Annotated in this window: 48 protein-coding genes (1 of these 48 running past the window's edge); 27 read left to right on the top strand and 21 right to left on the bottom strand. The window is 46.1% G+C overall.

Annotated elements, in window-relative coordinates:
- The 4 genes from GK108_RS26230 to GK108_RS26215 form a co-directional block, all read left to right on the top strand.
- Positions 1 to 1,325: the 3' portion of a sialate O-acetylesterase gene (locus GK108_RS26230; protein WP_163954554.1), read on the top strand. It extends 1,063 nt beyond the left edge of the window; only the last 1,325 of its 2,388 coding nucleotides appear in the window; its start codon lies beyond the left edge, outside the window; the stop codon is at positions 1,323 to 1,325.
- Positions 1,326 to 1,505: 180 nt separating this feature from the next.
- A complete protein-coding gene (locus GK108_RS26225) occupies positions 1,506 to 4,271 on the top strand; it encodes a DUF1553 domain-containing protein (RefSeq protein ID WP_163954553.1) in 2,766 nt (921 codons plus the stop codon).
- 13 nt (positions 4,272 to 4,284) lie between these two features.
- Positions 4,285 to 5,784, top strand: coding sequence for a DUF1501 domain-containing protein (locus GK108_RS26220; protein WP_163954552.1), 1,500 nt, complete (start codon positions 4,285 to 4,287; stop codon positions 5,782 to 5,784).
- 62 nt (positions 5,785 to 5,846) lie between these two features.
- Entirely contained in the window at positions 5,847 to 6,503 is a 657-nt protein-coding gene (locus GK108_RS26215; protein ID WP_212592889.1) for an alpha/beta fold hydrolase, read from the top strand.
- 115 nt (positions 6,504 to 6,618) lie between these two features.
- Here GK108_RS26215 and gatC read toward each other — a convergent pair whose 3' ends face one another.
- The 3 genes from gatC to purH form a co-directional block, all read right to left on the bottom strand.
- Positions 6,619 to 6,906, bottom strand: coding sequence for an Asp-tRNA(Asn)/Glu-tRNA(Gln) amidotransferase subunit GatC (gene gatC, locus GK108_RS26210; RefSeq protein ID WP_163954551.1), 288 nt, complete (start codon positions 6,904 to 6,906; stop codon positions 6,619 to 6,621).
- Between the two features lie 18 nt (positions 6,907 to 6,924).
- Entirely contained in the window at positions 6,925 to 7,659 is a 735-nt protein-coding gene (locus tag GK108_RS26205) for a lysophospholipid acyltransferase family protein (RefSeq protein ID WP_163954550.1), read from the bottom strand.
- A gap of 117 nt (positions 7,660 to 7,776) precedes the next feature.
- Positions 7,777 to 9,321 carry a bifunctional phosphoribosylaminoimidazolecarboxamide formyltransferase/IMP cyclohydrolase gene (purH, locus tag GK108_RS26200; RefSeq protein WP_163954549.1) on the bottom strand — a complete coding sequence of 515 codons (1,545 nt, stop codon included), beginning with the start codon at positions 9,319 to 9,321 and terminating at the stop codon, positions 7,777 to 7,779.
- Positions 9,322 to 9,659: 338 nt separating this feature from the next.
- Between purH and GK108_RS26195 the strand changes: the two genes are divergently transcribed.
- Complete coding sequence (locus GK108_RS26195) at positions 9,660 to 11,198, top strand: oligosaccharide flippase family protein (RefSeq protein WP_163954548.1); 1,539 nt, start codon at positions 9,660 to 9,662, stop codon at positions 11,196 to 11,198.
- Positions 11,199 to 11,247: 49 nt separating this feature from the next.
- Here GK108_RS26195 and GK108_RS26190 read toward each other — a convergent pair whose 3' ends face one another.
- Together GK108_RS26190 and GK108_RS26185 are read right to left on the bottom strand one after the other, a co-directional pair.
- Positions 11,248 to 12,153 (bottom strand): DUF4249 domain-containing protein, encoded by a 906-nt coding sequence (locus tag GK108_RS26190; protein WP_163954547.1) that lies wholly within the window; start codon positions 12,151 to 12,153, stop codon positions 11,248 to 11,250.
- Positions 12,154 to 12,196: 43 nt separating this feature from the next.
- On the bottom strand, positions 12,197 to 14,626 hold the full coding sequence (locus GK108_RS26185; protein ID WP_163954546.1) for a TonB-dependent receptor: 2,430 nt from the start codon (positions 14,624 to 14,626) through the stop codon (positions 12,197 to 12,199).
- Positions 14,627 to 14,846: 220 nt separating this feature from the next.
- Between GK108_RS26185 and GK108_RS26180 the strand changes: the two genes are divergently transcribed.
- Positions 14,847 to 15,701 carry a TraB/GumN family protein gene (locus tag GK108_RS26180; RefSeq protein ID WP_163954545.1) on the top strand — a complete coding sequence of 285 codons (855 nt, stop codon included), beginning with the start codon at positions 14,847 to 14,849 and terminating at the stop codon, positions 15,699 to 15,701.
- A 153-nt stretch (positions 15,702 to 15,854) separates the two neighbouring features.
- Here the strand turns inward: GK108_RS26180 and uvrA are convergent, their stop codons facing one another.
- Entirely contained in the window at positions 15,855 to 18,740 is a 2,886-nt protein-coding gene (uvrA, locus tag GK108_RS26175) for an excinuclease ABC subunit UvrA (protein ID WP_163954544.1), read from the bottom strand.
- A 158-nt stretch (positions 18,741 to 18,898) separates the two neighbouring features.
- On the opposite strand from uvrA, the gene GK108_RS26170 reads away from it, so the two are divergent.
- Both GK108_RS26170 and GK108_RS26165 read left to right on the top strand, forming a co-directional pair.
- Complete coding sequence (locus tag GK108_RS26170; RefSeq protein ID WP_163954543.1) at positions 18,899 to 19,540, top strand: MgtC/SapB family protein; 642 nt, start codon at positions 18,899 to 18,901, stop codon at positions 19,538 to 19,540.
- A gap of 100 nt (positions 19,541 to 19,640) precedes the next feature.
- Positions 19,641 to 20,261 (top strand): hypothetical protein, encoded by a 621-nt coding sequence (locus GK108_RS26165; protein ID WP_163954542.1) that lies wholly within the window; start codon positions 19,641 to 19,643, stop codon positions 20,259 to 20,261.
- A 65-nt stretch (positions 20,262 to 20,326) separates the two neighbouring features.
- Here GK108_RS26165 and GK108_RS26160 read toward each other — a convergent pair whose 3' ends face one another.
- Complete coding sequence (locus tag GK108_RS26160) at positions 20,327 to 21,079, bottom strand: SGNH/GDSL hydrolase family protein (protein WP_163954541.1); 753 nt, start codon at positions 21,077 to 21,079, stop codon at positions 20,327 to 20,329.
- A gap of 673 nt (positions 21,080 to 21,752) precedes the next feature.
- Between GK108_RS26160 and GK108_RS26155 the strand changes: the two genes are divergently transcribed.
- A complete protein-coding gene (locus tag GK108_RS26155) occupies positions 21,753 to 23,195 on the top strand; it encodes an MBOAT family O-acyltransferase (RefSeq protein ID WP_163954540.1) in 1,443 nt (480 codons plus the stop codon).
- A gap of 57 nt (positions 23,196 to 23,252) precedes the next feature.
- Positions 23,253 to 24,401: an alginate O-acetyltransferase AlgX-related protein gene (locus GK108_RS26150; protein ID WP_163954539.1), complete on the top strand. Its 1,149-nt coding sequence runs from the start codon at positions 23,253 to 23,255 to the stop codon at positions 24,399 to 24,401.
- A 150-nt stretch (positions 24,402 to 24,551) separates the two neighbouring features.
- Here the strand turns inward: GK108_RS26150 and GK108_RS26145 are convergent, their stop codons facing one another.
- Together GK108_RS26145 and GK108_RS26140 are read right to left on the bottom strand one after the other, a co-directional pair.
- Positions 24,552 to 25,214, bottom strand: a complete 663-nt coding sequence (locus GK108_RS26145; RefSeq protein ID WP_163954538.1) for a phosphatidylserine decarboxylase family protein — start codon at positions 25,212 to 25,214, stop codon at positions 24,552 to 24,554.
- A 95-nt stretch (positions 25,215 to 25,309) separates the two neighbouring features.
- On the bottom strand, positions 25,310 to 26,584 hold the full coding sequence (locus tag GK108_RS26140; protein ID WP_170305420.1) for a Glu/Leu/Phe/Val family dehydrogenase: 1,275 nt from the start codon (positions 26,582 to 26,584) through the stop codon (positions 25,310 to 25,312).
- Between the two features lie 332 nt (positions 26,585 to 26,916).
- Between GK108_RS26140 and GK108_RS26135 the strand changes: the two genes are divergently transcribed.
- From GK108_RS26135 to GK108_RS26115, 5 genes are all read left to right on the top strand, one after another.
- Complete coding sequence (locus GK108_RS26135) at positions 26,917 to 27,303, top strand: TraR/DksA family transcriptional regulator (RefSeq protein WP_163954537.1); 387 nt, start codon at positions 26,917 to 26,919, stop codon at positions 27,301 to 27,303.
- Between the two features lie 324 nt (positions 27,304 to 27,627).
- Positions 27,628 to 28,053: a phage holin family protein gene (locus GK108_RS26130; RefSeq protein WP_163954536.1), complete on the top strand. Its 426-nt coding sequence runs from the start codon at positions 27,628 to 27,630 to the stop codon at positions 28,051 to 28,053.
- A 65-nt stretch (positions 28,054 to 28,118) separates the two neighbouring features.
- Positions 28,119 to 28,640 (top strand): hypothetical protein, encoded by a 522-nt coding sequence (locus tag GK108_RS26125; RefSeq protein ID WP_163954535.1) that lies wholly within the window; start codon positions 28,119 to 28,121, stop codon positions 28,638 to 28,640.
- Positions 28,561 to 29,370: a geranylgeranylglyceryl/heptaprenylglyceryl phosphate synthase gene (locus tag GK108_RS26120; RefSeq protein WP_163954534.1), complete on the top strand. Its 810-nt coding sequence runs from the start codon at positions 28,561 to 28,563 to the stop codon at positions 29,368 to 29,370. The genes GK108_RS26125 and GK108_RS26120 overlap by 80 nt, the downstream gene beginning before the upstream one ends.
- Positions 29,371 to 29,373: 3 nt before the next feature.
- Positions 29,374 to 29,802: an energy transducer TonB gene (locus GK108_RS26115; protein WP_163954533.1), complete on the top strand. Its 429-nt coding sequence runs from the start codon at positions 29,374 to 29,376 to the stop codon at positions 29,800 to 29,802.
- 47 nt (positions 29,803 to 29,849) lie between these two features.
- Here GK108_RS26115 and GK108_RS26110 read toward each other — a convergent pair whose 3' ends face one another.
- Together GK108_RS26110 and GK108_RS26105 are read right to left on the bottom strand one after the other, a co-directional pair.
- Positions 29,850 to 30,776 carry an AraC family transcriptional regulator gene (locus tag GK108_RS26110; RefSeq protein ID WP_163954532.1) on the bottom strand — a complete coding sequence of 309 codons (927 nt, stop codon included), beginning with the start codon at positions 30,774 to 30,776 and terminating at the stop codon, positions 29,850 to 29,852.
- Positions 30,777 to 30,949: 173 nt separating this feature from the next.
- Entirely contained in the window at positions 30,950 to 32,119 is a 1,170-nt protein-coding gene (locus tag GK108_RS26105) for an acyl-CoA dehydrogenase (RefSeq protein WP_163954531.1), read from the bottom strand.
- A gap of 168 nt (positions 32,120 to 32,287) precedes the next feature.
- On the opposite strand from GK108_RS26105, the gene GK108_RS26100 reads away from it, so the two are divergent.
- Positions 32,288 to 33,097 (top strand): alpha/beta hydrolase, encoded by an 810-nt coding sequence (locus GK108_RS26100; RefSeq protein ID WP_163954530.1) that lies wholly within the window; start codon positions 32,288 to 32,290, stop codon positions 33,095 to 33,097.
- Here the strand turns inward: GK108_RS26100 and GK108_RS26095 are convergent.
- Complete coding sequence (locus tag GK108_RS26095) at positions 33,094 to 33,771, bottom strand: TVP38/TMEM64 family protein (RefSeq protein WP_163954529.1); 678 nt, start codon at positions 33,769 to 33,771, stop codon at positions 33,094 to 33,096. The two genes, GK108_RS26100 and GK108_RS26095, sit on opposite strands and share 4 nt — an antisense overlap.
- 85 nt (positions 33,772 to 33,856) lie before the next feature.
- Here GK108_RS26095 and GK108_RS26090 point away from each other — a divergent pair, with 85 nt between their 5' ends.
- Entirely contained in the window at positions 33,857 to 34,993 is a 1,137-nt protein-coding gene (locus GK108_RS26090) for a cystathionine gamma-synthase (protein WP_163954528.1), read from the top strand.
- Between the two features lie 108 nt (positions 34,994 to 35,101).
- Here the strand turns inward: GK108_RS26090 and GK108_RS26085 are convergent, their stop codons facing one another.
- A complete protein-coding gene (locus GK108_RS26085) occupies positions 35,102 to 37,513 on the bottom strand; it encodes a TonB-dependent receptor (protein WP_163954527.1) in 2,412 nt (803 codons plus the stop codon).
- Between the two features lie 254 nt (positions 37,514 to 37,767).
- On the opposite strand from GK108_RS26085, the gene GK108_RS26080 reads away from it, so the two are divergent.
- The 5 genes from GK108_RS26080 to serS all read left to right on the top strand — a co-directional run bounded on the left by GK108_RS26080 (position 37,768) and on the right by serS (position 42,183).
- Positions 37,768 to 37,992, top strand: a complete 225-nt coding sequence (locus GK108_RS26080) for a DUF4926 domain-containing protein (RefSeq protein WP_163954526.1) — start codon at positions 37,768 to 37,770, stop codon at positions 37,990 to 37,992.
- Between the two features lie 84 nt (positions 37,993 to 38,076).
- On the top strand, positions 38,077 to 38,772 hold the full coding sequence (locus GK108_RS26075) for a tetratricopeptide repeat protein (protein ID WP_163954525.1): 696 nt from the start codon (positions 38,077 to 38,079) through the stop codon (positions 38,770 to 38,772).
- 163 nt (positions 38,773 to 38,935) lie between these two features.
- Positions 38,936 to 39,442, top strand: coding sequence for a 6,7-dimethyl-8-ribityllumazine synthase (gene ribH, locus GK108_RS26070; protein WP_163954524.1), 507 nt, complete (start codon positions 38,936 to 38,938; stop codon positions 39,440 to 39,442).
- Between the two features lie 87 nt (positions 39,443 to 39,529).
- On the top strand, positions 39,530 to 40,855 hold the full coding sequence (locus GK108_RS26065; RefSeq protein ID WP_163954523.1) for an aspartate kinase: 1,326 nt from the start codon (positions 39,530 to 39,532) through the stop codon (positions 40,853 to 40,855).
- A 41-nt stretch (positions 40,856 to 40,896) separates the two neighbouring features.
- Positions 40,897 to 42,183 (top strand): serine--tRNA ligase, encoded by a 1,287-nt coding sequence (serS, locus tag GK108_RS26060; RefSeq protein ID WP_163954522.1) that lies wholly within the window; start codon positions 40,897 to 40,899, stop codon positions 42,181 to 42,183.
- On the opposite strand, the gene GK108_RS26055 is transcribed toward serS, so the two are convergent.
- Complete coding sequence (locus GK108_RS26055) at positions 42,180 to 42,452, bottom strand: hypothetical protein (protein ID WP_163954521.1); 273 nt, start codon at positions 42,450 to 42,452, stop codon at positions 42,180 to 42,182. The genes serS and GK108_RS26055 overlap by 4 nt on opposite strands.
- Positions 42,453 to 42,530: 78 nt before the next feature.
- On the bottom strand, positions 42,531 to 43,808 hold the full coding sequence (locus GK108_RS26050) for a DUF349 domain-containing protein (protein WP_163954520.1): 1,278 nt from the start codon (positions 43,806 to 43,808) through the stop codon (positions 42,531 to 42,533).
- Positions 43,809 to 43,882: 74 nt separating this feature from the next.
- Here GK108_RS26050 and ettA point away from each other — a divergent pair, with 74 nt between their 5' ends.
- On the top strand, positions 43,883 to 45,550 hold the full coding sequence (ettA, locus tag GK108_RS26045) for an energy-dependent translational throttle protein EttA (RefSeq protein WP_163954519.1): 1,668 nt from the start codon (positions 43,883 to 43,885) through the stop codon (positions 45,548 to 45,550).
- Between the two features lie 114 nt (positions 45,551 to 45,664).
- Here ettA and GK108_RS26040 read toward each other — a convergent pair whose 3' ends face one another.
- On the bottom strand, positions 45,665 to 46,282 hold the full coding sequence (locus GK108_RS26040; RefSeq protein ID WP_163954518.1) for a Uma2 family endonuclease: 618 nt from the start codon (positions 46,280 to 46,282) through the stop codon (positions 45,665 to 45,667).
- 38 nt (positions 46,283 to 46,320) lie between these two features.
- Here GK108_RS26040 and GK108_RS26035 point away from each other — a divergent pair, with 38 nt between their 5' ends.
- Entirely contained in the window at positions 46,321 to 47,154 is an 834-nt protein-coding gene (locus tag GK108_RS26035; RefSeq protein WP_163954517.1) for an aminotransferase class IV, read from the top strand.
- Between the two features lie 70 nt (positions 47,155 to 47,224).
- Here the strand turns inward: GK108_RS26035 and GK108_RS26030 are convergent, their stop codons facing one another.
- Positions 47,225 to 47,731: a KdsC family phosphatase gene (locus tag GK108_RS26030; protein WP_163954516.1), complete on the bottom strand. Its 507-nt coding sequence runs from the start codon at positions 47,729 to 47,731 to the stop codon at positions 47,225 to 47,227.
- A 47-nt stretch (positions 47,732 to 47,778) separates the two neighbouring features.
- Here GK108_RS26030 and GK108_RS26025 point away from each other — a divergent pair, with 47 nt between their 5' ends.
- The 3 genes from GK108_RS26025 (at position 47,779) to GK108_RS26015 (ending at position 51,155) form a co-directional block, all read left to right on the top strand.
- Positions 47,779 to 49,170: a methyltransferase RsmF C-terminal domain-like protein gene (locus GK108_RS26025; protein WP_163954515.1), complete on the top strand. Its 1,392-nt coding sequence runs from the start codon at positions 47,779 to 47,781 to the stop codon at positions 49,168 to 49,170.
- Complete coding sequence (locus GK108_RS26020; protein ID WP_163954514.1) at positions 49,167 to 50,219, top strand: alpha/beta hydrolase; 1,053 nt, start codon at positions 49,167 to 49,169, stop codon at positions 50,217 to 50,219. Before GK108_RS26025 ends, GK108_RS26020 begins: the two co-directional genes overlap by 4 nt.
- Before the next feature lie 120 nt (positions 50,220 to 50,339).
- Positions 50,340 to 51,155: an enoyl-ACP reductase FabI gene (locus tag GK108_RS26015; RefSeq protein WP_163954513.1), complete on the top strand. Its 816-nt coding sequence runs from the start codon at positions 50,340 to 50,342 to the stop codon at positions 51,153 to 51,155.
- A 252-nt stretch (positions 51,156 to 51,407) separates the two neighbouring features.
- On the opposite strand, the gene GK108_RS26010 is transcribed toward GK108_RS26015, so the two are convergent.
- From GK108_RS26010 to GK108_RS25995, 4 genes are all read right to left on the bottom strand, one after another.
- Positions 51,408 to 51,833: a putative quinol monooxygenase gene (locus GK108_RS26010; protein ID WP_246225182.1), complete on the bottom strand. Its 426-nt coding sequence runs from the start codon at positions 51,831 to 51,833 to the stop codon at positions 51,408 to 51,410.
- 209 nt (positions 51,834 to 52,042) lie between these two features.
- Positions 52,043 to 53,071 (bottom strand): alkaline phosphatase D family protein, encoded by a 1,029-nt coding sequence (locus GK108_RS26005; protein WP_163954512.1) that lies wholly within the window; start codon positions 53,069 to 53,071, stop codon positions 52,043 to 52,045.
- Positions 53,072 to 53,164: 93 nt separating this feature from the next.
- Positions 53,165 to 56,257, bottom strand: a complete 3,093-nt coding sequence (locus tag GK108_RS26000; protein ID WP_163954511.1) for an SbcC/MukB-like Walker B domain-containing protein — start codon at positions 56,255 to 56,257, stop codon at positions 53,165 to 53,167.
- On the bottom strand, positions 56,254 to 57,480 hold the full coding sequence (locus GK108_RS25995) for a metallophosphoesterase family protein (RefSeq protein ID WP_163954510.1): 1,227 nt from the start codon (positions 57,478 to 57,480) through the stop codon (positions 56,254 to 56,256). Before GK108_RS25995 ends, GK108_RS26000 begins: the two co-directional genes overlap by 4 nt.
- Between the last annotated feature and the right edge of the window lie 191 nt (positions 57,481 to 57,671).

Below are 57,671 nucleotides of genomic sequence, written 5' to 3'. Positions count from 1 at the left end.
GAAATGCGGGCGGAATAGATGTTCATTTTAGAAATAGCTCTCGTCCCTCTCCTCATCCCCAGTATTATCTGAACCCGGGTTCGATTCCCGTTAGCATGGGTTTGTCGCGCTTTGCTCGTAACTGGAATAGTAGCCTCAATAATAGCTTCTTTCAGAATTCGCAGCCGATAACGCCCACGCAATTTGCCGTTACAGGTAACGTAGCCAATTATGTTTATCCCGGCGATAGTCTGAACGTAACGTTTGCTACGTTGGGAACATTCAATGGGGATAATCAATGGCAGGTTCAGCTTCTGGATTCGGAAGGGCATTACTGGTCTACGCTGGGTAGCGGTACGTCGAGTCCCATTAAGCTGAAAATTCCTGATACGTTACGTATGGACAGCCGTTTTCGGATTCGGGTGGTGGCTACGTCGCCATTTTTGCCCGGCGTTCCGTCTAACGTTTTTCAGACCAGTGCGTTGGCCAACACCGCCGATGTGAGTCTGGCAATGGGCATATCGCAGCGAACGCCCGATATAAACACGCCGGTTACAGTTACGTTGTACGTTAAAAATGATGGTCCAGGTCGGGCCAAAAATGTTGTTGTTCGGAATCGGCTACCCGACAATCTGGCCTTTGTTTCAGCCAGTGGCCTTACGGCCAGCGGAACCGTCTTAACCAGCGGTGCGCTATTTCTCGATCCGGGAGCGAGTCAGCAGCTTAGCTTTGTGGTACAGCCTACGGTTGCTGGTACGTATCAGAACGCGGCCGAAATTGCACAAGCTACGTCGACTGATCCCGATAGTCAACCCAACTCCGGAACTGCTGATGGGCAGGACGATACGGCTGGTTTAGATTTTCGAACGAAAACATCGGGAACCGCTACGTTTGCTTCACCCAATCCGAATCAGGTTCCGTTGCCTGCCGTTATCAGTAACCAGCCTGCCCCTGATCCTGGCAAAGCCGATGTGAGTTTGGCGTTGAGTGTCGACAATCGGACCCCAAGCCTAAACGATATTATTACGTATACCCTAACATTGTCGAATGCTGGCGGCTTAGATGCTGCCGTATTGAACGTAGCGGCTTATTTACCCGCTGGTCAACAGTTTGTACCTGGCGACGACTTCACGGTAAACAGCGGTAATCTGACCAGTGGCATTAATGGCCTGGCACCAAATGCCCAAAAAACACTTCGATTTAAAGCGAAAGCGGTAGCGTTGGGGCCCGGCACCTGCTCCGCGCAAGTTACGGCTGCCAGCCGTCCCGACCCCGATTCTGTGCCTGGTAATGGGGTTGGTAATGGCGAGGATGACACGGCGCAGGTTGATATTCGAGTGAAATAAAATAATACGATTGCTTCGTTATACTACGTATACGTTCATAGTCTCATCGCTGTTGGTGGTGAGACTTTTGACTTTATTGTCTTTATGAAAAAATAGGCGTGTTGGTACAAGTCCAGCCTGTGGTTCGTTGAATTCACTTGATTACGTATATCGCTGATTGGTAGTAGCTAATTCGTTGACATGAAATATCAGTGGTTGATTCTGGGGGCAATAAGTATCGCGGTGGTGACGATGCTATCAGCTTTTTTCGGCATTTTCGAGAAGCGAGTGGATTATAATACCCAGATTAAGCCGCTATTGAACAAAAACTGCATTGCCTGTCATGGAGGGGTGAAGAAAGCCGCTGGTTTCTCGCTGTTGTTCAGGCATGAAGCAGTAGCGCCAACCAAATCGGGTAAGCCAGCCATTATTCCAGGTGATGCCGATGGTAGCGAGATGATCAGACGGCTAACGCTGACGGATCCTGAGGAGCGGATGCCGCTGGAGCATCCTCCCCTAAAGCCGGACGAAATAGAAACGCTACGTAATTGGATCGATCAGGGGGCTGACTGGGGTGATCACTGGGCCTACCAGACTGTCGAAAAACCTGATGTGCCCAAGGTTGGTACGTTCTGGAGCCGTCTGGGAATCGTAGAGAACGATGAAATCAATTGGGCCAAAAACGAAATCGACCATTTTATTCTTGATAAACTAAAAGCGGAAGGGCTAAAACCATCGTCAGAAACCGACCGCGCTACGTTGATTCGCCGGGTATCGCTTGATCTGATTGGTTTACCACCCACAGAGAAAGAAGTTTCCGATTTCGTTCAGGACAAATCGCCCGACGCTTACGAGAAAGTGGTTGATCGACTCCTGCAATCACCGGCTTATGGTGAACGATGGGCCGGAATGTGGCTGGATCTGGCCCGCTATGCTGATACCAAGGGATATGAGCGGGATGGAGGACGGAAAATCTGGCGATATCGCGACTGGTTGATCAAGGCATTTAACGAGGATAAACCCTTTGACCAGTTCACGATTGAGCAACTAGCGGGCGATTTAATGCCTAATCCTACCGATGCTCAGCTCATTGCAACGGGCTTTCACCGGAACACGATGACGAACGATGAGGGTGGAACGCAGGATGAAGAGTTTCGGGTGGCCGCTGTACTGGATCGGGTCAATACGACCTGGGATGTCTGGCAGGGCACTACGTTCTCGTGTGTGCAGTGTCACAGCCATCCATACGATCCCTTCGTTAATGAGGAATATTACCAATACCTCGCTTTTTTCAATAATTCGCGTGATGAAGACGTAACGAGCGATACGCCTACGCTGCGTTTCTACAAATCGGCTGATTCGCTTAAGACTCTTAATCTGCGGTCGTTTATTTTGTCGCACGCTTCTAATCCCAAAGAGGCTCGTTTACAGGCTGACTATTTTACTCGGCTGGCCCGCACTGTTGAGCCCAAAATCAACTCACACGATTTCGATCAGTTGGTCAATGCTTCTCTGCTGGATGCAAAATACTTTGGCTTTCAGGACAAAGGATCGGCACGTATCAAAAATGTTACGTTAACGAATCGGCCTCGCTTGTTGATTGCCTGGGGCACGAAAGCGGATGATGCCGTGGTAACTATTCGTCAGGATCGTTTATCGGGACCGGTGCTGGCTACCATTCCCGTTCCAAAAACGGGGAGCGCCTGGAGCGATAGCATTCAGATGATTCCCTTGCCAGCAATTCAAGGTAAACATGATCTTCACATATCGCTCAGCAGCCCCAAAATGCCCAAAGAATGGGTCATGATTAAATGGGTTTCGTGCGTACCAAAAATGGCGGGTCAGCCTGAGAATGCCATCGGCGAGCAGGAAAAAATACTGGTCGACGTACTGAACGCGGATGCCGAACAGACACCGATTATGATGGATGGTTCCGGCGATCTGGTTCGCGAAACCCGCGTTTTTGATCGGGGTAACTGGTTGGTAAAAGGTAAACGCGTTACGCCCGATGTGCCGAAGTCGTTTCCGGCTATGAACGCCCAATTGCCCAAAAACCGGCTGGGGTTAGCTCAGTGGATGGTAAGTCGGGAGCATCCGTTAACGGCGCGGGTGGCGGTCAATCGTTTCTGGGAGCAACTCTTCGGAGCTGGCATTGTGGAGACGGTGGAAGATATGGGAACACAAGGCATACCGCCCACTCATCGCGAACTGCTCGATTATCTAGCCGTCGAATTCATGGAAACCGATCAGTGGCGTATCAAAAAGCTTCTGAAAAAAATGGTCATGTCGGCTACGTATCGTCAGCGGTCACAGGTATCGCCGGAGGTGCTGGCGAAAGATCCATTTAACAAGCTGCTGGCTCGTGGGCCTCGGGTTCGTTTGTCGGCAGAAGCCGTACGCGATCAGGCATTGGCCGTTAGTGGTCTGTTGAGTCATAAAATGTACGGCCCGAGCGTAATGCCGGTTCAGCCCGAAGGTATCTGGCAATCGCCTTATGATGGTGATTCCTGGAAACAGAGCACGGGCGAAGACCTACACCGACGAGCGTTGTATACGTACTGGAAGCGAACGGCTCCGTATCCGTCGATGGTGACGTTCGATAGCCCGAGCCGAGAGTTTTGTCAGCTTCGGCGGCTACGTACCAACACGCCATTGCAGGCATTGGTAACGCTGAATGATCCGGTTTATATGGAAGCGGCTCAGCAACTGGCCGTGTACATGCAGCAGGAGATGACGCCGGAGAAGCAAATTCGGGCCGCATTCCGACGTGTTACGTTGCAGGAGATTACGCCCAGAAAACTGGCGGTTTTGGCGCAATTGTATCGAAATACGGAACAGCATTATCGGCAAAAACCAGAGGAAATGAAGCAATTGATGGCCTGTATGGATCCGACTCCACAATTAGCAGCATTAACGGTTACGGCCAATACGATTCTGAATCTGGACGAGGTGATTACGAAAGAATAATCAGGCAAAAGCGATGAACAAGCTCCTTGATGAACTAAAACGGGCGGCTGCTGAGCGCGAAACCCGACGCCATTTTCTCTATACCTGCTCCACAGGATTGGGGGCAATGGCGCTTGGCTCCATGCTTGGCGGCTGTGGTTTTTTCGAAAAAGATAAGCCTCAGGCGATTAATACAGGCGGGCAGCAGTCCGATGAACCAACGGCACCCCGCTCGTCGCAATATCTGCCCAAAGCGCAACGGGTGATTTACATTCATATGGCTGGTTCGCCGAGCCAGCTTGAGCTGTTCGATTATAAGCCTGAACTAGCGAAATACAACGGGAAAGATTGTCCACAGGAACTACTGGAAGGGAAAAAGTTTGCCTTTATTCGGGGTGTTCCGAAAATGCTTGGCCCACAAGGGAAATTTGCCCAGCATGGCCAGTCGGGTGCCTGGGTATCGGATTATCTGCCGCATTTGCAGGGCGTAGTGGACGATATTACGTTCCTGAAAGCGATGCATACCGATCAGTTCAACCATGCACCGGCTCAGCTCCTGATGCACACGGGAAGTGCACGGTTGGGTAGGCCAAGTATGGGATCGTGGGTTACGTATGGGCTGGGGACCGAGAACGATAATTTACCCGGCTATATCGTTCTTGCATCGGGCGGGAAACAGCCTGATGCGGGTAAATCGATCTGGGGGAGCGGTTTTCTGCCAACGGTTTATCAGGGCGTTCAGTGTCGGACAGATGGCGATCCGGTGCTCTATGCGTCTAACCCCGCCGGAATGGACCGCGATATTCGTAAACAAACGATTGAGGCAATCAGCCAGATCAATCAACAGCAGTACGAAGACGTAAAAGACCCTGAAATTCTGACCCGAATCGCGCAGTACGAACTGGCCTTCCGAATGCAGATGTCGGTTCCGGAAGCAATGGATATTAAACGGGAACCCCAATATATTCTCGATAGCTACGGGGTCGATCCGAACAAAGGGTCGTTTGCCCGAAACTGCCTGCTGGCCCGACGATTGGTGGAGCGTGGTGTGCGCTTTGTTCAGTTGTTCGACTGGGGGTGGGATACGCACGGAACCAGTGCCGACGGTGCCATAGAAATCGGTCTGCGAACCAAATGTAAAGAGTCGGACCAGGCGGTGGCGGCTTTGCTGAAAGACCTGAAACAACGCGGCTTGCTGGACGATACGCTCGTGGTATGGGGTGGTGAGTTTGGACGGACGCCGATGCAGGAGAATCGGGATGGGCAGGTGCTACCTTTCATGGGACGCGACCATCATCTGGATGCCTTTACGGTCTGGATGGCGGGCGGTGGTGTTAAACGTGGTTTTTCCTACGGCGAAACGGACGATATTGGCTACTACGGTGTGAAAGACCAGGTACATGTACACGATCTGCAGGCAACCATTCTGCATTTGCTGGGCTTTGATCATACGAAGCTGACGTATCAGTTTCAGGGGCGGCCTTTCCGCCTGACCGACGTAGCCGGAAAAATTGTGAAGCCGGTTCTGGCGTGAACCAATTTGCTGCAATCCGGGCTTTAGGTACATAATTGTGCCTCTTGGGTTCGCAGTACAGAATGACTACTCGTGTTTTTTTGCTCCACGGCTACGTGGAAGATTCGTCTATATTCAATGCTTTAGTGCCGCTATTGCCCGATGCCGATTTTATTCGGATCGACTTTGTCGATGAGTTTGCACAGTGGAAGCCAACCGGTAAAATCAACGTAGAGCGCCTGGCGAACTACCTGGTTGAGCGTTATACGATCACCTCGAACGACGTGTTGATTGGACATTCGATGGGCGGGTGGGTTGCGATTTATGTGAAACAGCAGACCGGCTCGAAAACCATTCAGATTTCGTCCTGGACTGATCAGCGGAAAATACGTCTTCCGATTCACAACCTGAATGTGCTACGTTTTTTACTGTTCTCCGGTGTTACGCAAAGCCGACGTCTGACGGAATATTTTCATGCTAAATACCCCTTTCCGGAATCGGCAGCATTGCATCGGAGCCTGATGCAAGGGATGAGACGAATGAATCGACGCTACGTGTATCAGCAATTACAGGTTTTGTTTGCGAAAGCGTCTCCACTAACCGTTGCTCCCGATCTGCGGATTCATACACGTCGCGATAGTATCATCGCCCGACCCGACGAGGCTTTTATCGAAGTACCCGGCGATCATTTCAGTCTGGTCTTTCACCCCGAAAAAGTGGCTGCAGCGATTGATTTCTGAACCGGGATTGAGCGGATTTAGGGATTAAGCTGATTTTGTTTTTCGCTTTAGAGAAGCGCTTGATTTGACCAACAAAATCCGTTTAATCCCCTAATCCGTTCAATCCCGGTTCAGACTATTCCAGCACTTTTGGTACTTCAAAAAACTGCTCGTCGTGTTGTGGGGCGTTGGCAAGTGCCTGTTCGCGGGGGAGGTGATTGCCAACGACATCGTCACGCAGCACATTCGTTTCGGCGGAAATGTGGGTAAGCGGCTCAACGCCGGTGGTGTCCAGTTCGTTGAGTTGCTCCATCCAGGTAAGTACGCCGTTGAGGCTGTTCAATAAGTCGGCCTCTTCTTCCGGGCGAACCTCTAGCCGGGCCAGATGGGCAATTTTATGTAAGGTTTCCTGATCTACTTTCATCGTACGAACTAGGTAAAGTTAGGCTACTGTTTGTTCTGCCTTCATTAATTCGGCATCAATAATTCGGTACGTTTCTTCTTTCAGCCACTCAATGTTGTCCTGAGTTAAGCCTTTTGTTTCGATGGGTGGGTGGATAACAGCTCGGAGTGGATGCCAGTGCATACGCACTTTGGGGACGTCGGGCAGAATCTTATAATTATTCAGCAACGTAACGGGAACGATCGGAACCTGCTGCTGGATGGCCATAACAAACGCTCCATCTTTGAAGGGATAATGCATTTTAGGCGGTTGCTTGGCTCGGATACCACCTTCAGGAAAAATCATGATGCTACGTCCCGATGCCAGCGTACGAATCGATTTCGCCAGCGAGTAGGCCCGGCTGTTGGGCTGATCGCGATCAACCTGAACATGAAGCTTAGCGAACATATAGCCGAGTAACGGAATATGTTTTACATCACTCTTGCCGACGAAAGCGTAATAATTCTTCACAATGACGCCCATAGCCGCAATGTCCAGATACGAAAAATGATTCGCGCAAAACACATAAACCTGTTTCGGATCGGGTTTGAAACGGTGTTCTACGTGAACAGGCATGCCGATACCGAGAAAGAACAACCGCCCCCAGATATAATTGATTTTATGCGCCACTGGCTTCCATTCGTCACGCTGTAAAAACACAAACTGTATCGGGAATAAAACCAGATACAGCAGTATAAAATAGATGGCGCACCAAATGGAATAGAGTAGTCGCATAATTCAGAACCAGGATTTGTGGGATTTAATTGACTGACTTTGATTTTGTTTGATTCAGGCACTTCTTTGAAGCTAAAATAAAATCAAAGTCAGTCAATTAAATCCCACAAATCCTGGTCAATGTTTAAAATGGCGTACGCCGGTCGTTACCATAGCCAGGCCGTGTGCGTTACAGTAGTCAATTGAATCCTGGTCGCGAACGGAGCCTCCGGGCTGAACAACGGCCGTAATGCCCGCCTGATCGGCGATTTCTACGCAGTCGGGGAAAGGGAAGAACGCGTCGGAAGCCATTACGGCTCCTGTCAGGTCGAACCCGAAAGAACCTGCTTTCTCGATAGCCTGACGTAGTGCATCGACGCGTGAGGTTTGCCCGACCCCACTGGCCAGAAGCTGATCCTTTTTCGCCAGTACAATGGTGTTTGATTTGGTATGCTTACACACTTTCAGCGCAAACTCCAGTGCCTGCTGTTCGGCATCGGTGGGCGCTTTCTGCGTAACCACCTTAAACTGATCGGCCGTTTCGGTCTGGTTGTCCTTATCCTGTTCCAGAACGCCGTTCAAAATGGTTTTGAACATAATGGTTGGCAGATGGACGGACTTACGCTTCAGCAGAATCCGATTCTTTTTCGATTTCAGTAGCTCCAGCGCTTCAGGGGCGAAATCGGGTGCAATCAGAATCTCCATGAACAGTTTGTTCAACTCTTCCGCTGTAGCCAGGTCAACCGCTACGTTCGAAATGATAACACCACCAAACGCGGAGACTGGATCGCAGGAGAGCGCGTTCAGATACGCTTCTTTAGCCGTTGGCGCGGTAGCAATACCACAAGCGTTGGTGTGCTTTATGATGGCGAACGTACTGCCGTCAGCAACAGGGAATTCGTCGATCAGGCCCACGCAGGCATCCACATCGACCAGGTTGTTATACGACAGTTCTTTGCCATGCAGTTTGTCGAACATAGCCTCCAGATCGCCGTAGAATGTAGCCTGCTGGTGTGGGTTTTCGCCGTAACGCAGGTGATTAGCGGGTAATTTTTTGAAATTGGTGATAGCAACTGCCTCGCCAGAGTCCGCCACTGAACCCGCAAAATAAGACTGGATGGCCGTGTCGTAGTACGACGTAACAGCAAAAGCATCTTTCGCATACTGCCGACGATCGCTTAGCTCAGTAGTTCCGTTCTTTCCGGCGAGCAGTTTCACTACGTTGCCGTATTGGCTTCGAGACGATACAATCAGAACATCTTTATGATTTTTGGCGGCTGCCCGAATCAGTGAAATGCCACCAATGTCGATTTTCTCGATAATATCTTCGTCGGATGCACCTGACGCTACGGTTTCCTCAAACGGATACAAATCAACCACCACCATATCGATAGGCGGGATCCGGTGACGCTCTGCCTGAGCAAGGTCTTCGGGCATTTCGCGACGGTACAGAATACCACCCATTACGGCAGGATGAAGCGTTTTTACCCGGCCACCAAATATAGACGGGTAGCCAGTCAGGTCTTCAACGGCCGTTACGGGAATGCCAAGTTGTTCAATAAATGTCTGGGTTCCACCCGTTGAGTACAGCTTTACGTTTTGTTCGTGTAGTAGCCGTACTAGTGGCTCAAGACCGTCTTTGTAATAAACGGAGATTAGCGCAGAAGAAATTTTCAGGGACATGCTGTCGGTTGAAACAGCAGTGTAGCTGTTTCGAAAATTAGTGATCAAGTTAAACGAAAGCGTAAAGAGACTATCTCGTTCTGAGCCACAAAGATAACCAAACGTCTTAGAAGTTGTGTGAGTTAGCGATTTGAGCTGAAAAGCAGTGGATTTTGGTCGCAGTCCAGGCGCTTTTTGAGATGATGCGGCATTCCGACGTAGCCGTAGCTACGGACGAAAAAAGTAACGCCCACTGAGGCCGAAAGCCACGCTTGGCAGCCAAAGCGATTAATTCAAACGGCTTCTTAACTTTGTCTGCGCGAGCGCAAAAGCTCCTCTTTTAGTTAGGTCTCCCTATAATGAGTACATTTAAAAAACTGGCCAGCGATACGGCTCTATACGGCATTAGCACCATTTTGGGGCGAATGTTAAATTTTGCGCTGGTGCCGCTGCAAACGTATGTTTTTACCCGGCCCGAAGAAATGGCCTCTAACGTAGAGCTGTATAGTTGGGTTGGTATTCTGCTGGTTATTTACACGCTCGGGCTGGAAACTGCTTTTTTTCGGTTTGCTGCTCGCCGTCCCGACGATAAACAGAAGGTATTCAATGAAAGCCTGAGTATGGTGATCGTAGTCAGCCTGTTTCTATCGCTGCTGATTATCCTGCTAACACCGCAAATTGTTGTCTGGCTCGATTATCCGGGTCAGGAATTATCTGTGATCTGGGTTGCTTTGATCGTGGCTATTGACGCGATCATGAATATTCCGTTTGCCCGGTTACGTGTCGAAAATCGGGCTCGTCGGTTTGTGCAGGCCAGAGTCATTAATATTCTCATTACGGTATTTCTGAATGTATTTTTCCTGATCATCTGCCGGGATATCTACAATGGAAAATACCTGACCGTATTGAAGCCGGTCATTGATTTGATCTATTACCCGAGTTTAGGCCCTGGCTATATTATTCTGGCCAACCTGTTGAGTAATGCTACGTATTTTATTCTTCTGCGCGATGCATTCACTGGATTTCAGTTCCGACTCGATAAAACAGAATCGAAAGCCCTGCTACTCTATGCGGCTCCGCTGATGCTTACGAGCCTAGCGGGTTTAGTCAATACGATGACTGACCGTTTGTTCCTACAGCACTGGCTACCCGAGAATTTTTATCCGGGTCTGACGAGTAAAGACGCGCTGGGGATTTATGGTAACTGCCTGAAATTGTCGGTATTTATGGCGCTGGTGATTCAATCATTTAAGTTTGCCGCCGATCCGTTTTTCTTTTCCCGCGCCGAAGATAAAAACTCCCCTAAACTGCTGGCCGACGTAACAAAATGGTTCATTATTGCCTGCGTCCTGATTTGGGTGGGCGTAAGTCTAAACCTGGACGTAGTGGGTTTGCTGGTATCGAAACGTTATCGGCCGGGCTTGCCTATCGTACCGCTGCTACTGTTAGCCAATTTATTTCTGGGCGTTTATTACAATATCTCGTTCTGGTTTAAACTCAGTGACAAAACCCAGTTTGGAACGCTGATTACCGTGATCGGAGCGGCTACTACCATTGTCGGCAACATTATACTTATTCCGCTGATTGGCTATATGGGTTGTGCAGTAGCATTTCTGGCTTCCAGTTTTGTGATGATGGTCATCTGCTACGTATTAGGCGAGAAATATTACCCAGTTCCTTATCACATCAAATCGGCGATTGGCTATATAACTGGTGGAGGATTGCTGATTTACGCGGCACAATACATTAAAATTCCGAATCTCTGGTTGGCCGTACCCTACCATATGGCCTTATTCGGCTTATTTCTGGCGGTTATTCTGGTGATTGAACGCAATACGTTTCTGCCAGTTCTGGAACGATATCGGAATAAAAAAGCAGCTGTCAGCGACAAAGCGTAGGATTAGTTAGTTGTCTCCGCCAGCATCTTGCTGACGGAGACAACCGATTTTATAAATCTGGTCTCAGGTTGGTGGGTATAACCTGTGCTGTTCGGCTCCGAACGGCCGACGTCATAAAAAAGCCAACGCCATTACGTCCCCCCGACTTCGTGTTTATGATATTGGTTGGTACGTTGGTAGGAGGGGTAGCAAACAAACCGCCATTGGTAACCTGCGTTTGCAGCTCCTGCCAAAACGTGAAGGCTTCAAGCGTTAAGGAGTGGACTTCAACTTTCACTACGTCGTTGAGCGCGTATAAACTATCCGGGTTGATTGACCGGCGGATAGGCCGAATAAACATCAGACCGTCGGTGTCGGCGCTACCCTGAAAAGCGCCATCCTGGGCTACCGTAATATCGCGGGCTCTGTTTTGTAATTCGTTATTCCTGAAATACCGAATCCGGTAGTAATCGACGGCTCCCGGCAGATCGCGGGCATAAAACTCCGCCCGATACCCTTCAGTAGTCGAAAAGGGGTTGAGTTTTGTTTTGACGAACGTAATGGAATCAACGGATGGTACCCGATTCATTTTCGACGTAGCGCGGTACGTTTCATTCTGATACGTAATGTTCAGCTGATACGTTCGTCCGATGTGGCCAAGCGTATCGTTTCCCGTTGGCTTCCAGGTATAATAACCGTCGTTATCTGAATCGGTAAAGGCGTAGGTTTTTCCCGCATCGTCCGAAACGGTTACCGTAGCGCTTAGGGCAGCCGGTGGCGTATTGCTATTGAAATAGGCCGCTGTCTGCGTTAAACGGATGGTTTGCTGACCAGCCTGGTCAGTCAGAATTGCATCGACCGATAATTGTGATGGACCCGTATCAAGTTTGGCATCAATGACTGTTTCGCAGCCCGACAAGGTATAGATGGCAAGCAGAAAAACGGGTAAATGATATATGAGTTTATACTTCTTCATGGATTTTAAAACGCTGTTGAGCGATTAACTCGGATGACTTTTCCTAAAATTTGAAATTGTACGTAACAGACGGAATTACCGTCGCAAACACGGAGTATTTGATGGCTTCCGTTACCCGAGGATTGTCTTTATTTGGCTGGAAATAGACCGAGAAAGGGTTCTTTCTGCCATATACATTATAGACTGAAAACACCCAGTTGTCATCCTTCTTTTTACCCGTACGCTTGCGTCCCTGCAAGGTCGCTGCCAGATCGAGCCGGTGATAGGCTGGAATTCGATAGTTGTTACGTCCGCTGAAAATGGGGGCGGTAATGTCCTGAAATTCGAAACGATTGGTTGGGAACGTACCAGGCGTACCGCTGGCTAGTGTGAACGTAGCCGCAAAATTCCAGCGTTTGGCACTCGGCGGATCGAACATGAGCACCGACGTAAGCGTATGGCGTTTGTCGAACCGAGTAGCGTACCAGTCGCCGTTGTTGATTCCATCGACCTGACGTTCGGTTTTCGCCAGCGTATAACTGACCCAGCCGTTCACGACGCCCGTTGTGCGTTTCAGGAAAAACTCAGCACCATAAGCACGGCCCCGTCCGCTGAGTAGATCGCCTTCCAGGTACTTATTCAGAATCAGATTGGCCCCGTCGATATAGTCGATCTGGTTCTGAAGCCATTTGTAATAAACCTCCACCGAGGCTTCAAACTCGTTGCCCGATTTTCCAAAGTTTTTGAAGTAGCCACCAGCAATCTGATCGGCAATCTGCGGCCGGATGTTATTGGTCGATGGTGTCCATACGTCCAATGGAGTCGACGCTGTGGTGTTGGAAATGAGGTGAATATATTGGGCTAACCGGTTATAGCTCAGTTTTAACGAACTGTTACGTGGTAATTCATATTTGGCTGAGAATCGGGGTTCCCAGTTACCGTATGTTTTTATGGTTTCCCGACCCCGATAGTCAACCGTTGTGAGCACGGTTCTGCGCTGGCCCGTTGGTACGTCGGTCTGAAAAAAGTAAGCTTCGCCCGGCCCTATGTAGCTGAACAACGAATAACGAAGGCCGTATTGTAGCTGGAGTTTTGGTGTTACCTGCTGTTCATTACCCACGTACAGCGCGTTTTCAAGTGCGTATTTGCTCGACAAGCCAAAACTTCTCACGGCGCCAGCACTGGCTGCGGTAGCGGTGCCGGGCTGAAAATCATGAACGATCGATTGACCGCCAAACGTAATGGTGTTTTTGCCCAGAAACAGCGAAAAATCAGGTTTTAAGCTGTAGTCGACAATGCGGGAGTCGGTTCGGAAAAAATCGTTGGGATTCTTGCCCTTCAAGTCCGAATTAAGCGAGTAGTCGTAGTTGCTGTAATAGGCGGTTGTGTTCAAAAACAACCGATCGCTGAAAACGTGGTTCCAGCGCGCTGAAACGGTAGCATTTCCCCAGTTAAAACCGAAATCGGCCCCAAAGACGTCGCGGCCCAAATAACCCGACAGAAACACCGTATTTTTATCGTTGATGCGGTAGTTTCCCTTCGCGGTCAGGTCATAGAAGTAGAATTTTGATCCGCGAAGATCGCTGTTCAGAAAAGGTTGCGCCAGAATGTCGGCATACGAACGTCGGGCGGCAACAATAAAGGAGCCTTTTCCTTTGAAAACGGGTCTCTCGTAAGACAATCGGCTAAAAATCAGTCCTATGCCGCCGTTGAGTTCTGGCTTTTTTGCATTCCCTTCTTTCAAACGAACATCCAGAATCGACGAAACCCGGCCACCGTAATTGGATGGAATTCCACCTTTTATAAGCTTTACGTCTTTGACCGCATCGGGGTTGAAGACCGAGAAAAAGCCAAACAGGTGAGAGGAATTATAGACCGGAGCTTCATCCAGCAGAACCAGGTTCTGATCAATACTACCCCCCCGAACGTTAAATCCCGTTGCTCCTTCGCCGACTGTAGAGACGCCGGGAAGCAACTGGATGCTACGTACTACGTCGACCTCACCGAGCAGAGCTGGAATTCGTTTGAGCGTTTTAACATCGATCTGATTAACGCTCATCTCAATGTTTTTTACGTTGTCGTCTTCGGCTTTGGTCGATACAACAACCTCCTGGAGTTGTTTACCTTCTTCCTGTAGTTCAACATCCAGGCGAAGGTTCCGGTCGGTTAGTGAAACAGACCGGGTTTCTTTCTGGAAGCCAACGTAGGAGATAATGAGCGTATAATTGCCGGCAGGAGCTGTTACGGCGTAAAAACCGTAATTATTGGTGACGGTTCCCGTCCCTGTTTCTTTAACATAAACCGAAACGCCAATAAGCCCTTCACCGTTGGAAGCATCTTTTATATAACCGCTGACCGTAAATTGAGCTGCATTACGTCGCTCCGGCCCGTTTGGCTGACCAATCGTATTCTGAGTAGTCTGACCATTTGCCGATATCCCGATGGCTACAGTAACTAATAAGTAGAGAAGCCTAATCCGTAAATTGGTTTTCATTAGGTTGTTGGTATATTACTTGGGTAGTGATGTGATGGCAGTAGCCACGTACTGCAAAAGTAGAAGAGTGACCTATGAGATTGTCTAAAAATTAGACGAAGCTGCTAAATCAAAGTGTGAACGGCGTCGTTTATTGTATTGAAGTTATAGAGTGGCTCTGGTTGCTTTAGGTAATACAAAGTACTATCAGCTTTGTTTGAATCCATATCCTGGGAATTTTATGCGCTTACTACTCATTTTTTTAGTGCTTTTTTCGAAGATGGCGATTGCTCAATCGCTGCTGTGGGAGGTTTCGGGAAATGGATTGAAACAGCCTTCTTACCTGTTTGGAACGTACCATATTCTGAAAGACAGCTATCTCGATAAAACCCCTAAGGTTCGGTCGGCATTTAGTTCGGCGAAGGGTGTTGTTGTTGAAACGACAGTCGATTCGTCGGCTATGCTTAGTATGGCTATGCGAGCCATGATGCCGGGGAAAAGTCTGAAGCAGTTAATCTCGGAAGCGGATTATAAACTGGTGTCCGACGAGTTTAAAAAGATGACTGGTTTCGATTTAACGATGTTCAATCAGATGAAACCAATCATGACTGCAACGACGCTTAGTCTGAGTTACGCCGAAAAAGAAGTGGATACGCTTCGTCAGTTTACGGGGCAGCCGTTGGATTTATACTTTACCGTCGAAGCCAAAAAGCAGAAAAAAGTCTTGACCCCGTTAGAGACAATGGAGCAGCAGATGGCCTTCTTGTTCGATCATGATCCGGTCGAAAAGCAAGCCGCCGATCTGGTAAGAATGGTGAAGGAAAAAGATGAAATGCGGGGAGAAAGTAAGCACCTAACGGACCTGTATCTGGCTGGTGATCTGGATGGAATGTGGAAATTAAGCCAGGATTACGAGAAACGATATGGTGATCTATCGTATCTGGTCAATGAACGGAATCAGGCCTGGATGAAAAAATTACCAGCCTTAATGGCGTTACGTCCAACTTTCGTAGCCGTAGGAGCACTCCATTTGCCTGGCCCTTCCGGACTTATTACGTTACTACGTGAAGCTGGTTATAAAGTGAAAGCATTATAATTTTTCGAGTTGTCAATAAAGCCATCTCGGCTTTTTGTGACGATTTTTTTGTCATTGCGACGCAGGGGCAATCTTCAGGTGAGAAAACATTTACTATCTTCCGAAGATTGCTCCTGCGTCGCAATGACAAAAAATAAAAATCCTGTCTAAAAATTAAATCTTATCGCGCAGAAAATCAGCGGTATAGTTCCCTTGAGGAAGCTTAGCCATTTCTTCGGGTGTGCCTGTGAACGTAACGTAGCCACCTGTTTCGCCACCTTCAGGACCAAGGTCAATAATATAGTCAGCACTTTTGATGACTTCCATATTATGCTCAATAATAATCACCGAGTCGCCCTGATCAACCAGTGCGTTGATAGCCGTTAGCAGTTTACGAATATCGTGGAAGTGCAGGCCCGTAGTCGGTTCATCGAAGATAAATAACGTACCGCCTTTATTCGAATTCCCTTTTCCAAGGAACGACGCTAGTTTTACCCGCTGCGCTTCACCACCAGACAACGTATTGGCCGATTGGCCAAGCCCGATATAGCCTAAACCAACTTCCTGTAGGGGACGAAGTTTATCCGCCATTTTTGGGTCGGCTTTCTGGAAGAACGTAATGGCTTCATCGACAGTCATGTCCAGAATATCCGAAACGTTCTTATCCTGCAACGTTACTTCAAGAATTTCCTGCTTGAAACGTTTGCCACCACAGCCTTCGCATTTCAGATAAATGTCGGCCATGAACTGCATCTCGATCTTCACTTCGCCTTCACCCTGACAAACTTCACAACGGCCGCCATCTACGTTGAACGAGAAATGGCTCGGTTTGTAGCCGCGCGATTTTGATACCGGCTGATCGGCCATGACCTGCCGCAGGTAGTCGTACGCTTTGATATACGTAACGGGATTGGAGCGGCTCGATTTCCCGATCGGATTCTGGTCAATCATTTCAATGGACGAAACCCGATCAAGGGAGCCACTGAGGCTATCGTATTTTCCGGCTTCTTCGTTGCCATCGCCTTTTAAGCGCATTAGAGCTGGGTAAAGCACCTTCCGAATCAGCGTACTCTTGCCCGATCCCGATACGCCCGTAACAACCGTTAACGTATTGAGCGGGAAGCGGACATCCACGTCTTTCAGGTTATTTTCCCGCGCTCCTTTCAACTCAATAAAATTCGTTGCTTTACGTCTGAATGTCGGAACGGCAACCGTTTCGCGGCCAGTCAGGAAGTCGAGCGTATGCGATTGCGTGGCGGGAGTGTCATTATGGCCTGACTTCTGAGCAATCTCATCCCAGGTTCCCTGGAAAACGAGGTGCCCTCCCAGCGAGCCCGCATCGGGACCGATATCAATCAACTGATCAGCGGCCCGCATCACTTCTTCTTCGTGTTCAACAACAATAACCGTATTGCCCATATCCCGTAACGATTCCAGTACGCTGACAAGCCGTTTCGTGTCGCGAGGGTGCAGACCAATACTGGGTTCATCCAGAATATACATCGATCCCACAAGCGCAGAGCCTAGTGACGTAGCGAGTTTGATACGCTGGTATTCACCACCCGATAGTGTATTTGTCAGGCGGTTAAGCGTTAGATACCCCAAACCAACCCGTTCCATGTAGTCCAGACGATTCTGAATCTCAATCAGAATTCGATTGGCGATCTGTTGCTGATGATCGGGAAGTTCAAGATTCCGGAAGAAGGCGGTTACGTGCGTAATAGGCATCAATACTAAATCGGTAATGGATTTACCGCCGATTTTTACATAGCCTGCATCTTTACGTAAGCGAGAGCCCCGACACTCCGGACAAACCGTTTTACCACGGTAGCGAGAGAGCATAACACGATACTGAACTTTGAAGGTCTGGCTTTCGACAAAGTCGAAAAAGGCGTTCAGGCCGTCAAAATATTTATTGCCCGTCCAGAGCAGTTCCTGTTCCGCTGGTGTCAGGTCTTTATAAGGCCGGTGAATCGGGAAGTCGAAACGAATGCCGTTTTTGAGCAACGGTTTCAGAAATTCCTCGCTCATTTTTTCGCTACGCCAGGGGGCAATAGCGCCTTCAAAAATCGACAGGTTTTTATCGGGTATAACCAGATCCGGGTCAATGCCAAGCACTTTCCCAAAGCCATCGCATCGGCGGCAGGCACCGTACGGATTGTTGAAGGTAAAGAGATTGACACTCGGTTCTTCAAAAGCAATCCCGTCCAGTTCAAACTTATCCGAAAAAATGCGTGATTCAACGCCGACTATATCGACACGGCATGTTCCATCGCCTTCATTAAAGGCCGTCTGTACCGAATCGGAAAAACGATACAGATTATCTTCATCAGGCTCGTTTTTATCGTCGAAAATGACCGTTCCCCGGTCAACCAGAATTTCAAGCGACGTAGCACCTTCCAGCGATTTAGCCTCCTCGGCCAGAAGATCTTCGATCTGTAGAACCTGCTGACCCGTCGGACCGCCATCGGCCACAATACGCGTATAGCCTTTCTGAAGCAGAATGTTCAATTCATAGGCAAGCGTGCGGCCTTCGCGGATACGTAGCGGAGCCAGAATCATCAGGCGCTGCCCGTCCGGAAAGCTATGGATAAAGCTCACTACGTCGGTAACCGTATCTTTACGTACTTCATGACCCGATACTGGCGAGTAAGTTATTCCCGCTCTGGCAAACAGCAGTTTCAGGTAGTCATAAATTTCGGTCGATGTACCGACGGTAGAACGGGGATTACGCGTCGACACTTTCTGTTCGATCGCAATAGCAGGCGAAACGCCCTTTATATATTCGACCTCTGGTTTTTCCATACGGCCAAGAAACTGGCGCGCATAGCTGCTCAGGCTCTCTACGTACATCCGCTGCCCTTCGGCAAACAACGTATCGAAGGCCAGTGACGATTTCCCTGATCCCGAAAGGCCAGTCAAGACGACCAGCTTATTCCGTGGAATGGCAACATCAATTCCTTTCAAATTATGTACTTTCGCCCCTTTAATGATAATAAATTGCTTCGGGTCGAGGTAATCAACTGGCCGCGATGGCTCAGTTTTCGCGCTTTGAGTCATTCTCAGTTCGTAGGGTAAACTCTATCTAAATTTTAACGGTTTATTTAGCGATATGGTTTCTCTACGCTCAATTTACTGATACAGGAATTGGTGAATAAATAAAAGAAGGAACATTGCAACGGCAGCCCAAGTTGTTCCGTACTGATTAGCAGACAAAAATGAATTTCGGCGGTGAAGACATGACGGATATTGTTGGTCTGATTACAGCTTTTGTTATAGGCGGAGTAATTGGGGCTGAGCGGGAATATCATGGCAAATCGGCCGGCTTTCGAACAATGATTATGATCTGCGTAGGATCGGCCATATTCACCATTGTGTCCAGACGTATCAGTCATGGGGCGGATGATCGCATTGCGGCTAACATTGTTAATGGTATTGGTTTTTTGGGAGCAGGGATTATATTCAAGGAAGAAAGCAGAGTAAAGGGATTAACAACAGCGGCTACAGTTTGGGCGGTAGCTGCGCTTGGCATGTGTGTGGGTAGTCATCAGTTTGATATCGCTGGGGTTGGTTTTGCACTGATGATTTGTTCGTTGTTATTTCTGACGGGTTTAGCCAAACGTATACAATCGTTGAACCAAATACGGGATTACAAGATTGTAACCGATTTTGACACAACCACGCTCGATCGGTATGAGGCATTTTTTGATGAATTTGGTCTTTCGGCGTCGCGCAGTCAGCAGCAACGTAGCGGTTCAGAACTAGTTGAGCACTGGCGGGTAAGCGGATCGGCAAAAAACCACGAAAAATGCATCGAAAGACTATTAAACGATGCTAGAATAAAAGAATTTACAGTCTGATTTCGTTACAATCGGGACGCTGGTCGTTATCGTAAATCGAACCGATAGATACGAATTGGACTCCTACGTATTAGAAGCGTCTAACTTATACAAACCTACCATGAGTCATATTCAGAAGTTATTGTTTTTGGTTGTTTTATTCAGTAGTAGTGTTGCCTATGGGCAGCTTACAGAAGACCCGGAAGATCGCCGTGATCAGGGTAAAGATCCGCTTAAGACACAAACTGTCGATGGGCAACCACTACCTTTTGGTCAGCGGCTTCGGTTTGGGGGAGGCATAAATGGGTTTCGTTTTGGAAATCCCTTTAGTCTGGGTGTGTCGCCGGTAATTGGTTATCAGGCAACCGAACGACTCATTGTTGGTGTTGGTGGTACTTACAACTACACTCGTTATAAAGCACCTTACTACAATCCAACAACCTATAATCAGTTTGGCGGGCGGGGGTTTTTGATGTACGAATTTATTCCTTCGATTCTACCTAATCTCTATTTACACGGTGAGATCGAAAATACGACGATCCAGATAAAACAGGATGGATACGGTAGCATTCCCAATCAGTCACTAACGTCGCCCTTGGTTGGGCTGACTTATTCTCAGCCTATATCGCGTCGATTTGGGGTGAATTTAACAGCACTTTATAATCTGAATTACAACGACAATGCGGGGCTGGCTCAATCAATTTATGGAAGTCCGTTGGTAATCCGTCTGTCGTTTTTCTAGCGGGAAATCTGCTCCTAAACAAAATAGGCATCACATAACGGTGATGCCTATTTTGTTTAGAGCAATCAGGGAACTTGTTGCCAGATCATGTCGGCAATACGTTGCATACCTACATCGTTGGGATGCGATGCTACGCCGGGATCGCTATAGTCGTTGTAGGCGAAAAACCGGCTCTGGGGAACCATATCACTTAAATCGACCAGTGTGTGCCCCTTTTCCAGGGTGACTTTTCGGATAATTTTATCTGTTTGCGGCCGATTCCAGACGCTGGTCGTACAGATAATTTTTGCCGGTTGCCCACTGTAGGTGGCCAGTCGATCTAATAAATTTCGGAACTGAAGTTCCAGATTCCGGCTAAATACATCGCCTTCGTCAACATTCTCGCCGAGTCGGACAACAATCAAATCTGGTTTAAAAGTCTGTAACGTAGCGTTGAACTCATCAATTGAATAGTCGGGTGCGCCAAACTTTCTCTCGAAATTTCCACCTGCCTGTAACTGAACGGTAGCCTGTGGATACAGCGTTTGCAAATAGCCGGTTAGCAGATGAACAAAATCCTTCTCGGGTGCTGAGGCTGCCATACCATTGTTATTGTACCATCCGATACCAGGACTTGGAATATGGCTCATGATACTGTTACCAATGATCAGTATGCGCTGGAAGAAAAAAGAGTAGTTGGCACTAGCGGGTTCGGAGACCAGGTCGTTGATACGAGTACGCGCCAGAATTGCGTTCTTTGTGATAATTGGCACCTGACTACCCGCTGTCCATGATTTGCCGTTGTCGTAGGAGTACTCAAAGAACGCACCAGGTGCCATATTTTTGACGGAAAGGACTACTTTGCCGCCAAAATTGATACGTCCGCCAGGTTGGGCAAATTCGGGAACAGGCAGGCCGATTGGAACAGGAGCAGGAATTGACGGGTAGGGTCGTGTATAAGTTAAGGGAAGGCAGCCGGGAGTAATGCAGTCTCTAACGGGTGTTTTGGGTGATGTGAGCTGACTGATAGGTTCAATAGGACCACAGCTTAACTGCCAGCAACTAAATAAAGTTACACCTATAATGGAAGACCATAATCTGGACTTATGAAAAAAAGGGCTTGTTGATATACTGCCAGATAATCGTCTTGTTCTAAACGACAATCGATTAATAGTATATACCAGTAGAGATTTAATATATATTTTACTATCCGGAAAGTATGTAGTAAATACGTTAAAATAGTAAAGAAAATGAATGGCGTTTTTATGAAATATTTTTTTTGTTAACTTTTTCATTATCAGTATTTTGTTGCTTGGGTTCGGTCAGAACATATTTAGAAAAGTGTTCTCTGCCCCTTGATTTTAAAGGATATAAGAAATTTTTATAAATTTTGAGCAGTGAATTTTTGGGTATTAGTAACCAAATTTTGGTCGTTTTGAGTAAGCACTAGGCGTAGTAATGAAAGCTCTATACACATCCTAATTAATCAAAACTGCCTCCAAAATTAAAATTATGCTTTTTAGTTCGGCAATTTTCCTGTTTTTGTACCTGCCATGCTTTTTATTAATTTATTACCTAATACCACAACACTGGCGTAATGCGTTTCTTTTTGCTGCCAGCCTCTTTTTTTATGCCTGGGGCGAAACACTCGTCGTATTCGTACTACTCTTGTCAACCCTTATTAACTTCCTGGCGGGAATAATTATTGAGCGTGGTCAGCGTCGGTTCGGTTTGCTGTTGTCGTTGATTGGAAGCTTGTCTCTGCTGATCTATTACAAATATGCTAACTTTATCTTTTATTCAATTAAAGGCTTTGCTGAAGCCTTTATGTTACCAATTGATAATGATATAAATCTGGCACAGGTTGCCTTACCTATTGGTATTAGTTTTTATACATTTCAGGGTATTTCTTATACAGTTGATATCTACTGGGGGCGAATAAAGGCTAATCGTCGTTTTCTGGACTATGGAACCTATATCGCCATGTTTCCTCATCAGATTGCGGGTCCAATAGTACGTTACGCCGATATTGCTCCTGAATTGCAGGAGCGGTCTATTTCTGTTGAAAAATTTGGGGTAGGAGCAGAGCGCTTTATAATTGGTTTAGCTAAAAAGGTATTACTAGCCAATACGTTCGCTAACGTTGCCGATACGGTGTTTAATTCGCCTAGTACCAGCTATTCTACTGGTACGGCCTGGATAGGGATTATCGCTTACACACTTCAAATTTATTTTGATTTTTCCGGCTATTCCGACATGGCAATAGGCTTAGGGAAAATGGTTGGCTTTGATTTTAAAGAAAACTTTAACTATCCCTATTCAGCTCGATCCGTGCAGGATTTTTGGCGACGCTGGCATATCTCCCTGTCAAGCTGGTTCAGAGATTATTTATACATACCTCTTGGCGGAAATCGTGGTACCAAATGGCAGACGTATCGAAATTTGCTCATTGTCTTTTTTATGACTGGCCTTTGGCATGGCGCGAGCTGGAATTTCGTCATTTGGGGACTCTATCATGGTTTGTTTCTCCTGGCCGAACGAGCTGGTTTAGGGAAAAAAATTGAGCGAGCGCCAGGGATGTTAGCTCATCTTTACACGTTATTGATTGTAATGATAGGATGGGTATTTTTTAGGGCAGACAATCTGAGTGAAGCAGTTCTGTATTTAAAAAAAATGGTTGGCATTAGTACAATCAGTTCATCTGTTACGTTGTCTGTCGACTATTTTGTTGATACAGAGCTGATTATTACACTTCTATTTGGCTTGTTATTTGTAGTGCCAACCTATAAAAAATTCCACGAACAAATAAGTAAATTACAGGATCGGTCAAAATTATACAGTTTTCAAATCCTGTTCGATACAGGCTATGTGTTTGGCTTGTTTGTTCTTTTTGTAGGTACTGTCATGTATTTGGCGGCTGATACCTACAATCCGTTTATTTATTTTCGGTTTTAATAGTTAACAGGATTGGTTTATTTCGGTGAACCATATTGATATTCGTCTGGTCGATTTATGATTACAGCCGTACCACCTAATAAACCTAAACCGGTTGCGTTAAAACGTTACCGGTATAGTATACTGTGTATAGGGTTTGTTTTGCTATTGTTGCTGCCTTCTTTCGACCAAATTTGGGGTTTTTCGAAAGAATTTAGAAGTACAGAAAAGCGCATTCTTGCCCCGTTTCCGACCTTCCGTTTCCCACATATAAAAACCTATATACACGAGTTCGATCAATACTATAAGGAGAATTTTGGATGGAGAAATGCCTTGTTTTATGTATACAGTAAATGGAAGTTAAATGTACTAAAAAAGTCGCCTTTACCGGAAAAAGTTGTAGTTGGCAAAAATGGCTGGTTTTATCCTGGTAATAGCTTAAATCGGATTGTGGACCAATACCAGGGAAACCGCCCGTTGTCACTATCATCTCTACGGCTTATTGCCACTCGTCTGGCAAATTTTCAGAAGCACCTGGCCAAACAAAACAGCCGATTATATTTAGTTGTCGCACCTGATTCCTATTCTATATATCCTGAAAATTTACCGGCTTACCTTCATAAAAAGAAGGCGTCAAATCTGGATCTTTTCAAAAAATACATAACAGAAAATACGTACGTTCCCCTAATTGATATTCGTAATAAATTGCTGGCTGCTAAGAAAAAACACTTAGTTTATTATCAGACAGATACCCATTGGAACGAATACGGAGCCCTAACGGCATCATTAGCTATTGTGGATAGAATCAGGCAAGATTACCCACAGATTCCTGAAGGCCGCTTGACCGATTATCAGATTGAATCTGTGAAAGGAGTGGGTGGGGACTTATCGGCCATGCTGGCATTAGACGAAGAATATATCGATTCAGTAGTCTACAGAATCAGGCCTTTGCCAGCCATAGCAGCCTGGCAAGTTCAGAGCGTTCCTGACCAGAACGGTAAATTGCCGTCTTCCCGATTTATTGGCAAGCAATCTAATCTGCCAAAATTATTACTCATAGGAGATTCATTTAGCTTTAATATGAACTCCTTCATTCCTAATTATTTTGGCAATACATATATCGTTCGAAGCAATGAATTTAATCAGGTGCTAGCTAGAACTGAACAGCCAGATATTGTGATTGTAGAAATCGTTGAACGAAATATAGATTTACTGGCTAGCTACTAAATATCAGCGCGACGTCTGACAGCATTCTCAATTCATAAACTCATGTAGAGCCTGTCGAAATGTTGCCTACCGCATACGAAAAAGGTAAGCCAAATGATTGGCTTACCTTTTTCGATACATGGTTTAATACTGTAATAGGCGATTCGCTACTTATTTTAATTGCGCTACTACTGTAACTCCACCTTTAGTACGATCGCCGATTTTTACATTAACTTCAGCATCCAGCGGAATAAACAAATCTACCCGCGAACCAAATTTGATAAAGCCCATTTCATCGCCCTGTTGAACCGGTTGGCCCTCTTTGACGTACCATATGATACGTCGAGCCACCGCTCCAGCAATCTGGCGAAATAGAACCTCTACCCCGTTAGCTGCCTGGATGACAACAGTTGTTCGCTCGTTTTCCGTACTCGATTTAGGATGCCAGGCCACCAGATACTTGCCTGGATAATATTTAAAATAACGTACAATGCCAGTGATTGGATTACGGTTAACATGCACGTTAAGCGGAGACATGAAAATGGAGATCTGACGTCGGCGAGTTTTGAAGTATTCGTCTTCGTCGGTTTCTTCAATCACAACGACTGTGCCGTCAGCCGGGGCAATAATCTGCGATTCGTGAATTGTTAATTGGCGCGTCGGAACACGAAAGAACTGTACAACCAGGCCGAATAAAACCAGGCTGGCAATGGCCAGTAAGGTTGTTGCCGTTGCGTTATCTGAAAAAAGATAATAGTAGGCCAGGAGATTCAGTGCTAGCAAAACCAGCCCTGTAGTAAGCATTATGGTATAGCCCTCGCGGTGTAAGCGCATATAAGTGTATGAGTAAATGTATGACGTATTACAGATGCGTCAGATATGAGCAAAATTATACATCATACATTTCACATCATACACTTTGCATAAAATCAATAGCCTCCACGGAACTTATACGTGCTGGAAACTTTGTCAATGGCAACGATATAAGCGGCTAAACGTAGCGGAACCTGGTAGCGTTGCGAGGTCTCAAATACACGGTCAAACGCATCCTTTATAGCCCGGTCTGCCCGGCGATTGATTCGATCGAGCGTCCATTTATAACCAATCCGGTTTTGAACCCATTCAAAATAAGAGACCGTAACACCGCCCGCATTGGCCAGAATATCAGGTACTACCAGAATCCCTTTGTTATTTATAATTTCATCGGCTGACGCTGACGTTGGACCATTGGCTCCCTCAACAATCATTTTAGCCTGGATAGAAGCTGCGTTGTCATCTGTGATAACATCTTCTTTGGCAGCGGGTACCAGTACGTCTACGGCCAGGGAAAGAAGTTCTTCATTGGAGATTTTTTCTGCTCCTGTAAATCCTTCCAGTGTTCCTTTATTGGCATTACGATACGTAACGGCTGCTGTAATGTCAATACCTGACGAATTATAATAGCCGCCTGAGATATCACTGATCGCAACAACGGTTACGCCCCGCTCATGGAGTAGTTCTGCCGCAAACGAGCCAACATTCCCAAAACCCTGAACGGCGGCTGTAGTGCGGTATGGATTCATACGTAGCTTATCCATAGCAGCCAGAGCCGATACCGTCACACCGCGTCCTGTTGCTTCCGTACGGCCCAGCGACCCGCCCAAAACCAATGGTTTACCAGTAACAACACTGTTTACGGTCATGCCTTTAGCTTTAGAGTATTCATCGACTATCCAGGCCATTTCACGCGGTCCGGTTCCCATATCGGGCGCAGGAATATCACGATCTGGACCGATTACGTCAAGCATCGCTACGGTATATTGTCGGATAAGGCGTTCGATCTCGCCAGCCGACATTTCACGAGGATTACAGGCGATACCACCTTTGGCTCCTCCGTATGGAATATCAACCACTGCGCATTTCCAGGTCATCCATGCTGCCAGTGCTCTAACTTCATCCAGATTAACACCCGGATCAAGGCGAATTCCGCCTTTGGCTGGGCCAAGAATGTTCGAATGGATAACGCGATAACCCTCAAATACTTTAATAGCGCCGTTATCCATGGTAACAGGAAGGCCGACTATTACTTGCCGGGATGGCACTTTTAGAATATCATACATTTCGTCTGAAATACCCAGAAGACGGGCTGCCGCATCAAATCGCGACATCATAGACTCAAGCGGATTTTCTTTGTCTTTTATTGGGGCAGGTTCTATATACGCCATAACCAGATTATTGCTATGCTCTAATAAACATTTTTTTGTTAATGAAGAGTACCACAAAATTAGTAAAACCTAATATATATTATGAAAAGTATATTTTTTCTGGGATTAATATAAAACGTATCTCGTAATAATAATTTATTCAAGTCAGCTTTATCAGAATTGTAATATATCAATACAGACTCCCACAATAGAAAAATCGGTAAACTAGGTAAATTACAATTTAATAAAAATTTACACAAAATGACCGAATCCGCCGACATAGATTGAAAGTCAAGTCAAAAAGCGTTAAATTTGTGGATAATTACACACCCAGTCAATTATAGCTATTAACTATGGTTCAGGAAGAAAAGAAACGCTACTCGGAAGAAGACTTAAAAGAGTTCGAAGAGCTTATTGGTCAGAAACTTGAAGCGACCCGTAGTGAGTTGAATTATATTAAGGAGACTCTCAGCAAACGCAATGACAGTGGTACCGATAATACGTCTGGTAATTCTAAATTGCTCGAAGATGGTGCAGATACCAGCGAACGAGAAAATCTTAGTCAATTAGCAGCTCGTTTACAGAAATTTACCCAGCAGTTAGATGCTGCTATGGTACGGATTAAAAACGGTACATACGGCGTTTGTAAAGATACGGGGAAGCTAATTCCGAAAGAGCGTTTACGCGCTGTGCCCCATACGCAACAAACAATTGAGGCTAAATTGCGTCAGTCAAACTAAGGCGTTTGGGTAGGTATTGCTAGTAGAATTCTGTCATCAGTAACGGTGCACGGCACAGTTCACTGACGCCTAATAAAACAACTAAAAAGGGTCTGGTAGCAGCTGCTACCGGACCCTTTTTAGTTAACAGTTTATCAGAAAAATGCGTTATATAATATAATCTAAATAAGTGTATACTTGGTAAAGGTGAGGGACTAAATCCATGTCTATGCTCTGATTGTATGGTTCCTTTAAAGATTCAGGAGCCTAACATTCTAGATTTTCAAAACAAAATGGCCGCTATTTGGTAAATAACGCAGAGTATATACTAAACATCTCAAAATCATGTTAGAACGCCTGGAAGAAATTCGAGAAAATATCTTCCGCTATCTAGAAGCTCGTATAGAGTTATTTACTCTTGAAACGAGAGGTAAAGTGGAAGAAGGAATAGTGGTTGGTATTCATGGACTAGTCTTGGCACTACTAAGTACTATGACAATCATATTTTTGTTTAGTTTACTGGCAGCCTATTTAAATGAAGTCACTGATAGCCGGTATATGGGGTTCGTGATTGTAGCTGGATTTTTTCTTTTATTGACGCTGATTTGGGCTGCTGGTGGTGGTTTCTTTAAATCAAAAATTAGAACGACTGCATACAGCATCATAAAAAAAGGCCAGGAGAAAAAAGCGGAAGAAAAAGCAGAAGTTATTCAGGATCTGATGGAAAAAACCAGAACCAGCCTAAACGAAACAGGACGCTTGGCCCAATAAATTTTTATTATCTTTTATCATTAATTAATTACCACTGAGCTATATATACTAAGCGAGAGCTAATTATGGAAGATCCAAAAGTTCCTTTTGCGGATACAACCGCTCGTCGAGCACAATTGATGGCTGCTACTGAACGTTTTAAATCATCAATTAACACCAGCGTTGATTCAATAAAAGACGATGCGGTTGAAGTTGGTAAAACCGCAGCATTTGTAGCGGGTGTCGGTTTAGCTGTATATTTGGTTGTTAATGCTATTCTGCCCAAGTCTGAAGAGTATCGGCTAGCCGAAAAATACGGTGAGCCAGACGACGAGGATTTTGATTATGATGAAGATGATTACGATGCTGATGAAACAGCGCATCCTCACAAAGTAATAAAAAGGCAGGCAAAGAAAACGCAACGATCAGCGGCCGCAAGCGGCTTAATCGGGGGTTTGATAACAACCGTTTTAACAAATATTGCTCGCGAGCAGCTAGCCGGCTTTATAGACCGTATCCGTAATAATAATGCGATCAACCCAACCGCAGATCCAACACAATATCACGAAGAGGCACCAACAACGCCTGCAAACTATTCTACGCACTAATAAGGAATCAGGCCGGAAAGCATTAGCCATCTTGCTTGACCCTGATAAAGTCAGGCAGGATGAGCTTGCTGAACTATTAGTGAAAACCCAACAATATTCAGTCGACTTCTTTTTGGTTGGGGGAAGCTTGGTTACTGATTACACTCACAAAGAAATTGTCGCTTCTATTCGTAAGCACACCAACGTACCGGTAATTCTATTTCCTGGTAACTCATTGCACATTGAAGCATCTGCTGATGCTATTCTTCTCCTATCGCTTATTTCGGGTCGTAATGCTGATTTTTTAATAGGTCAGCACGTTATTGCTGCTCCACTACTCAAACGTAGTGGTCTCGAAATACTCCCCACCGGTTATATGCTGGTCGATAGCGGTACGCAAACAACCGTATCTTATATCAGCGGTACTACGCCTTTGCCGCGCGATAAACCTGATGTAGCTGCCTGTACAGCCATGGCAGGCGAAATGCTGGGATTAAGTCTGTTATATCTGGATGCAGGCAGTGGTGCTCGCTGGCCTGTATCGGCTGCTATGATTGAAGCAGTACGAGCAGCTGTTGACGTACCGATCATAGTGGGTGGCGGTATTAATTCTGGAGAGAAAGCGTATAGCGCCTTAAAGGCAGGGGCCGATTTAATTGTTGTTGGAAACGGTATCGAACAGAACCCAGATTTATTACCAGAATTGTCGACTATAGTACGCGATTTCAATCAATCGGCCGTACAAGCATAAGTTATGAAAACGATTATTATCTCATTCCTTAGCCTACTAGCTATAGTAGCTTTTGTTAGTACTAGCACGTTAGCGCAAGGACGTAATGAACTGGTTTATACCACTGTTGAAAAACAGCCTGAATTTCCGGGTGGGAAAGCAGCCTTAAGCCGTTATCTAGCTGAGAACATTCAGTTCCCAAGTTCGCTTATGCGGAAAAACCATGATACGGGTCCTGTTTCCGCTAAATTTATCGTCGATAAAGAAGGTAACGTACGTGATGTCCGCATATCGACCAAACAACTCGATAAGAAAGCTCAGAAGGGAATGGCCGACTTTATGACGAGCATTATTGCTGCTATTGAGCAAATGCCTCGTTGGCGGCCTGGTGAAGTAAAAGGCGTGCCCGTGGCAGTATTCTATACACTGCCAATTGAGGTTAATATGAAATAGTATATCAGATAACAAAAATGGCCCGATGATTAATCGGGCCATTTTTGTTACACGTTCATTAACGATTCTCGACGGCGCATTTTGCCTGCTGGAATACCGAACATCATTTTAAACCGGCGGCAGAAGTAAGCTGTATCTTTATAGCCTACTTCAGAGCCAATAGCCCGTATGCTCTTTTTGCTGGTACGTAGTAACCCTACGGCAGCTTCCATGCGCTGATATTCAATGTAATCCTGCGGATTGATACCGGTCAGCATCTTAAAATACTGACCAACATAATCTTCGGAAACGTTTGCTACGTTGGCTAGTACCTTATTGGATAGGTCGCCACCGAGATTTTCTTTGATATAAGCGAAAATATCGATTAAGCGAGGATCTTTAAAGTAGGTACTGTTCGTGACAAGCTGCTCAACGAACAAACGGTTTTTCAGAATGTACCGAATAACTTCGATAACAATCTCTTCGGTTTTTATTTTAACGATACGCCCTTTTCCAGCCAGATCAGTCATGTCTTCTGCCAGAATCTGATCGATCGTCGTAGCCAGATGCTCTTCGCGCTTGATAATAAAGGGCGGAACATCCAGTGAGTTGAAGAAGTTAACAGAATCAAAGACTTTTGCTTCAAACGATACGTAGCCGAATGAATTGGGTAAGTGACCAATGAGTTTTGGATCATGGTTTCCTTCCCAATACGCTTCGCGATGCGTCATGAAGTCTTCATTGGAAACTGTTTTAGAGCTAGAAGGATCTCCGTAGGTGACGGTTACGTGCTTTCCACCCGGAATGAAAAGCATATCACCTACGTCCACTTTAACTCGTTCTTCGCCAATAGACACCTCGCCATTATATAGGATCAACAACGTATTTTCAACATCGTAGAAATTTTTGATGGTGATTGGTTGTAAAATCCGGATGTTACGGGCCTTAATAAATTTAACGCCCAGCGATTCTATAATTTTATTGTAGTCTTCCATAGCTGAAAGGGGAGTGCGTGTGAATGCTACCTGCTCTCAAAGTTGCACAAAACTAATAATTTGTACAAATCTAATACAAGTATAAAAGTTTTCAAAAAATAAAAAAAATAGTGCGTATCTCTATCGAACACGCACTATACTTTAAGAAAAATTCTATTTTACTAAGAAAATACTTAGCGAATAAGTTCGCGGGCTATAACTAGTTTTTGGATTTCGGACGTACCTTCATATATCTGAGTAATTTTCGCGTCGCGCATGAAACGCTCCACGTGAAATTCTTTCACGTAGCCATAACCACCATGAATCTGTACGGCTTCAGTGGTGGCCCACATGGCCACTTCCGAAGCAAATAATTTAGCCATAGCCGCTGCCTGAACGTAATCTTTATGCTCATCTTTTAATCGAGCGGCTTTGTAGACGAGCAATCGAGCAGCTTCAATTTTTGTAGCCATTTCGGCTAATTTGAATTGAATAGCTTGATGATCAAATAGTTGCTTTCCGAAAGATCTTCGCTCCTGCGAATAGTTCAGAGCTAATTCATAGGCACCTGCCGCAATACCCAATGCTTGAGCTGCAATACCAATCCTACCTCCGTTGAGCGTTGTCATGGCGAATTTAAAGCCAAAGCCATCGTCACCTATCCGGTTCGCTTTAGGTATTTTAACATCGGTAAACAGAAGAGAATGGGTATCTGAAGCCCGAATTCCCATCTTGTCTTCTTTCTTTCCGACCACAAAACCAGGCAATCCTTTTTCCACAATCAGGCAATTAATGCCCCGGTGTTTTTTCTCCCGATCGGTTTGGGCAATCACTAAACAAACGCTCGATGAGTTTCCGTTTGTGATCCAATTCTTTGTACCGTTTAATAAGTAATGATCACTTTTGTCTTCGGCAGTGGTCGATTGGGACGTAGCGTCTGACCCTGCTTCGGGTTCGGACAGACAAAAAGCACCAATAATTTCGCCGGTTGCGAGACGTGTTAGATAGGTTTGCTTTTGCTCTTCGGAGCCATACGCTTCTAAGCCATAACAAACAAGAGAGTTATTTACCGACATAATAACTGAACACGACGCATCTACTTTGGAGATTTCTTCCATCGCCAGCACATACGAAACCGTGTCCATACCTCCGCCACCATATTCGGGTGATACCATCATGCCCAGAAAACCTAGTTCTCCCATTCGTTTCACCTGTTCGGTTGGAAACTTGGCTTCATTATCGCGATCAATAACACCGGGGAGTAGTTCGTCCTGTGCAAAAGAACGAGCGGCTTCTTTGACGGCCAGATGTTCTTCTGATAAATTAAAATTCAATCCTTGTAACTCCAGCGCTGCCGTTGCCATCTGAATTGTTTGTTTAAAATCGCTTGTTGTGAATAAAGTAAAGTTAAGAAAAAGTTGAATTAATGGTATGCTTGCATACTATTATAAGATAACCTATCCATATTTGCGTAGATTACTGAGTGAATGGTTGTGGGTGAGAAATAAATAGTTCAGACGATTACAAAAACAATGACTAGCGCCGTCAGTGGTAAACTGTTCGAATTTGAGAATAACCAATTAAGGTTTCGGCGATTGGGGTACGGAAAATCAACACTGCTAGCTTTTCATGGTTTTGGGCAGACTGGACAAGTATTTACAGACCTGGAAAAAACGCTCGGTGAGCGATACACTATTTTAGCAGTGGATTTGTTTTTCCACGGTGAGAGTCGATACAATGCCAGCCAGTTGTTGACCAAGTCATATTGGCAAAAAATGCTCAATGCTTTTTTAACTAGTGAACATGTAGACAGGTTTTCTCTACTGGGTTTCAGTATGGGAGGTCGTTTTGCGCTGGCTACTGCAGAATGTTTTTCTAACCGAGTCGACGAGTTGTTTTTAATTGCTCCTGATGGTATTACACGGAGTATCTGGTATGAGTTAGCGACTACAACCAGCGCTGGTCGCGGACTATTTCGGTATGTGTTGGCCCATTTGTCGGTACTTAATGTAATTGGGCATCTACTGACCCGCTTAGGACTGTTGAATCGGACCGTAATGCGTTTTGCTGAGCTATCGCTCAGTACGTCTGAACAGCGCGATCTGGTGTATAATAGCTGGGTTGAATTTCGTTTTATCCGACCTGATCTGAAGAGAATTAGCCAACTGCTGAATCAGCACCCGGTAGCTGTTCATTTTTTTATCGGAGCTTTCGATCGAATTATTCCAGGTCGATATATTCTTCCACTGACCAGAGGGCTCAGTCAGTACCAGTTAACCGTTTTACGTACAGGACACAATCGTTTGATAGAACTGACCGGAGCAAAGCTAAGTACACCTTAATCTTTCTGTAATGCTCGCTGGATAACCTGCCATAGGCCAACGAGAGAAACCAGAATGAGCGCAATAATAACAATTTGCGTAATAGTACTTTGGTTTGGATCTTCCAGTAGCGTACGTATTTCCCGTGCCTCGTGCCCCGACCAGATTGCCAGTAAAGTTCGAGGCATCATACCAAGAAGCCCACCCAGTAGGATATTCTTTAGCTGAGCCCCTGACAGCGCAAAGAGGAGGTTCGTTAAACCAAATGGGAGAATGGGAGAGAGCTTCGCAAAAAATATCACCTCTAGCTCTTTATTCAGAATGCGGTCCAGCACGGATTGGGCCTTGGGATTACGGCGTAGAAAGTTCAAAAAACGCTCATGATTGATCCAGCGTACCAGCAAATTAATAAAAAGAATCCCCCCCATATTAATCAGAAAAAGAGGTACTATAGCCTTCCAGCCCAGAAAATAGCCAAAAAGCAGGGCCAGCATGGTTGGCGGGGTCAGAGCTGCTGACGTTATCGCGCAAATCAACGTAATAAGTGCCCATTCCCAGCCCGAAAAACGTCCAATTATCGTTTCATAAACAATGGCGTAATAGGAGAGGACGGACGTGAACAAGATGGGCGTTACCGACAAAAGTATGCCTGCAATGGCCGGACCGGTAATGTATTTGAGAATAGATGATTTCACGTAGTATCAAACTGTAAGAGCGTGCCTCTGGTTTACTTTATAGAAGCAGAGGGGAACGTACTGACTACTTTTATTATTTTCGAGTATGAAATTTGGAACGAAAGCCATACATGCCGGCATTGAACCAGACCCGACAACAGGGGCTATTATGACACCTATTTATCAGACATCGACTTACGTACAGGAGTCGCCTGGTAAACATAAAGGCTATGAATATGCCCGCACACAGAATCCGACCCGAACGGTGCTGCAAAATAACCTGGCTGCTCTTGAAAATGGACAATATGGGATCTGCTATTCGTCGGGATTAGGCGCGACTGATGCTATCCTGAAATTATTTAAGCCGGGTGATGAGATCATTGCCAGCAATGATTTATATGGTGGTACGTATCGCATTATGGTGCGGGTTTTTCAGGAGTTTGGGCTGACATTCAAGTTTGTCGGATTAGATAACCCGGCCAATCTGGAAGCGGCCATTACGCCAGCGACTAAAATGGTCTGGATCGAAACCCCTACTAATCCCCTGTTACGTCTGGTCGATATCACGGCTATCGCAGCCATTACCAAAGCCCATCAAATTCGACTGGTGGTTGACAATACGTTTGCATCACCTTATCTGCAAAACCCGCTTGATCTGGGGGCCGATATGGTTATGCACTCCGTTACTAAATATTTGGGTGGGCATTCTGATACTGTTATGGGTGCCATTGTGTTGAATGATGAAGAAACCGCCCAGCGTTTAGCGTTCATTCAGAATGCCTGCGGTGCGGTACCAGGTCCTCAAGACTGTTTTCTGGTGCTACGTGGTATTAAAACATTGCATGTTCGTATGCAGCGCCATTGCGAAAATGCCCTTCAGGTTGCCCGCTATTTACAAGAACATCCTAAGGTAGGCCAGGTGTATTATCCGGGGCTGGAATCGAATCCAGGTTATGAACTGGCGAAAAAGCAGATGAGAGGATTTGGAGGGATGCTGTCTTTTGAATTAAAAGGCGACTCGATGCCTGAAGCGGTTCGGGTTATGGAAAGCTTCAAGGTATTTTCATTGGGAGAATCGCTGGGTGGAGTCGAATCGCTGTGTACGCATCCGGCCAGTATGACTCACGCCAGTATTCCAAAAGCTGAGCGGGAACGTAACGGATTAAAGGATACGCTTATTCGCCTAAGCGTAGGCATAGAAGATATAGACGATTTAATTCAGGATCTGGATCAGGCTATCTAAACCGGGATTTTTATGATTTTACTGACTGACTTTGATTTAGTTGATTCAAGCACTTCTTTGAAGCGAAAAAGAAATCAGAGTCAGTCAGTAAAATCATAAAAATTCTGGTCAGAAACGTACTCGTACGCCTGCCAGGAAGTTGCGTCCTGCCTGTGGGTAATAACCGTTGTCGGCAGTTACCCGGCCTTCGGAAATATAAGCATAGGTGTAGCCGTTCGATTCGTACAATTCGTTCAATACGTTGTTGAAAAGAATAGTAAACGCGATTTCTTGAGCAAATTTGGGCTTAATAGTATAAATGAGCCGAATATCATTCGTAAAATAGTCGTTCAGTTTTCGGCTTTCGTTAGAGGTATTATCCAGATACTGCTTCCCAACATATTTTGATAGCAGTCCCAACTCTAGCCCTTTGGCGGGCGTAAACAGCAGTTGTGATCCAGCAATTACGTTTGGTGAAAACGAAATGTCAGTCTGGCTATATTGGCGGCTTTCCTGCAAACCCGTGTCAAAGTTATCGAGGTATTCGGTGAAATTCCGAACCTTGTTTCGACTGAACGTAGCGTTAATATTCCAGCGAAGCTGTTTAGCTAGTCTTGCCCCTGCTTCCAGTTCTACCCCGGCACGATAACTGGTTGGGATATTAACCCGATTATAGGCCCCAACGTCGTTTAGCTGGCCTGACAATACCAACTGATTCCGATAATTCATGTAGTACGCATTAACAGTAAACGCCAACTGTGCTGTCTGAATCTTATACCCGGCTTCATAGTCAATGAGCCGCTCGGCTTTAGGTCTGCTTTGGGGAGTCGATTGGGTATAATCATCGCGGTTCGGTTCGCGATGTCCTACACTGACTGATCCATAAATGGTACTGACATCATTGAGCGTGTAGGTCAGGCCTGCTTTTGGATTGAAAAAGGTCAGTTTAGCGTCCTGCTGAACGTTTTGTAACTGGCTATTGAAACCCAGAAAGGAGTAATCGATTGTTCGTACCTGCACATCCACGAAAGCATTAAGTTCTTTAGTGAACTGATAGAACGCTTTTGCATACAGGTTGACATCACGTTTGGTCGCATCATCATTGTAGTAGCGATCCCGAATCGTTGTATTTCCGGCAATACGAGCCCAGATAATCTCGCCGTAGTGTCCACCCTGATATGTATTCCAGCCACCACCGACGTTGGCCGTCAGTTTACCAAATCCATTATAATCGAGCGAGAAAACAGTACCATAAAAATCGTTACTCAACCAGCGACGTCTGATAATATCAGTGCGACTTATGGTTGAGTCGCCGATCACTACGTTAGGCAAGCCATAATTACTGAATTTGTCGTTAGGCCGGTACTGTTCGTAATAACCTTTTCCTTTCGTATAGAAGGCTGATACGTTTAAACGCCAGTTTTTACTGAGTTCGTGCGACGTAATGAGCTGGTAATTATCCTGCTGATAGTTATCAGTTTCGTTGTCGTACGTATATGGATTGTAGGTACGGTTAGTTTTTAGCAACTCCTGCGGCACTCCTCCCCACGATTGATACGTCTGTTCCTGACCAGAAAACACATTGAGCCGAAAGAAGCTCTTCTTCGTGTAGTAACCGCCAGAAATATAAAATGACCGCAGATCGGAGAAGGCCCGGTCAACGTAGCCGTCCGAGTAAATTTTAGACAATCGGGCATCCAGAACGAAGTGATTATTCAGCAAGCCTGTTCCGGCCAGGACATTTACTTTACGTGTTCCGAAAGAACCACCCGATATATTAGTTTCGGCATACGGTTTTTTTTCGAGTTTGTTCGTCTGAATATTGATCGATGCGCCAAAAGCACCGGCACCGTTGGTCGATGTACCAACGCCCCGCTGTATCTGAATGCTACTTACAGAAGACGCAAAATCGCCCATATTCACGAAAAACGTTCCCTGCGATTCGGCATCGTTATAAGGAATACCATTTAACGTAACGTTCACCCGCGTAGCATCGGACCCGCGGATACGGATGCCTGTGTAGCCGACCCCAGCACCCGCATCAGAAGTTGTTACAATTGAAGGCGTGAAATTGAGCAGTTGCGGAATATCCTGCCCCAGATTGAGCTTGTCTAAATCCTTACGTGTTACGTCACTATAGGCAATAGCCGATTTTTGATTAGCCCGTGTAGCACTTACCACTACTTCATCAACAGCCACCGCTGTTTTTTGTAGACGAAATGATAACGTAGCGTTTTGAGTAAGATCAAGGGTTTGACTCTGGGCTTCGTAGCCAAGCAGCGACACCCGGATGGATAAAGGGCCTGATTTTACATTACTTAGCTGAAATGCGCCCTGTGCATCAGTAAAAGTTCCTTTATACGTTCCTTCTATCGTAATAGCAGCGCCAGGAAGTGTTCCGCCATCAGCATCGTTAACAGAACCTGAGATGGAAAACTGCGCCCAGGCAGATGAAGATACGAACAACAATAACGTTGTAAAAAGCAGTAAATAGACGGCATGCCCGCAAAAACGGACCAGCCCAGTCGTAGCTTTTTTCATTGGTCGAAAAATAGTTACGATAGGCAAGGGGTCAGACCTACCTTTGGTCAAATATGGTTGGTGTTAAAGCTATCACAGAACGTTCTGTGAATACATTTCCCTTCGCGGCATTACCCGCGCAGGTTCAATGGGTATAATCTCAGCCCGTTGTTATGAGGCACCCCTAGAAGATTAGCTGGGCAAAGTTAACTTTATTTTAACAAAACAAGATTCTATCCTATACGTTTCTATTTCTGAATTAGTGCTTTTTGTGTATGAATGAGTTTGATTTAGTTGTTTTACAGGAAGATATGACTGACGGCCGTTTGAAAGCAGGCGACGTTGGTACGATTTTAACCGTTTATAGTGAGGGAAAAGCCTTTGAAGTGGAGTTCGTTACATTGACCGGGGAGGCTATCGCCATAGAGACCTTATTGGCCCATCAGATACGTCCCGTTCGTTCCTCAGAAGTGATGGCTGTTCGAGATATTGCGATATAATACAGCAACTTCTGTAAACTTTTGAGGCTTACGCTTTTCCGCAATAACAAATATTCCTAATTTTGCAGTCCAAATTGCAAACAAATGAGCAAAAAGAATAGCGGACTGGATTTTTTGGAAGATTCAGACGCACTTGAGGGGAGATTAGAGGACGTTGGTGATTTCGTCCAACAAAACCGAAATATCGTCCTGGGCGTACTGGGTGGCATCGTATTACTAGTTGTTGGCTATTTCGGCTATCGCTACTACGTTGGTAGCCAGGACGAAACGGCACAGATCGAACTGTTCCCATCTGTATACCAGGCTGAAGCTGATTCGCTGAAAAAAGCGATTGACGGCGACGGTAAAAATCCAGGCTTCAAAGCAGTTGCTGATAATTTTGGCCCAACGGATGCAGGTAATCAGGCCGAGTTTTATGCTGGCGCTATTCTGGTTAAGCAGGGAAAATATGACGAAGCTATTGAGCGTCTGAAGGCTTTCAGTGCTTCTGATCTGTTGGTGCAGGCTCGGGCCTATGCGCTCATCGGCGATGCTTATTCTGAAAAGAAAAGTTATGATGAAGCAGCCGATTATTACCAGAAAGCAGCTGATTATAAGCCCAATAAATCGTATACGCCAGTTTATCTTCTGAAGCTGGCCATTACATTTGAAGCGGCTAAGCAGAACGATAAAGCTTTGGAAGCTTACAATACAATTATCGAGAAGTATCCACAATCGCCTGAAGCTCTTACTGCTAAGAAGTATAAATCCGTGCTCGAAGCAACGGTCGGCGAGTCGTAGGCGTACTTGAACACATCAATACCGCAAAGGACAAAGCCGACAGGTTTTGTCCTTTTTTCGTATCCGATTTACGGGAATCGAAGGATAGCTCTACGATAAGCATTGCACAATCGTGTAAATACCGACCGCATCAGCGGAACAATCAGATAATAATTTCCAACCAATGGCCACTGAACTCAAAAATCTTAGTGTTTTTTCAACGGATGAACTCCCGGATGTGAGTCATCGACGGTTTGCAATTCTGGTTTCAGAATGGAATACCGAGGTAACCGAAGCCTTATTCGATGGCGCTTATAAAACCCTGCTTCAGCACGGTGCCAAGGCTGAAAATATCATTCGAGGCAACGTACCAGGCAGTTATGAACTCACATTAGGAGCGCAGTGGTTTGCCCAACGAGCGGATATAGATGCTATTATTGCCATTGGATGCGTAATTCAGGGCGAAACTAAACACAATGACTACATCAATCATGCCGTGGCTCAGGGGCTGACGAATGTTAGTCTAAAAACGGGTAAGCCGGTTATTTTTGGTGTTCTAACGCCTAATAACCAGGAACAGGCTCTCGATCGGGCGGGTGGCAAACATGGCAATAAAGGCGACGAAGCGGCTATTACGGCCATCAAAATGCTTGGTCTACAACAACAAGTTTATTCGTTTCAGTTTAAATAGTTTTTAGTTTTTGGTTTTCAGTGGCTGGCCTTAAAATTTGGTTTACCTACTGAAAACTGAAAACTGAAAACTTAAAACCCTTCTACAATGCAAGTCTGGAAATTTGGCGGTACGTCGGTTGGGAAACCAGAGCGTATGCAGTCTATTCGTAGTTTAATCACTGAAGACACAACCCGTAAAGTTGTCGTTTTGTCTGCTTTATCGGGCTCGACGAATGCGTTATTAGCGATTGGCGAATCGCTCAAAGCCAATAACGACGATGAGGCCAATGCTAAAATTGATACGCTAAAAGTGCATTACGATAGCTTTATCGAAGAATTATATAAAACCGCTGATGGAAAAGCAGCTGGTCAGCAAATCATCGATAGTGAATTTTCATTCATCCGTTCACTGACACGTATCAAACCCTTTACACTGAAGCAGGAAAAGGAGCTTGTTGCTGAAGGTGAGTTGCTCAGTACACAACTGTTTCAGTCGTATCTGGAAGAGGAGGGCGTACCTTCAGTCTTACTTCCGGCACTGGAGTTTATGCGAATTGATGCCGATAATGAGCCGGAGATTCAGTTTACGGAAGAGAAGCTAGCCGAAATGCTGCCCCAGCATGATGATAGGCAAATAATTGTTACACAGGGCTTTATTTGCCGGAATCCACGCGGAGAAGTCGATAACCTGAAGCGCGGGGGGTCTGATTATACAGCTTCGCTTATCGGAGGAGCTATCCGCGCCGAAGAGATCCAGATCTGGACGGATATCGACGGTATGCATAACAACGATCCACGTATTGTCAAGAATACGTTCCCGGTACGTGAACTTACGTTCGATGAAGCGGCCGAATTGGCGTATTTTGGGGCTAAAATTCTGCATCCGTCTACGATCACACCTGCCCGCATGTTCGGCGTTCCGGTACGATTGAAAAACACGATGGACCCCGCTGCGCCGGGAACGCTCATTGCTGACCGGACAAGCGATCAGGTATTCAAGGCAATTGCGGCAAAAGATGGCATTACGGCGTTATATATTCACTCGACCCGTATGCTAAATGCCTATGGGTTCCTACGGCGTATTTTCGAGATTTTTGAGAAGTACAAAACACCGGTCGATATGATTACAACGTCGGAGGTGTCAGTTTCGGTGACCATTGATAATACCGAACGGATTAAAGAAATTTCGGATGAACTGAGTGCGTTCTGCACACTCGAAGAGCCGGATTACGATCAAACGATTATCTGCATTGTCGGTAATTTTAGTGCCGACAACGAAGGGGTTGCTCTTCGGGTGTTCAATGCAATGAAAACCATTCCAATTCGTATGGTTTCGTATGGTGGCACAGAAAGCAACCTGTCGTTGCTGGTACACGGACGATATAAATCCGAAGCCCTGAACGCCTTAAACGAAGGTCTTTTTACGCTGTAATATACTGAATTATAAGTCGGGCTCATGCTCGTATCTAACTAATGCTTCAACTCAATTTTATCCGCGAAAACAAAGAGGCTACGCTGGCAGGGTTACGTAAACGATATTTTGCCAATGCAGAAGCTGTTGTTGATGAGGTCCTGACTCTTGATCAGCAACGGCGCGATACACAACGTGAACTGGATGATGTGTTGTCGCAGTCGAACGCAAAAGCCAGTCAGATAGGCGCGTTGATGAAGGCGGGCGATAAAGCCGCTGCCGAAACCGCTAAAGCTGAAACCGCTGACTTAAAAGCTCGCTCTAAAGTGCTCGCTGATTCGTTACGTCAGGTGGAAGCTGATTTGCAATCAGTATTGGTGACTATCCCCAATATTCCTCACAGCAGCGTTCCGGAAGGACGTAGCGCCGATGATAATGAGGTCGTACTGGAGCATGGCGATAAACCCCAACTGCACGAAGGAGCGCTGCCGCACTGGGAACTAATCAAGAAATACGACCGCGACGGCGGACCGATCATTGATTTTGAATTAGGTGTCAAAATTTCGGGTGCTGGTTTTCCAGTCTATAAAGGGAAAGGGGCACGTATCCAGCGGGCCATGATCAATTTTTTCCTTGATGAAGCGATAAAAGCTGGCTATAGCGAAGTACAGCCGCCAATCGTTATCAACGAAGATTCTGGTTTTGGAACAGGTCAGCTGCCGGACAAAGAAGGGCAGATGTATTACGTTACGGAAGACAAACTCTATCTGATCCCGACAGCCGAAGTGCCCATCACAAATTTGTATCGTGATGTGATTCTTCCCGAGAATCAGTTACCGGTTAAAAATGTTGGTTATACGCCTTGCTTCCGTCGGGAGGCTGGTTCATGGGGTGCGCACGTCCGTGGCCTGAACCGATTACACCAGTTCGATAAGGTCGAGATTGTACGAGTGGAGAAGCCAGAAAACTCCTATGCAGCGCTGGAAGAAATGAGCCTGTATGTACAGTCATTGTTACAAAAACTAGGCTTGCCGTATCGTGTGCTACGTCTGTGTGGTGGCGATATGGGCTTCACATCGGCATTGACCTATGATATGGAAGTATGGTCAGCTGCTCAGCAGCGTTGGCTGGAAGTAAGTTCCGTATCGAACTTTGAAACGTATCAGGCGAACCGGCTGAAACTTCGCTCAAAGTTGGAGGGAAAGACACAGTTACTGCATACGCTAAATGGCTCTGCACTGGCGTTGCCCCGTATCCTGGCGTCGATTCTGGAAAATAATCAGACGCCAGAAGGGATTAAAATTCCGGACGTGCTGGTGCCATACTGCGGATTCGATACGATTAGCTAACAATCGCAGGAATAGTTGGCGTAACCAGGGTAACGAGGAGATAATTTGCCCGAAATACTCACAACACGATTGAGCGGTACTACGTCGCCGGTTGCCAGTTCGAGCCACTCCGTTCCGTTTTCCTGAACGTACTGTTTGAGTGTTACGTCGGCTTTGATGAACTCATTCAGATCGGTGAGGTACTCGATACGCACGAATTTGCCGGGAATAATAGCATCTCTGAATTCAGTATCCAGCGATGAATAGGGTTGACTAGTTTCGCTTTTCATACCTCAATAACAATTGTCATAAATGAAACGTGCCCCAGCTTTTGGCCGGGGCACGTTTCATTTATGGGCTTTATTCGGTTAATAGCCAGCTGTTTCCAGTTGCTTCTGGAACTCACGCAAAATGACTTCTTTCATCGCTATTTTGCGTTTCTGCGTATTGATTTTGTTCAGCACCTGCTTGTCTTCAGCGTTATTAGGATCGAGCCCATCAGCATCCTGAAGCGCGAATTGCAAATCGCTTTTTTCCCGCTTAACGAGATACTCCATTTCGCGAATTTTAGTGCGAATCTGTTCTGACTGACTTTTGAGTTCAAAAGCCGGATATTTGCGCGACAGCACACGTCCTAAATAACTAAGCTCAAAAATCTTGTCGCAGGCAGCCCGGAAGCGATCGTTCAGCGACTTGTCCTGTAGCTTGAACGGAACTTTAATTTCTTTCCAGCTATTGAGTAACACTTTGGCCCGCTCAGCAGCCGCAAAAATGTCAGATTGCCGGGAAAGCCGTTCCGCTTCGTCGACCATTTTCATCTGGGCTTCGATACGTGGATCGATTTTCTTCTCAATGACGATGCCTTTTGCGTCGTTGTATTTGGTGTAGAAAATTGTGGTAGCCTTCTTGAAGTTCTTATAAAGCTTGCCGCTTTTCTTAATCGGAACTTCGCCAACCTGTTTCCAGGCGTTGTTGAGTCGCCGAACTTCCTGGAAAGCAGCGTCCAGATCACCAAGACGAGTAGCGCGGAACGCTAATCGGATCAACTCGTCGTATTTGTCGAGTCGTTCCTGAATAATCTTGTTCTGTTCATTAAAGAACTCACGCCGGCGTTGGAAGAAACCATCCAGCAATTCCTGAAACCGACCTTCAACCTCAGCTTCGGCACTTTTATCAACAGGGCCGGTCTTGATCCATTTGGTCTTGATTTCCTGAAGCGCATCGGCAGTTGGCCGCCAGTCATTGCTGTCGGCAATGGCTTCGGCTTCTGCAATCAGCGCTCGTTTGATTTCAAGGTTCTTTAACTGATTAACCGTAATAAGCTCGGATAATAGTTGTTCCTGAGCGTCTAAACGGTCGAGCAGGGGCGGAAAATCGCCAAGGGCATCAAATCCGAGAAGCTTTTTGCGTAATTGAACCAGTTTGGTCAGATAAGAGCCTTTGTTCTGGGCCTCTTCAATGTCTTTCTCTAACTGGCCAACTTTGTTCTCTGCAATGATGAAGCGATTCTTAAAATAGTCGAGCGCTTCCTGCTCAGTGCGTTTTACTTCGCCAATCTGGCGATCTTCGTAATTCAGGTAGCCTTTCAAAAATACCTTTCCGTCTTTGACGTAACCGTATTCATCTACCAGTGAAGCGTTTTCCATTACTATGCTTGGTTAAGGCTGCGCTGTGGGTTAATTTTGAGGATAATTGCCAACCACAAATCTATTAGAAATTAATGAGTCAGGAAACCATAATTTTCTCCATGGCGGGCGTGAGTAAAAATATTCCGCCTAACCGACAAATCCTAAAGAACATCTACCTTTCCTTTTTTTATGGTGCTAAAATTGGCGTTTTAGGATTGAACGGTTCCGGGAAATCAACGCTGCTACGTATCATTGCCGGTATTGATAAAAGCTATACGGGCGAAGTTGTGTTCTCTCCTGGCTACTCGGTTGGCATGCTGGAGCAGGAGCCTAAGTTCGAGCCCGGAAAGACTGTTCGGGAAGTCGTTGAAGAGGGCGTACAGGAAGTGGTTAACCTCTTAAAAGAGTTCGACGAAATCAACGAAGCCTTTGGAGACCCAGATGCTGACTTCGATAAACTGATTGAACGTCAGGGCGAGGTGCAGGAAAAATTGGACCATTATAATGCCTGGGAACTGGATCAGAAGCTGGAGCGTGCGATGGATGCGCTACGTTGTCCGCCTGCCGATGCCATCATTGATAATTTGTCGGGTGGTGAAAAACGCCGGGTAGCTCTTTGCCGCCTGTTGCTTCAACAGCCCGACGTATTGCTGCTCGATGAGCCTACCAACCACCTCGATGCGGAGTCGGTTTTGTGGTTAGAAGAACATTTACGTCAGTATTCAGGAACCGTAATTGCCGTTACCCACGATCGCTATTTTCTGGATAACGTAGCAGGCTGGATTCTGGAACTGGATCGGGGCGAAGGAATTCCCTGGAAAGGCAATTATTCGTCCTGGCTCGATCAGAAACAGCAGCGATTAGCCAAAGAAGAAAAAGCCGAATCGAAACGCCAGAAGACACTTCAACGCGAATTGGAGTGGGTAAAAATGGCGCCTAAAGCCCGTCAGGCCAAATCGAAGGCTCGTCTGGGTGCTTATGAACGATTGTTGGATGAGGACAACCGTCAGAAAGAAGAACGACTGGAAATTTTCATTCCATCGGGCCCACGTCTGGGGGCAAAAGTGATTGAAGCGGATGATGTTGCCAAAGCATATGGCGACCGGTTACTGTTTGAACATCTGGAGTTCCGATTACCACAAGGCGGTATCGTCGGTATTATTGGGCCAAACGGTGCGGGTAAAACCACCCTGTTTAAGCTAATAACTGGTCGCGAAAAGCCGGATGCCGGAACGTTTGCCGTTGGCGATACTGTAAAAATCGCTTACGTCGATCAGGAGCACGATGGATTGGACCCGAACAAAACGGTTTACGAAACCATTTCTGGTGGTAGCGATTGGATTGTGCTGGGCGGTAAACAATCCAATGCCCGTGCGTATGTCAGCCGTTTTAATTTTGCTGGTGCCGATCAGGAAAAGAAAATTGGTACGTTGTCGGGTGGAGAGCGTAACCGTGTTCACCTGGCTATGATTTTGAAAGAAGGCGCGAATCTGTTGCTACTCGATGAGCCAACGAACGACCTGGACGTTAATACGTTACGCGCACTGGAAGAGGGTTTGGAGAATTTTGCGGGCTGCGCCGTTGTGATTAGTCACGATCGGTGGTTCCTCGACCGGATTGCTACGCATATTCTGGCTTTCGAAGGCGACTCGCAGGTGTACTGGTTCGAAGGTAATTTCTCGGAATACGAAGAAAACCGCCGAAAACGACTTGGCACGGAGGCCACGCCCACACGAATCAAGTATAAGAAACTAGTATAGAAAAAAGCCCGGTCGTAGATCGGGCTTTTTTCATTTAAGTAAACTATGAAGATCTTTTAAGAAAGGATCGTCGGATGGTAAATATGAATTAGTTTCGATTTGTATCGCCGAGCCTTACAAAATTACCCCCTTAGATTTTAGTAAGGGTAGTAAATCAACAGTACATCCGGGAAGTATCTCAATGATGTCATCCCAGTTAGTAAGTATCCAGTGTTGGTCTGGTTGTGCTATTAGCGTTTTTCGGGTTTTCGTTAGTATCCAGATTACCTTCTGTACACCAAAATCCAGCATCTTTTGTGTTTTATCATATACGTATTCTGTCTCACTAACATTGGCTGGAAGCTCAATTTTGACGTCAATTTCTATAACCACTCTTGGCGGTACAGAGAAGAATTTGTCGTCTAGAGGAGTTGGTAAAGCATGTTGATCAAAAACCGCAATGTCATTAGAAAGATTGTTTCCCACGGCTAAATGAAGACCTGGCTCATTGGTTGCAATGAGGTAATCATTGAATGGGAGAAATTTGTATAGAACGTGAATCAGTAACGAAACTATTGCTGATTGCAGCGCGCTGGCTCCTATAATTTCTTCTTGAGTTTTTTGCCGTGACAATACTGACCGGTATCCTTTATAATAATAAGGCGTACCGTTAATTTCTTCATAGATCAGCGAAGAGGGTACTTTACGGGAGGCTGGCGAATTACGGGATTGCTCTCGGGGCGTTACACTCATTTCCTGTACCTTTGTTTTCAGTAAAGATAACGTATTTTATGTACTACGGATATTTCAACGGCACTATTGCGCCGACCGATAAACTGGCCGTCGGTATTACCGATTTGGGTTTGTTACGTGGTTATGGCCTCTTCGATTATTTCCTGACTTATAACGGTAGACCGTTTCAGTGGGATTGGTATTGGGAGCGTTTTCAGAACTCAGCTTCGCGGATGCATCTGCCACTGCCCCTCGATAAAGACGCTACGTATAGCATTCTGATGAACCTGATCGAACGTAGCGTTGAAGCGGGCGCGCCGGAGGACGTAGCGTTTCGTTTCGTGATGACAGGCGGTTATGCTCCTGATAGCATCAGCATCGTAAAGCCGAATCTGCTTATACTAACGGAAGAAATTCATCCGACCCCGCTAATCCAGTACGAGCAGGGCATAAAAGTAATCCTCGACGAATACGTGCGGGAAATGGCCGAGGTGAAATCTGTCGATTACAAGCGGGTTATTCTGATGGCTCAAGCTATCAAATCGGCGGGAGCGTCGGATTTACTCTTTCAAAAAGGGGGCGAAATCAGCGAGTTGAGCCGTAGTAATTTCTTTATCATTAAAGGCGATAAACTGATTACGCCCAATCGAAACATCTTACACGGTATCACCCGCCGAACCGTAATGCAGTTGGCGCAAACCGACTTTGAGATAGAAGAACGTCCGGTATTGCTATCGGAACTATATGATGCAGAAGAGGCATTCACAACGAGTTCAACCAAAAAAGTGCTGCCTATTACACAGATAGGGGATTTAACCGTTGGCGATGGTCATGCTGGACCGAAGTCGGCATTCCTGCTGGAACGCTTTAATGAACTGGTAAAAAACTGGTAAAAAAGCATAGCAATACAATGGCCGCAGGTATTTGGATAACTAAATACCTGCGGCCATTATCTGTGGAAAGCTACCATTTCCCTTGGGCTTTCATAATCTGTTCGATAACATCCCGAACAGCACCGCGCCCGCCTGGCTTTGGCGATATATAATCACAAACGGCCTGCACCTCATCAATTGCATCCGACGGACACGTACTGAGTACGGATTCTCGTTGTAAAATAGTCAAATCGGGCGTATCGTCGCCCATATATAGAATCTCGGATTCGGTGAGGCCGTCGCGCGCTATGTAGCCAAGATAGGCGTTTACTTTCTGGTCGCTGGGGCCACCCATGAAAACATCTTTGACCCCTGTAGCTGCCAACCAGCTTCTAACTCCCTCTGCATTCGACGAAGACACAATAGCAACGCGAAAGCCTGCTTTTAGGGCCTGCTCAATGGCATACGTATCGCGGATGAAAACGGTTCGAAACCGTTCGCCCGAAGCCAGTAAGTTTACACTTCCGTCTGTCAGGACGCCGTCTACGTCAAAAATAAAGGTCTTGATTTGTTTAAATCGTTCTTGTAAAGCTGTCATGGCACAAGTTTAATGAAAACCGGTAGACAGTTGCTTATTTTTGTTCAATGAATAGCCATAACCTGACTTCGGCCGTATTACCTCCTGCTTTTCAGGCGCAGATGCAAGCTCAGCTGGGAGCGGAATACGCTGCTTTTGAGAATGCACTGGTTCAGGAAACGCCCGTAAGTATTCGAATCAACTCCCGTAAGAACGCTTATCCTGTCATCGATCTGGAGCCGGTGCCCTGGTGCGAAGAAGGATTTTATCTGCCTGAACGGCCTAGCTTTACGCTTGATCCGCTGTTTCAGGGGGGAGCCTACTACGTGCAGGAAGCCTCGTCTATGCTTTTGAGTGAAGCCGTCAAACAGACGGTTAATCTGAACCGACCCTTGCGGGTATTGGATTTATGTGCAGCACCGGGCGGAAAAAGTACTTTGTTGGCCTCCATGCTTCATGCTGATAGCCTTCTGATTTGCAATGAAGTAATTCGGAGCCGGGTTTCTGTTTTGCGCGAAAACGTAGATAAATGGGGCTTGCCCAACGTAGTGGTCAGCAATCATGACCCGGAAGATATGCCGAATTTAGCCGGTTTTTTCGACGTAGTGGTTGTTGATGCGCCCTGTTCCGGTGAAGGACTGTTTCGGAAAGATACCGATGCTATCGACGAATGGTCAGAGGCCAATGTACAGCTTTGCTCGGCTCGTCAGAAACGAATTTTGGCGGCAGCGGCTCCGTTGCTCGATGAGCGAGGTATTCTGATTTATAGCACCTGTACGTATAATGATGCCGAAAATCTGGATAGTATGCGCTATCTGGCCGAAAATGGCTTTCGTAACCGGGCGCTTGAGCTTCCTGCTGAATGGAACGTAGTGGAGAAAATCAGCGGGAATGCGGTTGGCTACCAATGTTACCCACATCGGGTCAAAGGAGAGGGTTTTTTTATCAGCGTTTTTCAGAAAAAAAGCTTCATCGCAGCCGTAAAACTCGATGCGCGTACGTTCAGAAGTATTCGGGCACTACGTCCGCGCGAAACGGCGTCGGCCTCGAAATGGCTCGAAAATCCAGCTGAGTTTTCGTTCTGGGAAAAACCTAATGGCGATGTAATGGCCTTACCGAAGGCGTTGGAAAAAGAATTTCTGTTTCTGGACAGCGCCATCAGAAACAAAGGATTTGGTCTGGAAATGGGCCAGTTTAAAGGAACCGATTTTATTCCGTCGCATACCCTGGCTTTGAGCACGGCTATTAATCAGAATTTGTCAGCTATATCGCTAAATAAAGAGGACGCGCTACGTTTTTTTAAGAAAGAAAATCTAATCTTTGATGAGCCGGTAAAAGGGTGGTTATTAGCTCAATATCAAGGCTTGAACCTTGGCTGGCTGAAAGGAGTTGGCAATCGTGTCAATAATTATCTGCCTAAAGACTGGCGTATTCGAATGGATATCAAAGAATATGTATGAAACGGTTTTTCACGGTTAGTGGCGTACTGATAGCCCTGATAGCGGTTGGTTACCTGACGGGACCATCAGCTCATTACGACCCGATCAATGATGATGTGGTTACGCTGGATCGTGATTTGGTGAAACTCGAAAAAAGCATCGCTGAATCGGAGAAGAAAGCTAATCTACGGCCTGATAATGAAGCGCGAATTATTTGGGCCGATAGTCTTCATAAAGTGAAAACGCCTTACAGTCTGGTGTATATTCATGGCTTTTCTGCCAGTTGGGCAGAAGGTGATCCAATTCATAAGCAGCTGGCCAAACATTTTGGCTGTAATCTATATTTGGCTCGCACATACGGGCATGGAGTTGATTCGCCTGATGCGCTCAAAGACCTAACGCCTGGCAAGTATGCAGCTTCTGCCGAACGCGCGTTAGCGATTGGAAAGGAGTTAGGCGAAAAGGTGATCGTTATTGGTACGTCGGCGGGCGGTATGTTGGCGCTATATCTGGCGGCCCGACATCCTGAAATAGAAGGCTTGGTCTTGTATTCCCCTTGCATCGCAGTAGCTACGCCTGCACTACGTCTGGTAACCGGCCCCTGGGGTCAGCAGATTATTGACCAGATTTTCCCGGATAAGCATTTTGTGAATTCACACTATACCGGCGACCGCATAAAATACTGGTTTCCGCAGTACCATACGAACGGTCTAATGACGCTGCAAACTATGCTGGATCAATACATGACGCCCGAGCAGTTTAAGAAAGTCAAACAGCCGGTGTTTATGGGCTATTATTACAAAGACGAAGACAATCAGGATAAGGTCGTATCGGTATCGACTATGCTAGCGATGTTTGATGAGTTGGGAACTCCAGCGGATAAAAAACAGAAAGTGGCTTTCCCAAATGCGGGTCAGCATGTGATTGCTTCTCATTTTACGTCCGGCGATCTGAAAGGCGTGTATCAGACAACAGAAAAATTTATGGAAGACATACTACATGTACCAGTTCCTGCTATGTCTCAGTCAGCCATAGCCTTTAGCCCAAAAGCCGGTTCGACAAAAAAATAACCTAACTTTGGCGATTCGTTGTTATCTCAATCATACACAGTATGACACAGTCCAGTTTTCGGGCAATATGTTGAAGGACGCTGTCGAAGATTGGGCACTGAAAACTGTAAACTTACTATAATGGCTTACGGATTACTGAAAGGAAAACGCGGCATCATTTCGGGTGCCTTAAATGAAAGTTCAATTGCCTGGAAAATTGCGCAGCGAGCGCACGAAGAAGGAGCTACATTCACGCTGACTAATGCACCGATTGCGATGCGCATGGGCGAAATTCGCCAGTTAGCTGAGCAAACCGGCGCTGAAATCATTCCAGCTGATGCTACGTCGGTTGACGATATTACGAACCTGTTTACCAAGTCGCAGGAAGTGCTGGGGGGCAAAGTCGATTTCGTATTGCATAGCATTGGTATGAGCCCAAACATCCGCAAAGGCAAAGCCTACACGGATTTGAACTACGAGTGGCTGAAGCAGACACTCGATATTTCGGCGGTGTCGTTCCATAAAATGTTGCAGACCGCCTACAAACTGGACGCCATCAATGAGTGGGGCTCGGTAGTGGCACTGACCTATATGGCTGCTCAGCGGACTTTCCCTTTCTATACCGATATGGCCGATGCGAAAGCCATGCTGGAATCAATTGCCCGGAGCTTCGGCTATCGGTATGGCAAATCGCACAAAGTACGTATCAATACCGTATCGCAGTCGCCTACGCAAACTACGGCGGGTGGCGGAATCGGCGGGTTCGACAAATTCTTCGACTTTGCTGATAAAACCGCTCCGCTGGGTAACGCAACCGCCGATCAGTGTGCGGACTACGTTATTACGTTGTTTTCGGATCTGACACGTATGGTAACCATGCAAAACCTTTTCCACGATGGCGGTTTCTCAATGACCGGTATTTCGGAAGAGGTAATGGAAGCGCTGACTAAGAAATAAAATACTACGTAGTTAATAAATCGGGCTGCGCGCGGAGAAATTCTCCCTGCACAGCCCGATTTATTGTATGGGTTTTATAGCCTAATTACTAACTTGGGTAGTGGATATTTCGAGTTTGTTAAGCTGCGCACTGTTGTCCGTACGGAATAACCTTTCTGAAGAAGTTGTACCACGATCTCAGCCCTATAAAACCTGTCCCTCATAGGAGAATAGAAAAAACGTTGCTGAGGTTAGCCGTTCCCTTTTCTACAATTACATACCGGGCTTCTTTGCTGAGCCCACTATTGTAACGTCAACAAGTTCCAGCGATTTCACCATGTCTTTTACCGTCTCCTTGTATTTCTTAAAATGCGGTGTTCCTGTATGTAAATTATAGGCGGTTGTGTCGGCATAAATTTCAAGTATTGTAATGCTTGTTGGGTCTTTTTTGTCGGCAACAGCATAATAAGTTAATACCCCTGGCTCAACACGAATCGCTGTTGTCATCTGCTCTTTTAAAGCAGCATTATAGTTTTCCAATGTCAAGGGGTCAACTTTAATCTTTGCCAATCGCACCATTTGCTTTTTATCTTGTGCCATCACCTTCGTGTTAAGTACAAGAGTTAAAATAAACAGCGAAGCAAGTCTTAACAATGACTTAGCCGGGCTTAGCTTACAAAATATCTTAACCGTTTTCATGAGAAGTACCATACGTTTGGTCTGTATGAAAGAAGCAATTAGTTACTGTGTTACTAAGCCTGCTCATGACTCATAAGTAGGCTACTTATTAAAAATATGTTGGCTTTATTACGTTATTTTTTTGCTATATCTGCGCCTTCCAAAACCAACTGAACGTTTCGCGTTTTGCACTACGTAGTGGCAGTGCAAAACGCGAAAGCTTTTTTTCTTCAGAACTTGAGTTCCTGCGTCAGATACGTAGCGCCTTCGTCGCCGTTGATGCGGACGGTGGCGGTGAGCGGTTTAGCATCCCAGTTTATGGTAACAAGACCATAGTTCAGCTTAAAAATGACCTCGCCCACGCGATGCTGATTTTTCTCCTCACGAGGTTTCCCGACGTGGGTCAGACCGCTGCTCGTAATGTCGAATAAGTCGTAGGGTAGCCCCGGTACGTTCAGTTTCGATACTTCGGCAATGTGGCGGTCGCCACTGATGAAGAACGCTCCTTTCGGTTTGGTTTTGCCGATAAGGTTGAACAGCCGTTGCCGAGACGTTGGGAAGTTGCCCCATTTCTCATAAATGTGATCGTTCGGAATCACCTGAACACCGCTCCCAATAATATGTATGTCGGCATCGGAGTTGGTTAATTCGTTTTCCAACCATTTCCACTGTGTTTCGCCCAGCATATCGCCCGATGGATCGGCTACGTTCGTTTTGCCGTCGGCACCACCTTTCTTTAACGGGTCGCGGAAATACCTCGCATCCAGCAAAATCACTTTCACCCGTTTGCCTTTGGGGCCATACACGTGAGCCGAATAAGCACCTTCCTGTTTACGTAGCGGACTGTCGGTTGGTACGTCGAAAAAATCAAGCATAACCTGCTGACTTTCCTTCCGTTTGGGATACTCTTTACCGCCGTCGTTCACGCCATAATCATGATCATCCCAAACGCCGATAATGGAAGCCGATTGACGTAGTTGCTGATAAACCGGATTCGATTTCTGCATGGCGTATTTGGTACGTAGCGTATCCATATTTTCCGAATCGCCGTAAATATTGTCGCCCAACCATATCCAGACGTCGGGTTTTTGCGCCACTACGTCGTCCCACAACGGTTGCGGCAAACTTTGCCGGCTACAGGAACCAAACGCAATGGTGGTGACTGGTTTTTGCTGGGAAAACGACGTATCGGTTTTTGTCGATCGACATCCAGCTGTCAGAATACAGCCGAAGAGGGCAACTGCTAGAATTGGTTTCATTCGTACGTTATTAATTAATCCAGCGCAAAAGTAGAAGGCCATCTATTTTTCGCGGCAACGTCAAGATTTGTTAATATGCGTTTATTAGTGGATTTATCCGATTTCCCAACTTCTGATAATCCGGCTGCCGTTCTCGGTTGCTTCCGCCTTAATATACGTATCGACTTCCTGCTGCAATTCGTCAACGTGGGAGATGATACCCACCAGTCGGTTTTCGGCACGTAACGCTTTCAGTGTTTTAAAGACCGTCTGTAACGAATCTTTATCCAGCGTTCCAAAGCCTTCGTCGAGGAAAAACAGATTTTGTTTAGCCTTTGTCAGATGCTGAATATTATCGGAAAGTGCTAATGCCAGCGATAAAGCCGCCTGAAACGTTTGGCCGCCCGATAGTGTCTTTACGCTACGTATCTCGCCACCATTCAGGAAATCGCGAACCTGGAAATTGTTTTTTTCGTCGAGTTCGAGCTTCAGTTGATTATTAGTAAGCTTGAAAAATCGTTCGTTCGCTGATTCGCAGAGGTTTTTCAAGTAAACCGACGATACGTAGTTGACAAAGCCCTGAGCCCGGAACAAGTCGTCCATTTTCTTTAAATCCTGCTGTCGGAGTATCAATTCATCGTACCGTTTCTGATAATCCTGTTTCTGTTGCCACTGGGTTTCAAGCGTTGTAACGATTGTGCTTGCCCGTCCATGATCCTGATTCAGGCCATCTTTTTCTTTTTGCAGCGTAGCGAGCTGACTCTGAATGGTTTCCAGTAGGGCCGGGTCGAATGGATTGGCCGCCAGTTCAGCTTCCAGGGTTTCGACCTGCTGGGCTAATACGCTACGTTTCTCGTTATACGCTTTAATATGTTGTTTTTCCAGTTCTACATCAAGGCCCGAACGTAGCACAGCTGTTACCTGCTCGCGCGAGAGGTTGTTGGCTTCCAGATTCTGGCTGATGGTTACTTCCTGCGTGTCCAGCTCCTGGTTAACCTCAATCAGTTGCTGAGCCAGCTGCTGCAGTTGCTCTTCGAACGTTGTTACGGTTTTCTCGGCAAAACCCTTCTGCTTGTCGGCATCGTCGAAGTTCGCTTTGGTTTGATTGTACGTTTGGGTCAGCGACTCTCGTAGATCAGCAATCTGGTCGAGGCCCCATCGGGATACTTCGTGCAAACGAAAATGCTGAAGCGATTCGACGGCTCTTTTCAACTCGCCTTCCTGACCAGAAATCGCTTTGTCAACATCCGCTACCTGGGTAGATAGTTTTTTGTAAGCAACTTCGTTCTCGTCAATTTGTCGAATCAACGTAGCAACTGCTTCCTGCGCGGATTGAAGCCGTTTTTGAGCATCACTTTCCTGCCGGATGGCTGTTGCTACCTGATTTTCCTGCTCTTTCGAAAAATCAGTCCAAACAAACGTGTCTTCGTGGTCTGTCAGTTGTTTAACAACCTCGCCCCGTTCCTGCGTAAGACGTTTGCCATTTTCCAGCTCGCTACGTAGCTGCGTTGCCAGTTCTTTAATGGTCAATTGCAGCGCAGTGGTTTCCTCAATCCGTTGAACCACTTTGTGCAAAGCTGTTTCACTACGTTTTACCTCGTCGGTGTCCAACGTTGCTACGTGCCGGTTTGGGTGATGTTCAGACCCACAAAGTGGGCAAGGCTGTCCATCGTGTAGCGAGTCGGCATATTTACGCAGTTCTTCCTGGACCAGTGTTTTACGGTGTTTGGCTTCCCGGTCTTCGCGAATAGATTTTAGCTTACTCAGTGCCTGTTCGATCTGGTCGGGCAAAGTTTTCAGCGTTAGCGTGTTCCAGTCGTCGGGAAAACCGTGTAGTGCTATATTCTTACGTTGTTTGAGCTGTTCAACAGCCAGGTCATACTTCTCAATAGCCTGCTGTAAATCGTCAGCCTGTTTCTTTAAAGGCTTATAGGCTGTAAACCAGTTTTGGACCTTATAGAGATTTTCCAGCTTCGAGGCATTGCCCAAGCCGTTGTCAATAATGGTCTGATGTTGCTTTTGAGCGGTCTTATTACGTTCCAGAAGTTCGGCCTGTTTGTCGAGTTGCGTCGACAGTGCAGAACGATTGCGGTTTTGCTGATCAATGGATTGCTGTAAGGTTCGGATCAGCTGAACCGTATCTAATTCGTCAATTTTTTGCTGTAACTCGTCGCGACTTTCGTAGGCTTTCTTCGCTGCGTCATAGATACTGTGTAAACCAGCCAGCCGCTTTTGAGCTGCTCCCAGCTGCTGTTGCGTAGTACGTTCCTGCTCAAGTAGTTTATGCTGCTTGTCCTGTAGCTTGCTCAACTGAGCTAGATCGGACTGGAAAAGCAATCGGCAGGTTTCATATAAGGCGATATCCTGTTCGAGCCGACGATACGTAGCGTCCTGGGTTAACAGATGTGTAAGCTCCTGGGCTGCCAGTATTAGTTTTTTACTACGTTCCTGACTATCGAGCAGTTGTTTTTCGGTAGGCTCCAGCGCTTTGATTTCAGTTTCTTTTCCGACTATCGATGTCTGAATAGCCGTTACGTCCTGTTTAGCCTGCTCGATGGCTTCAGGAGTAGCTTCTTCTAACGGCGCTAAAAGGCCACGTAACTCGGATAGATTTTCATCATTTGCCTTGCTTAGTTTCGCTACCCGGCCCGACAGCTCATACTGATCCAGCTTGAAGAGCTGGTTCATCATTCTAGTACGTTCAGTAGGACTAAGTTCCAGAAACTCCCGGAACTGGTTTTGCGGAATAATGATCGTACGCTTGAAGTTATCGTAATCCAGACCCAGTATCTGCTTCGATAAAACTGCTACGTCTTCTTTCTCGTTGCCAATTGGTTGCCAGTCGTCGCCCTGTTTTATAAACATACGACGTTCGCCAGGGGCTATTTCGTAGTACTTTTTAGGGTGCCGTCGGGCTTCATAAATAAACTTATAAATGTGGAGGTCTGGCCCAGCCTGAAACTCGAAGTCGATAAGCAGATGCTTCGATTTCAGATTCATCATATTATAGGCTCGCTTATCCTGATCATTGAGTCGTTCCGTTTTACCGTATAAAGCGAAACTGATAGCCTCCAATAGCGAGGTTTTGCCGCTGCCTACTTTTCCAAAAATGCCAAAAACGCTTGAGCCAATTAATTGCTGAAAGTCAATTTCCTGTTTGTCCTGGTAGGAATAAAGCCCTTGAATCGACAGCTTTATAGGTATCATTCCAAATCGGTTGCTAAAATCTCTTTGAATAATTGCTGAAGCCGGTCATTTGGCTCCTGCCCTTTATTCTTATATTTAAAATAGTCGGTAAATAACGCATCCATAGTCTGCGTTAAGTCGATGGTTGGTGTATTGGGGCTTTCTTCCACATCGATTTCCCGAATATCCGGGATGATAGTCACCAACGATTCGTGGGATTGCTGAAGTTGCCGTCGTTCCTCACTAGTCAGATAGGTAGTTGTTTGTAAGGTAATCTCTGCGTAACAATCCGGGTTTTGTTTTAACCAGTCGACGGCTTCATCTACTCGTTTAAAGCGTGGACGCAACAACCGTTTCCCCGTACTAAGCGGAATAGGGGTGACCGTAGCAGCCTGTCCGGGCTCCACATCAATCAGAACGATATATTTCTGCTGATCGGCTTCGGCAAAACTATACGCTAATGGGCTACTACTATAAACAACTGGGCATTGCGCTCCTGAGATTTCCTGATAACGATGGAGGTGTCCTAACGCCGTATACTGGACCTGTGGAGGTATCATGTCCGTATAAACAACCGAAGCGCCACCAACCTGCAAGATGCTACGTTCATCATCGGATTCTTCAGGTTGCTCGCCCCCGCGTTTCATAACGAATAAGTGCGCTGTCAATAGATTGACGCCCTGCTTATCCATATATGTATCAGCCAGCGTTGCCCAGTGTTGCTGAAGTTCCTGCCGCAATTCATCGCCAAAACTTGTCTGACCAAAGTAGGAGCGCATGCGCGATTCATTGGCATAAGGCGTAAGAATAATTCTGACAGGGGCAGTATGCCTGGGCAGTTTCAACTCAATAAAACCAGGTGCTGACTTTAATAGCTTCGCTTCGCAACTTACCTCGTAAGAAGAAACTTCTGTTTTAGGAAAGCCAGCAAAGATAATCCCACACTCACGGCCAAAATGGTCCTGGGCTTCAATTCGGTCTGGGTTATCATGATTACCAGCAATGGCAACAACGGGACGGCTTCCCCCGGCAGTTAGTTTTTTTAGTGTACTATATAATAGGTCTTCCGCCTTAGGATCTGGATTAAATGTATCAAACAAATCACCGGCAACAATCACCAGATCCGCATTCTCCCGATTGGCAACCTGAACAATTTCATCCAGTACGTTCTGTTGCTCCTCGATTCGCTGAAAATCCTGGAGCCGTTTTCCTAGGTGCCAGTCGGCTGTGTGTAGTATTTTCATAACTCGTAACGGAGAAAACAGCTAGTAAAAGAGATATGCAATATACTCGTTTACACCCGCATAACGGCTTTATTACGCCGATTAGTCATGGAAGGAACGGTCAGATAGTAAACACTTGAATTTTTTTAAAGAATTTTTTCTTGTCTAAATGCCTGATATTGGGTGGGTTGCCAAATAATCTTTGGAGGTCT

It is taken from the genome of Spirosoma terrae, assembly GCF_010435915.1.
Classification (GTDB): domain Bacteria; phylum Bacteroidota; class Bacteroidia; order Cytophagales; family Spirosomataceae; genus Spirosoma; species Spirosoma terrae.
Note: the sequence above shows the minus strand (reverse complement) of the source record. Positions and strands in the feature narration are given on the sequence as shown.

What these genes read in the sequence shown, in the direction of transcription:
- GK108_RS26225 (WP_163954553.1), top strand. Translation starts at nt 1,506, where the DNA reads ATGAAATATCAGTGGTTGATTCTGGGGGCAATAAGTATCGCGGTGGTG.
- GK108_RS26220 (WP_163954552.1), top strand. Translation starts at nt 4,285, where the DNA reads ATGAACAAGCTCCTTGATGAACTAAAACGGGCGGCTGCTGAGCGCGAA.
- GK108_RS26215 (WP_212592889.1), top strand. Translation starts at nt 5,847, where the DNA reads ATGACTACTCGTGTTTTTTTGCTCCACGGCTACGTGGAAGATTCGTCT.
- gatC (WP_163954551.1), bottom strand. Translation starts at nt 6,906, where the DNA reads ATGAAAGTAGATCAGGAAACCTTACATAAAATTGCCCATCTGGCCCGG.
- GK108_RS26205 (WP_163954550.1), bottom strand. Translation starts at nt 7,659, where the DNA reads ATGCGACTACTCTATTCCATTTGGTGCGCCATCTATTTTATACTGCTG.
- purH (WP_163954549.1), bottom strand. Translation starts at nt 9,321, where the DNA reads ATGTCCCTGAAAATTTCTTCTGCGCTAATCTCCGTTTATTACAAAGAC.
- GK108_RS26195 (WP_163954548.1), top strand. Translation starts at nt 9,660, where the DNA reads ATGAGTACATTTAAAAAACTGGCCAGCGATACGGCTCTATACGGCATT.
- GK108_RS26190 (WP_163954547.1), bottom strand. Translation starts at nt 12,153, where the DNA reads ATGAAGAAGTATAAACTCATATATCATTTACCCGTTTTTCTGCTTGCC.
- GK108_RS26185 (WP_163954546.1), bottom strand. Translation starts at nt 14,626, where the DNA reads ATGAAAACCAATTTACGGATTAGGCTTCTCTACTTATTAGTTACTGTA.
- GK108_RS26180 (WP_163954545.1), top strand. Translation starts at nt 14,847, where the DNA reads ATGCGCTTACTACTCATTTTTTTAGTGCTTTTTTCGAAGATGGCGATT.
- uvrA (WP_163954544.1), bottom strand. Translation starts at nt 18,740, where the DNA reads ATGACTCAAAGCGCGAAAACTGAGCCATCGCGGCCAGTTGATTACCTC.
- GK108_RS26170 (WP_163954543.1), top strand. Translation starts at nt 18,899, where the DNA reads ATGAATTTCGGCGGTGAAGACATGACGGATATTGTTGGTCTGATTACA.
- GK108_RS26165 (WP_163954542.1), top strand. Translation starts at nt 19,641, where the DNA reads ATGAGTCATATTCAGAAGTTATTGTTTTTGGTTGTTTTATTCAGTAGT.
- GK108_RS26160 (WP_163954541.1), bottom strand. Translation starts at nt 21,079, where the DNA reads ATGGCACCTGGTGCGTTCTTTGAGTACTCCTACGACAACGGCAAATCA.
- GK108_RS26155 (WP_163954540.1), top strand. Translation starts at nt 21,753, where the DNA reads ATGCTTTTTAGTTCGGCAATTTTCCTGTTTTTGTACCTGCCATGCTTT.
- GK108_RS26150 (WP_163954539.1), top strand. Translation starts at nt 23,253, where the DNA reads ATGATTACAGCCGTACCACCTAATAAACCTAAACCGGTTGCGTTAAAA.
- GK108_RS26145 (WP_163954538.1), bottom strand. Translation starts at nt 25,214, where the DNA reads ATGCGCTTACACCGCGAGGGCTATACCATAATGCTTACTACAGGGCTG.
- GK108_RS26140 (WP_170305420.1), bottom strand. Translation starts at nt 26,584, where the DNA reads ATGGCGTATATAGAACCTGCCCCAATAAAAGACAAAGAAAATCCGCTT.
- GK108_RS26135 (WP_163954537.1), top strand. Translation starts at nt 26,917, where the DNA reads ATGGTTCAGGAAGAAAAGAAACGCTACTCGGAAGAAGACTTAAAAGAG.
- GK108_RS26130 (WP_163954536.1), top strand. Translation starts at nt 27,628, where the DNA reads ATGTTAGAACGCCTGGAAGAAATTCGAGAAAATATCTTCCGCTATCTA.
- GK108_RS26125 (WP_163954535.1), top strand. Translation starts at nt 28,119, where the DNA reads ATGGAAGATCCAAAAGTTCCTTTTGCGGATACAACCGCTCGTCGAGCA.
- GK108_RS26120 (WP_163954534.1), top strand. Translation starts at nt 28,561, where the DNA reads ATGCGATCAACCCAACCGCAGATCCAACACAATATCACGAAGAGGCAC.
- GK108_RS26115 (WP_163954533.1), top strand. Translation starts at nt 29,374, where the DNA reads ATGAAAACGATTATTATCTCATTCCTTAGCCTACTAGCTATAGTAGCT.
- GK108_RS26110 (WP_163954532.1), bottom strand. Translation starts at nt 30,776, where the DNA reads ATGGAAGACTACAATAAAATTATAGAATCGCTGGGCGTTAAATTTATT.
- GK108_RS26105 (WP_163954531.1), bottom strand. Translation starts at nt 32,119, where the DNA reads ATGGCAACGGCAGCGCTGGAGTTACAAGGATTGAATTTTAATTTATCA.
- GK108_RS26100 (WP_163954530.1), top strand. Translation starts at nt 32,288, where the DNA reads ATGACTAGCGCCGTCAGTGGTAAACTGTTCGAATTTGAGAATAACCAA.
- GK108_RS26090 (WP_163954528.1), top strand. Translation starts at nt 33,857, where the DNA reads ATGAAATTTGGAACGAAAGCCATACATGCCGGCATTGAACCAGACCCG.
- GK108_RS26085 (WP_163954527.1), bottom strand. Translation starts at nt 37,513, where the DNA reads ATGAAAAAAGCTACGACTGGGCTGGTCCGTTTTTGCGGGCATGCCGTC.
- GK108_RS26080 (WP_163954526.1), top strand. Translation starts at nt 37,768, where the DNA reads ATGAATGAGTTTGATTTAGTTGTTTTACAGGAAGATATGACTGACGGC.
- GK108_RS26075 (WP_163954525.1), top strand. Translation starts at nt 38,077, where the DNA reads ATGAGCAAAAAGAATAGCGGACTGGATTTTTTGGAAGATTCAGACGCA.
- ribH (WP_163954524.1), top strand. Translation starts at nt 38,936, where the DNA reads ATGGCCACTGAACTCAAAAATCTTAGTGTTTTTTCAACGGATGAACTC.
- GK108_RS26065 (WP_163954523.1), top strand. Translation starts at nt 39,530, where the DNA reads ATGCAAGTCTGGAAATTTGGCGGTACGTCGGTTGGGAAACCAGAGCGT.
- serS (WP_163954522.1), top strand. Translation starts at nt 40,897, where the DNA reads ATGCTTCAACTCAATTTTATCCGCGAAAACAAAGAGGCTACGCTGGCA.
- GK108_RS26055 (WP_163954521.1), bottom strand. Translation starts at nt 42,452, where the DNA reads ATGAAAAGCGAAACTAGTCAACCCTATTCATCGCTGGATACTGAATTC.
- GK108_RS26050 (WP_163954520.1), bottom strand. Translation starts at nt 43,808, where the DNA reads ATGGAAAACGCTTCACTGGTAGATGAATACGGTTACGTCAAAGACGGA.
- ettA (WP_163954519.1), top strand. Translation starts at nt 43,883, where the DNA reads ATGAGTCAGGAAACCATAATTTTCTCCATGGCGGGCGTGAGTAAAAAT.
- GK108_RS26040 (WP_163954518.1), bottom strand. Translation starts at nt 46,282, where the DNA reads ATGAGTGTAACGCCCCGAGAGCAATCCCGTAATTCGCCAGCCTCCCGT.
- GK108_RS26035 (WP_163954517.1), top strand. Translation starts at nt 46,321, where the DNA reads ATGTACTACGGATATTTCAACGGCACTATTGCGCCGACCGATAAACTG.
- GK108_RS26030 (WP_163954516.1), bottom strand. Translation starts at nt 47,731, where the DNA reads ATGACAGCTTTACAAGAACGATTTAAACAAATCAAGACCTTTATTTTT.
- GK108_RS26025 (WP_163954515.1), top strand. Translation starts at nt 47,779, where the DNA reads ATGAATAGCCATAACCTGACTTCGGCCGTATTACCTCCTGCTTTTCAG.
- GK108_RS26020 (WP_163954514.1), top strand. Translation starts at nt 49,167, where the DNA reads ATGAAACGGTTTTTCACGGTTAGTGGCGTACTGATAGCCCTGATAGCG.
- GK108_RS26015 (WP_163954513.1), top strand. Translation starts at nt 50,340, where the DNA reads ATGGCTTACGGATTACTGAAAGGAAAACGCGGCATCATTTCGGGTGCC.
- GK108_RS26010 (WP_246225182.1), bottom strand. Translation starts at nt 51,833, where the DNA reads ATGAAAACGGTTAAGATATTTTGTAAGCTAAGCCCGGCTAAGTCATTG.
- GK108_RS26005 (WP_163954512.1), bottom strand. Translation starts at nt 53,071, where the DNA reads ATGAAACCAATTCTAGCAGTTGCCCTCTTCGGCTGTATTCTGACAGCT.
- GK108_RS26000 (WP_163954511.1), bottom strand. Translation starts at nt 56,257, where the DNA reads ATGATACCTATAAAGCTGTCGATTCAAGGGCTTTATTCCTACCAGGAC.
- GK108_RS25995 (WP_163954510.1), bottom strand. Translation starts at nt 57,480, where the DNA reads ATGAAAATACTACACACAGCCGACTGGCACCTAGGAAAACGGCTCCAG.